The sequence below is a fragment of the Micromonospora sp. NPDC049102 genome (genome assembly GCF_043197485.1).
Classification (GTDB): Bacteria; Actinomycetota; Actinomycetes; order Mycobacteriales; family Micromonosporaceae; genus Micromonospora.
The window spans coordinates 111,921-168,273 of record NZ_JBICTE010000010.1; the positions used below are offsets into that span (position 1 = coordinate 111,921).

At 68.7% G+C, this 56,353-nt stretch carries 49 protein-coding genes, 4 tRNA genes and 2 pseudogenes (1 of these 55 running past the window's edge); 33 read left to right on the forward strand and 22 right to left on the reverse strand.

Features of this window, described 5'->3' with window-relative positions:
• Positions 1–21: 21 nt before the first annotated feature.
• From ACGFH9_RS13310 to bcp, 4 genes are all read right to left on the reverse strand, one after another.
• Positions 22–558, reverse strand: a complete 537-nt coding sequence (locus ACGFH9_RS13310; protein WP_393218203.1) for a GNAT family N-acetyltransferase — start codon at positions 556–558, stop codon at positions 22–24.
• 79 nt (positions 559–637) lie between these two features.
• Positions 638–723 (reverse strand) — tRNA-Leu (locus tag ACGFH9_RS13315).
• A 175-nt stretch (positions 724–898) separates the two neighbouring features.
• A complete protein-coding gene (locus ACGFH9_RS13320) occupies positions 899–1,237 on the reverse strand; it encodes a hypothetical protein (RefSeq protein WP_393218206.1) in 339 nt (112 codons plus the stop codon).
• A 31-nt stretch (positions 1,238–1,268) separates the two neighbouring features.
• Positions 1,269–1,745 carry a thioredoxin-dependent thiol peroxidase gene (gene bcp / locus ACGFH9_RS13325; protein WP_393218207.1) on the reverse strand — a complete coding sequence of 159 codons (477 nt, stop codon included), beginning with the start codon at positions 1,743–1,745 and terminating at the stop codon, positions 1,269–1,271.
• A gap of 173 nt (positions 1,746–1,918) precedes the next feature.
• Between bcp and ACGFH9_RS13330 the strand changes: the two genes are divergently transcribed.
• The 4 genes from ACGFH9_RS13330 to ACGFH9_RS13345 are packed head-to-tail and all read left to right on the forward strand — an operon-like array spanning position 1,919 to position 4,591.
• On the forward strand, positions 1,919–2,635 hold the full coding sequence (locus tag ACGFH9_RS13330; RefSeq protein ID WP_393218210.1) for an energy-coupling factor ABC transporter permease: 717 nt from the start codon (positions 1,919–1,921) through the stop codon (positions 2,633–2,635).
• The gene (locus tag ACGFH9_RS13335) at positions 2,632–3,051 is read left to right on the forward strand and encodes a PDGLE domain-containing protein (protein ID WP_393218213.1); all 420 of its coding nucleotides are present in this window, start codon (positions 2,632–2,634) and stop codon (positions 3,049–3,051) included. Before ACGFH9_RS13330 ends, ACGFH9_RS13335 begins: the two co-directional genes overlap by 4 nt.
• A 14-nt stretch (positions 3,052–3,065) precedes the next feature.
• On the forward strand, positions 3,066–3,836 hold the full coding sequence (gene cbiQ, locus ACGFH9_RS13340) for a cobalt ECF transporter T component CbiQ (protein WP_393218216.1): 771 nt from the start codon (positions 3,066–3,068) through the stop codon (positions 3,834–3,836).
• The gene (locus tag ACGFH9_RS13345) at positions 3,833–4,591 is read left to right on the forward strand and encodes an ABC transporter ATP-binding protein (RefSeq protein ID WP_355232865.1); all 759 of its coding nucleotides are present in this window, start codon (positions 3,833–3,835) and stop codon (positions 4,589–4,591) included. Before cbiQ ends, ACGFH9_RS13345 begins: the two co-directional genes overlap by 4 nt.
• Before the next feature lie 44 nt (positions 4,592–4,635).
• Here ACGFH9_RS13345 and ACGFH9_RS13350 read toward each other — a convergent pair whose 3' ends face one another.
• Positions 4,636–4,995, reverse strand: coding sequence for a hypothetical protein (locus ACGFH9_RS13350; RefSeq protein ID WP_393218219.1), 360 nt, complete (start codon positions 4,993–4,995; stop codon positions 4,636–4,638).
• 507 nt (positions 4,996–5,502) lie between these two features.
• On the opposite strand from ACGFH9_RS13350, the gene ACGFH9_RS13355 reads away from it, so the two are divergent.
• On the forward strand, positions 5,503–6,312 hold the full coding sequence (locus ACGFH9_RS13355) for a helix-turn-helix domain-containing protein (protein ID WP_393218221.1): 810 nt from the start codon (positions 5,503–5,505) through the stop codon (positions 6,310–6,312).
• Positions 6,309–6,503: a DUF397 domain-containing protein gene (locus tag ACGFH9_RS13360; protein WP_393218223.1), complete on the forward strand. Its 195-nt coding sequence runs from the start codon at positions 6,309–6,311 to the stop codon at positions 6,501–6,503. The genes ACGFH9_RS13355 and ACGFH9_RS13360 overlap by 4 nt, the downstream gene beginning before the upstream one ends.
• Before the next feature lie 142 nt (positions 6,504–6,645).
• Here ACGFH9_RS13360 and ACGFH9_RS13365 read toward each other — a convergent pair whose 3' ends face one another.
• The 4 genes from ACGFH9_RS13365 to ACGFH9_RS13380 are packed head-to-tail and all read right to left on the reverse strand — an operon-like array spanning position 6,646 to position 9,581.
• A complete protein-coding gene (locus tag ACGFH9_RS13365) occupies positions 6,646–7,728 on the reverse strand; it encodes a hypothetical protein (RefSeq protein WP_393218225.1) in 1,083 nt (360 codons plus the stop codon).
• Positions 7,725–8,441, reverse strand: a complete 717-nt coding sequence (locus ACGFH9_RS13370; protein ID WP_393218228.1) for a DsbA family protein — start codon at positions 8,439–8,441, stop codon at positions 7,725–7,727. The genes ACGFH9_RS13365 and ACGFH9_RS13370 overlap by 4 nt, the downstream gene beginning before the upstream one ends.
• The gene (locus tag ACGFH9_RS13375) at positions 8,434–8,958 is read right to left on the reverse strand and encodes a MauE/DoxX family redox-associated membrane protein (RefSeq protein ID WP_393218230.1); all 525 of its coding nucleotides are present in this window, start codon (positions 8,956–8,958) and stop codon (positions 8,434–8,436) included. The genes ACGFH9_RS13370 and ACGFH9_RS13375 overlap by 8 nt, the downstream gene beginning before the upstream one ends.
• A 32-nt stretch (positions 8,959–8,990) precedes the next feature.
• Positions 8,991–9,581 carry a sigma-70 family RNA polymerase sigma factor gene (locus ACGFH9_RS13380; protein ID WP_355232869.1) on the reverse strand — a complete coding sequence of 197 codons (591 nt, stop codon included), beginning with the start codon at positions 9,579–9,581 and terminating at the stop codon, positions 8,991–8,993.
• A 202-nt stretch (positions 9,582–9,783) separates the two neighbouring features.
• Between ACGFH9_RS13380 and ACGFH9_RS13385 the strand changes: the two genes are divergently transcribed.
• The 3 genes from ACGFH9_RS13385 to ACGFH9_RS13395 all read left to right on the forward strand — a co-directional run bounded on the left by ACGFH9_RS13385 (position 9,784) and on the right by ACGFH9_RS13395 (position 13,353).
• Positions 9,784–11,448: a copper resistance CopC/CopD family protein gene (locus tag ACGFH9_RS13385; RefSeq protein WP_393218233.1), complete on the forward strand. Its 1,665-nt coding sequence runs from the start codon at positions 9,784–9,786 to the stop codon at positions 11,446–11,448.
• Between the two features lie 17 nt (positions 11,449–11,465).
• Positions 11,466–12,197 carry a YcnI family protein gene (locus tag ACGFH9_RS13390; protein WP_393218235.1) on the forward strand — a complete coding sequence of 244 codons (732 nt, stop codon included), beginning with the start codon at positions 11,466–11,468 and terminating at the stop codon, positions 12,195–12,197.
• A gap of 151 nt (positions 12,198–12,348) precedes the next feature.
• A complete protein-coding gene (locus tag ACGFH9_RS13395; protein WP_393218345.1) occupies positions 12,349–13,353 on the forward strand; it encodes a hypothetical protein in 1,005 nt (334 codons plus the stop codon).
• Positions 13,354–13,464: 111 nt separating this feature from the next.
• On the opposite strand, the gene ACGFH9_RS13400 is transcribed toward ACGFH9_RS13395, so the two are convergent.
• Positions 13,465–14,742, reverse strand: coding sequence for a glycosyltransferase family 87 protein (locus ACGFH9_RS13400; protein WP_393218238.1), 1,278 nt, complete (start codon positions 14,740–14,742; stop codon positions 13,465–13,467).
• Positions 14,743–14,814: 72 nt separating this feature from the next.
• Here ACGFH9_RS13400 and orn point away from each other — a divergent pair, with 72 nt between their 5' ends.
• Both orn and ACGFH9_RS13410 read left to right on the forward strand, forming a co-directional pair.
• Positions 14,815–15,405, forward strand: a complete 591-nt coding sequence (orn, locus tag ACGFH9_RS13405; RefSeq protein WP_393218241.1) for an oligoribonuclease — start codon at positions 14,815–14,817, stop codon at positions 15,403–15,405.
• 106 nt (positions 15,406–15,511) lie between these two features.
• A tRNA-His gene (locus tag ACGFH9_RS13410) sits at positions 15,512–15,587 on the forward strand.
• A gap of 145 nt (positions 15,588–15,732) precedes the next feature.
• Here the strand turns inward: ACGFH9_RS13410 and ACGFH9_RS13415 are convergent.
• A complete protein-coding gene (locus ACGFH9_RS13415) occupies positions 15,733–17,010 on the reverse strand; it encodes an Ig-like domain-containing protein (RefSeq protein ID WP_393218243.1) in 1,278 nt (425 codons plus the stop codon).
• A 253-nt stretch (positions 17,011–17,263) separates the two neighbouring features.
• Complete coding sequence (locus ACGFH9_RS13420) at positions 17,264–18,535, reverse strand: Ig-like domain-containing protein (protein WP_393218246.1); 1,272 nt, start codon at positions 18,533–18,535, stop codon at positions 17,264–17,266.
• A 187-nt stretch (positions 18,536–18,722) separates the two neighbouring features.
• Between ACGFH9_RS13420 and ACGFH9_RS13425 the strand changes: the two genes are divergently transcribed.
• A tRNA-Lys gene (locus ACGFH9_RS13425) sits at positions 18,723–18,795 on the forward strand.
• Between the two features lie 152 nt (positions 18,796–18,947).
• Here ACGFH9_RS13425 and ACGFH9_RS13430 read toward each other — a convergent pair.
• Positions 18,948–19,469 carry a topology modulation protein gene (locus ACGFH9_RS13430; RefSeq protein ID WP_393218249.1) on the reverse strand — a complete coding sequence of 174 codons (522 nt, stop codon included), beginning with the start codon at positions 19,467–19,469 and terminating at the stop codon, positions 18,948–18,950.
• Between the two features lie 232 nt (positions 19,470–19,701).
• On the opposite strand from ACGFH9_RS13430, the gene ACGFH9_RS13435 reads away from it, so the two are divergent.
• The 15 genes and pseudogenes from ACGFH9_RS13435 to ACGFH9_RS13505 all read left to right on the forward strand — a co-directional run bounded on the left by ACGFH9_RS13435 (position 19,702) and on the right by ACGFH9_RS13505 (position 40,462).
• Entirely contained in the window at positions 19,702–21,057 is a 1,356-nt protein-coding gene (locus ACGFH9_RS13435) for a hypothetical protein (RefSeq protein WP_393218251.1), read from the forward strand.
• Between the two features lie 7 nt (positions 21,058–21,064).
• Entirely contained in the window at positions 21,065–21,949 is an 885-nt protein-coding gene (locus ACGFH9_RS13440) for a phosphotransferase (protein WP_393218253.1), read from the forward strand.
• Positions 21,950–22,397: 448 nt separating this feature from the next.
• Positions 22,398–22,562 (forward strand): multiple cyclophane-containing RiPP AmcA, encoded by a 165-nt coding sequence (gene amcA, locus ACGFH9_RS13445; protein WP_357728264.1) that lies wholly within the window; start codon positions 22,398–22,400, stop codon positions 22,560–22,562.
• On the forward strand, positions 22,559–22,891 hold the full coding sequence (locus tag ACGFH9_RS13450) for a hypothetical protein (RefSeq protein ID WP_393218256.1): 333 nt from the start codon (positions 22,559–22,561) through the stop codon (positions 22,889–22,891). Before amcA (ACGFH9_RS13445) ends, ACGFH9_RS13450 begins: the two co-directional genes overlap by 4 nt.
• The gene (amcB, locus tag ACGFH9_RS13455) at positions 22,888–24,030 is read left to right on the forward strand and encodes a cyclophane-forming radical SAM peptide maturase AmcB (protein ID WP_393218258.1); all 1,143 of its coding nucleotides are present in this window, start codon (positions 22,888–22,890) and stop codon (positions 24,028–24,030) included. Before ACGFH9_RS13450 ends, amcB begins: the two co-directional genes overlap by 4 nt.
• The gene (gene amcA, locus ACGFH9_RS13460; protein ID WP_322442471.1) at positions 24,027–24,209 is read left to right on the forward strand and encodes a multiple cyclophane-containing RiPP AmcA; all 183 of its coding nucleotides are present in this window, start codon (positions 24,027–24,029) and stop codon (positions 24,207–24,209) included. Before amcB ends, amcA (ACGFH9_RS13460) begins: the two co-directional genes overlap by 4 nt.
• A 72-nt stretch (positions 24,210–24,281) precedes the next feature.
• Positions 24,282–24,968: a pentapeptide repeat-containing protein gene (locus ACGFH9_RS13465; RefSeq protein ID WP_393218261.1), complete on the forward strand. Its 687-nt coding sequence runs from the start codon at positions 24,282–24,284 to the stop codon at positions 24,966–24,968.
• A gap of 465 nt (positions 24,969–25,433) precedes the next feature.
• On the forward strand, positions 25,434–26,216 hold the full coding sequence (locus tag ACGFH9_RS13470) for a transposase family protein (protein WP_393218264.1): 783 nt from the start codon (positions 25,434–25,436) through the stop codon (positions 26,214–26,216).
• Positions 26,217–26,510: 294 nt separating this feature from the next.
• On the forward strand, positions 26,511–27,101 hold the full coding sequence (locus tag ACGFH9_RS13475; protein ID WP_393218266.1) for a hypothetical protein: 591 nt from the start codon (positions 26,511–26,513) through the stop codon (positions 27,099–27,101).
• 34 nt (positions 27,102–27,135) lie between these two features.
• The gene (locus ACGFH9_RS13480) at positions 27,136–27,765 is read left to right on the forward strand and encodes a hypothetical protein (protein ID WP_393218269.1); all 630 of its coding nucleotides are present in this window, start codon (positions 27,136–27,138) and stop codon (positions 27,763–27,765) included.
• Positions 27,663–28,214: pseudogene (locus tag ACGFH9_RS13485) on the forward strand (IS5 family transposase); the annotation flags it as partial. The gene ACGFH9_RS13480 and the pseudogene ACGFH9_RS13485, both read left to right, overlap by 103 nt.
• A 123-nt stretch (positions 28,215–28,337) precedes the next feature.
• Positions 28,338–33,866 carry a hypothetical protein gene (locus tag ACGFH9_RS13490; protein ID WP_393218272.1) on the forward strand — a complete coding sequence of 1,843 codons (5,529 nt, stop codon included), beginning with the start codon at positions 28,338–28,340 and terminating at the stop codon, positions 33,864–33,866.
• A gap of 143 nt (positions 33,867–34,009) precedes the next feature.
• Positions 34,010–34,327, forward strand: a complete 318-nt coding sequence (locus ACGFH9_RS13495; protein ID WP_393218274.1) for a hypothetical protein — start codon at positions 34,010–34,012, stop codon at positions 34,325–34,327.
• Between the two features lie 155 nt (positions 34,328–34,482).
• Entirely contained in the window at positions 34,483–37,467 is a 2,985-nt protein-coding gene (locus tag ACGFH9_RS13500; protein WP_393218277.1) for a glycoside hydrolase family 3 C-terminal domain-containing protein, read from the forward strand.
• A 304-nt stretch (positions 37,468–37,771) separates the two neighbouring features.
• Positions 37,772–40,462, forward strand: a complete 2,691-nt coding sequence (locus ACGFH9_RS13505; protein WP_393218279.1) for an RICIN domain-containing protein — start codon at positions 37,772–37,774, stop codon at positions 40,460–40,462.
• A 45-nt stretch (positions 40,463–40,507) separates the two neighbouring features.
• Here ACGFH9_RS13505 and ACGFH9_RS13510 read toward each other — a convergent pair whose 3' ends face one another.
• On the reverse strand, positions 40,508–41,629 hold the full coding sequence (locus ACGFH9_RS13510; protein WP_393218281.1) for a DUF1996 domain-containing protein: 1,122 nt from the start codon (positions 41,627–41,629) through the stop codon (positions 40,508–40,510).
• Between the two features lie 224 nt (positions 41,630–41,853).
• Between ACGFH9_RS13510 and ACGFH9_RS13515 the strand changes: the two genes are divergently transcribed.
• Complete coding sequence (locus tag ACGFH9_RS13515; protein ID WP_393218284.1) at positions 41,854–42,150, forward strand: DUF6582 domain-containing protein; 297 nt, start codon at positions 41,854–41,856, stop codon at positions 42,148–42,150.
• 80 nt (positions 42,151–42,230) lie between these two features.
• A tRNA-Lys gene (locus ACGFH9_RS13520) sits at positions 42,231–42,298 on the forward strand.
• 259 nt (positions 42,299–42,557) lie between these two features.
• On the opposite strand, the gene ACGFH9_RS13525 is transcribed toward ACGFH9_RS13520, so the two are convergent.
• Complete coding sequence (locus ACGFH9_RS13525; protein ID WP_393218286.1) at positions 42,558–48,026, reverse strand: hypothetical protein; 5,469 nt, start codon at positions 48,024–48,026, stop codon at positions 42,558–42,560.
• A 135-nt stretch (positions 48,027–48,161) separates the two neighbouring features.
• On the opposite strand from ACGFH9_RS13525, the pseudogene ACGFH9_RS13530 reads away from it, so the two are divergent.
• Positions 48,162–48,354 (forward strand): annotated as a pseudogene (locus ACGFH9_RS13530) (kinase); the annotation flags it as partial.
• A 105-nt stretch (positions 48,355–48,459) separates the two neighbouring features.
• On the opposite strand, the gene ACGFH9_RS13535 reads toward ACGFH9_RS13530, so the two are convergent.
• The gene (locus tag ACGFH9_RS13535; protein WP_393218347.1) at positions 48,460–49,275 is read right to left on the reverse strand and encodes a DUF72 domain-containing protein; all 816 of its coding nucleotides are present in this window, start codon (positions 49,273–49,275) and stop codon (positions 48,460–48,462) included.
• A 133-nt stretch (positions 49,276–49,408) separates the two neighbouring features.
• On the opposite strand from ACGFH9_RS13535, the gene ACGFH9_RS13540 reads away from it, so the two are divergent.
• On the forward strand, positions 49,409–50,161 hold the full coding sequence (locus ACGFH9_RS13540) for a Clp protease N-terminal domain-containing protein (protein ID WP_393218289.1): 753 nt from the start codon (positions 49,409–49,411) through the stop codon (positions 50,159–50,161).
• A gap of 427 nt (positions 50,162–50,588) precedes the next feature.
• Here the strand turns inward: ACGFH9_RS13540 and ACGFH9_RS13545 are convergent, their stop codons facing one another.
• Complete coding sequence (locus ACGFH9_RS13545) at positions 50,589–51,107, reverse strand: hypothetical protein (RefSeq protein WP_355232896.1); 519 nt, start codon at positions 51,105–51,107, stop codon at positions 50,589–50,591.
• A 121-nt stretch (positions 51,108–51,228) separates the two neighbouring features.
• The gene (locus tag ACGFH9_RS13550) at positions 51,229–51,417 is read right to left on the reverse strand and encodes a DNA repair protein (protein ID WP_355232897.1); all 189 of its coding nucleotides are present in this window, start codon (positions 51,415–51,417) and stop codon (positions 51,229–51,231) included.
• 174 nt (positions 51,418–51,591) lie between these two features.
• Between ACGFH9_RS13550 and ACGFH9_RS13555 the strand changes: the two genes are divergently transcribed.
• Positions 51,592–52,254, forward strand: a complete 663-nt coding sequence (locus ACGFH9_RS13555; protein WP_393218293.1) for a GNAT family N-acetyltransferase — start codon at positions 51,592–51,594, stop codon at positions 52,252–52,254.
• A gap of 234 nt (positions 52,255–52,488) precedes the next feature.
• Here the strand turns inward: ACGFH9_RS13555 and ACGFH9_RS13560 are convergent, their stop codons facing one another.
• The 4 genes from ACGFH9_RS13560 to ACGFH9_RS13575 form a co-directional block, all read right to left on the reverse strand.
• Complete coding sequence (locus ACGFH9_RS13560) at positions 52,489–53,187, reverse strand: TetR/AcrR family transcriptional regulator (protein ID WP_393218296.1); 699 nt, start codon at positions 53,185–53,187, stop codon at positions 52,489–52,491.
• Positions 53,150–53,644: a thiol-disulfide oxidoreductase DCC family protein gene (locus ACGFH9_RS13565; RefSeq protein WP_393218299.1), complete on the reverse strand. Its 495-nt coding sequence runs from the start codon at positions 53,642–53,644 to the stop codon at positions 53,150–53,152. The genes ACGFH9_RS13560 and ACGFH9_RS13565 overlap by 38 nt, the downstream gene beginning before the upstream one ends.
• Positions 53,641–54,195, reverse strand: coding sequence for a hypothetical protein (locus tag ACGFH9_RS13570; protein WP_393218349.1), 555 nt, complete (start codon positions 54,193–54,195; stop codon positions 53,641–53,643). Before ACGFH9_RS13570 ends, ACGFH9_RS13565 begins: the two co-directional genes overlap by 4 nt.
• A 109-nt stretch (positions 54,196–54,304) precedes the next feature.
• Positions 54,305–55,759, reverse strand: coding sequence for a glycoside hydrolase family 3 protein (locus ACGFH9_RS13575; RefSeq protein ID WP_393218302.1), 1,455 nt, complete (start codon positions 55,757–55,759; stop codon positions 54,305–54,307).
• A 165-nt stretch (positions 55,760–55,924) separates the two neighbouring features.
• Between ACGFH9_RS13575 and ACGFH9_RS13580 the strand changes: the two genes are divergently transcribed.
• Positions 55,925–56,353, forward strand: partial view of an ROK family protein gene (locus ACGFH9_RS13580; protein ID WP_393218305.1) — the beginning only. The gene runs 747 nt beyond the window's last position; the window shows 429 of its 1,176 coding nt (coding positions 1–429); it begins with the start codon at positions 55,925–55,927; the stop codon falls past the right edge of the window.

The following is a 56,353-nucleotide window of genomic DNA, read 5'->3' on the forward strand; positions in this document are numbered from 1 at the left end:
GACCTGGTGGCGACTGGTCCCTCAGCCGGTCGGGGTCAGGTCGAGCCACATGAGGATCTCGTCGCGGTCGTCACCCGGCGCCACGCGCAGCGCGCCCGGCAGGCGACCGATCTCCCGGTAGCCGAGGCGGCGGTAGAACCCGTCCAGCCCCAACCCGTCGCGCACCGTCACGTGCAGCGCCTCGTGGCCCATCGTGCGGCCCAGTCGGGCGGCCTCGCGCATCAGCGCCGACCCGTAGCCCGCGCCCTGGACGTCGGGGTGAACCATCACCCGCTTCAACACACACCAGTGCGCCTTGAGAGGGAACCGGTTGTCGGCGAAGACCAGCACGGCGGCGAGCCGATCGCCGTCGTACCCGATCAGGAGGCGGTCCGGCCCGTCGGCGATGCCCGCGAACGTCGGGTCGGCGATCGTACGGACATCGGCAGCGGTCACCGGAGGGACGAAGCCGACCGCGCCGCCGGCGTTGCTGGCGTCCACCCAGAGGGCGACGATGTCGGCGCGCAGCTGCGGGGTCAGCTCGGGATCCAGGACGAAACGCAGACTCACGGCGCCCATCCTGGCGGCTCGGTCGGGCTCGTCGCCCGCAACCGTGACGCGTTCGACAATCAATCCCGCGCACGCGGTCTTCGTTGGATGGTGCGGGAGGGGGGATTCGAACCCCCACGCCCTTTCGGACAATAGGACCTAAACCTATCGCGGCTGCCGTTACGCCACTCCCGCCAACTCGCTGAGTCTAGAGCGTCTGGCTTCGACGGTGTTCAGCCCGGCCTCCTTGAGGATGGAGGAGACCGCGCCATGACTCACCTCGCACTCTCCGTCGGGCAGGTGGCGCAGGATCTCGGACAGTCGTTTCGCGCCGACATCCGGATTGGCCAGGGCCTGTTGGATTACGGCATCAAGGATCAGGCGCGCGCCTCGCCAGACTGGCCCTGTCCCGCACGCTTCGCACTCTTTCCGGCAGGCCGAGTTCCGCGAGGGCCCACTTCAGACGCACCCCGGGCGTCCGCCGGGATCCCGGGGCCAGTCGAACCAGCAACTGCGCTGACGTCGTACGTCGCGCGCTGCGTCCGTTGTGCGCCTGTCCCGTGAAGTGCGACGTGTCGATGCCGAATCTCTTGAGCTGTCGGCTGATGTGCGCGTGCGAGCCGCCGCTGACGCGTACGCCGAGCAGCCGCATGTGGGCTGCGGCGGCCGCCTCGGCGAGCAACTCCGGTGTGTATTTGTACCGAACCATTCACGCACGGTAGTGCTGGTGTCCGACAGTCTCAGTCGAGCCCGAGGTCGCGGCGGAGTTTGGCGACGTGCCCGGTGGCCTTGACGTTGTAGAGCGCCCGTTCGATCTTGCCGTCGGCGTCGATGACGAACGTCGAGCGGATCACGCCGGTCACGGTCCTGCCGTACGACTGCTTCTCGCCGTACGCGCCGTAGGCGCTGAGCACCGCCTTGTCCACGTCCGATACCAGCGGGAAGGTGATGGCGTCGCGGTCGCGGAACTTCGCCAACTTCTCCGGCTTGTCGGGGGAGATGCCGATGACCTCGTAGCCGGCCGCCTGGAGCGAGGCGAGCGAGTCGCGGAAGTCGCACGCCTGCTTGGTGCAGCCGGGGGTCATCGCGGCCGGGTAGGCGTACAGGACCACCTTGCGGCCCCGCAGGTCGGCGAGGGAGATCTGGTCGCCGGTGTCGGTGGGCAGGGTCCACTCGGGCGCGGGGTCACCGGGGGAGAGACGATCGGGCGCGGTCATGGCCCCGACCCTACCGTCGCGCCGTCAGGTGCCGGGGTCGGCGGCGCGCCCGCCGCGTCCGGCAAAGGTGATCAAGGCCATCCGTTGTTGCCAGAGTCTGGCAACAACAAGTCGCAGGAAATAGGCTGACCCCCGCCGGGCCCGGACGGGTTCGCTGACGCGTGGGAGGTCGCGTGGAAACACTGGCGATGCACATCTCGAACGGGATCATCAACGGTCCCGTTGCGGCGATCTTCGCTGCGCTCGCTCTCGTCGCGCTCACCTACTGCGTCCTGCGCGGCCGGCGGGACCTGGACGACCGGCTCGCCCCGATGGCCGGCCTGGTCGCCGCGTTCATCTTCGCGGTCCAGATGCTCAACTTCCCGATCTTCACGGCGGGCGTGAGCGGCCACCTGCTCGGCGGCGCGCTCGCCGCCATGTTGGTCGGCCCGTGGGTCGGCGCGCTCTGCGTGGCCGTGGTCCTCGTCGTGCAGGCCCTGATCTTCGGTGACGGTGGCGTGGCGATGCTCGGCCTCAACATCACCAACATGGCGCTGCTCGGTACCGCCGCCGCGTACCTGCTGATCGCGCTGCTGCTGCGGGTGCTGCCCCGCACCCGGGCGGGCCTGGCGGTGACCGCGTTCGTCGCCGCGACGCTCAGCGTGGTGGTCGCGTCCCAGGGCTTCGTCCTGGAGTACTGGCTGGGCGGCACCACCGACCTCGGTAACAACCTGGCCGGCCTGGCCGGCACGATGGCCGGCGTCCACGTGCTCATCGGCATCGGCGAGGGCCTGATCACCGCGACCACCGTGCTCACCGTCGCCAAGGTCCGCCCCGACCTGGTGTACGCGCTGCGTTCCCGCCGTACCCCCACCACCCCCGCCGTCCCGGTTTCGGAAGGTGTCCGATGAAGAACCGTTCGTGGGCCTTCCTGGCCGGCGGCCTGCTGGTCGCCCTGCTGCTCGCCGGCGTCGTGAGCAACTACGCCTCGTCGCACCCGGACGGGCTGGACTCCTCCCTGCTCAAGGGCTGCACCGTCGACGCCGACGACACCATCGTCGGTGGCAGTTGCCCGGCCCAGCAGGCGAAGGACCACGAGCTGGGGGACAGCCCGCTCGCCGACTACGGCGTGCGGGGCGTGGAGAACAGCTTCCTGTCCACCGGCCTCTCCGGCGTGCTCGGCGTGCTGGTGACCTTCGCGATCGGCCTCGGTGGCTTCTGGCTGCTGCGCCGCCGGGGGACCGCGCCGGCCACGGGTGACGACGGCACGTCCGCTGAGGGCGACGCGGTCACCGCCGGTCGCGGCCGCACCGGCACGAGCGACTGAGCAGGGGGTACGACATGGGTGCCGGTCACGGGCATGTGCTGTACCGCGAGTCGTCCTCGCCGGTGCACCGGCTCCCGCCCGAGGTCAAGATCGTGGCGATGGTGGTCTTCACGGTCGCCGTGGTGGCCACACCGCGCGAGGCGTTCTGGGCCTTCGGGGCGTACGCCCTGCTGGTGGCGGTGGTGGCGGCGCTGGCCCGGGTGGGGCCGCGCTGGCTGCTCAGCCGCGCTCTGATCGAGCTGCCGTTCGTGCTGTTCGCCGTCGCGCTGCCGTTCCTCGGTGCGGGTGAGCGGGTCGAGGTGCTGGGGCTGCGGCTGTCCGAGGACGGTCTGCACGGCGCGTGGAACATCCTGGCCAAGGGCACGCTCGGGGTCCTCGCCTCGCTGCTGCTGGCAGCGACCACCACCACCCGGGACCTGATCGTCGGGTTGGACCGGCTGCACTGTCCGCAGATCCTCACCCAGATCGCCACGTTCATGCTGCGCTATCTGGACGTGCTGGTCGGCGAGGCGCGACGGATGCGGGTGGCGCGCATCTCCCGGGGCGACGACCCGCGCTTCCTGTGGCAGTTGCGCGGCTTCGCCGCCGGCGTCGGTGCGCTGTTCCTGCGTGCCTTCGAACGCGGGGAGCGGGTCTACCTGGCGATGCTGTCGCGGGGCTACACCGGGCGGATGCCCGCCGTGTGGCAGGGCGACGGCGCGGCGACAGCCGGTCAGTGGCTGATCGCGGCGACCGTGCCGGTGGTGGCGGCCTCCATCGCCGCGACCGCCGTCGTGCTGACATGATCGGTGTCGTGCAGACCGCCCTCTCGCTGGACGTTCGTGGTCTTCGGTACGCGTACCCGGATGGGCACGTGGCCCTGCACGGCGTGGACCTGGCGGTGCCGCGCGGCGACCGGGTGGCGCTGCTCGGCCCCAACGGCGCCGGCAAGACGACCCTGGTGCTGCACCTCAACGGCATCCTCACCCCGGCCGAGGGCAACGTCAGCGTCGGCGGGCTGACGATCACGCCGGACCGTGCGACGCTGGCCGAGGTTCGCCGCCGGGTGGGGATCGTCTTCCAGGACCCCGACGACCAGCTCTTCCTGCCCACGGTGGCGGAGGACGTGGCGTTCGGGCCGGCCAACCTGGGCCTGCGCGGGGCGGAGTTGGCGGCCCGGGTCGACGAGGCGCTCGCTGCCGTGGGGATGAGCGAGCACCGGGAGCGGGCCCCGCAGCACCTCTCGTTCGGGCAGCGCCGCCGGGTGGCGGTGGCGACCGTGCTGGCCATGCACCCGGAGATCCTGGTGCTGGACGAGCCGTCGTCGAACCTGGACCCGGCGGCCCGGCGCGAGCTGGCCGAGATCCTGCGCGACCTGCCGGTGACCCTGCTGATGGTCACCCACGACCTGCCGTACGCGGCGGAGCTGTGCGAACGCTCGGTGATCCTGGACGGCGGTCGGATCGCAGCGGACGCCCCAACCCGCACGCTGCTCGGTGACGCGCCCCTGCTGGCGAAGCACCGCCTGGAGCTCCCGTACGGCTTCACCCCGCACCCCTGACCCACTCCGCTGCGTGATCGGTCGCGTAGCAACGACAGCGCAACCTATGAACTGCCGTCCGTGCCCGGGGCATCGACGGCGGGTCGGCGGTACGGACCCCAGCCCACGAACCGGGCGTACAGGTCGTTCGGGCTCGGGCCGTCATGCGGGTTGAGGCGGTAGAGATCCCTGGTCGCCTCGTAGTACATGCCGGCGAGGTAGATCGTCAGGCCGGTCGGGTTGTTCTCGAACTCGGCCCTGAGGCGCAGCCGCGCTTCGCCGCAGGGCCAGACCTGGCCATCCGCCCGGCAGAGCCACAACGGACGCAGCGGGGTGTGCGGGGGTTTTCCCTCGTTGTGGCCTCGCGGATAGGCGGGTGTCGGGCCGGCCAGGGGTGGATGCGCCTGACTGTTGAGCGTGCTCATCTGTCGTCTCCTGCCCTCGGGTCATCAGTTGGGAGGTGAGCGTCGGTAGGTGCGTTCCAGTTCGCATTGAACGGCGGCACGAACCCGCCGGAGGATGACGGCCCGTAGCGGGCGATCGGCTGTTCGGGGGTGCCGCTCGCCCGTTTGCGCTTGCGGTCGGTTCGGCAGGAGGGACACGCGCACCGCCGCGCACCCAGTCGGAAGCGCTTCGATCGGTGCGGCCTGTGCCTTGGTCGGGCCAGGTCGGCGTCGTCGTCCAACGGTCCCCTCCTGTCTGCTGCACGGAATCCGGGCCGCGAACCACATTCACCCCTGCGCGACCCGGACCCCGAATCCTCGGGGCGCGGTGCCGGGGTGCCACCCGACACCGCGCACTTCACAGTCTGGTTAGGACGGGTCTATCTTCGATACGTGCTCACGCCTACCGAGCTGGGCAGATACGGACAGTGAGCATCTTCGGATGACTGTGAGTGACACGCCGAACGAATTGAGCAGATATGAGGAGCCATGGGCAGCGTAGTGGATTACGTCATCGGAGAGCTTCGCTTCCTTCGAACCGCGCTGAGCCTTAGCCAAGAGGAATTCGGCAGGACTATCGGCTATTCGGCGTCGCACGTCAGTTCCGTCGAGACCGGCGGCCGGCCACCCACAATCGACTACGCCATGGCCGTAGACCGTGCACACGATCCGTTGTGCGACGAGAAGAGGGGCGGCCGCTTCGCCCGCATGTTGCGCGAACTGTCCAAGGCCGACCCTGAGTGGCTGAGTGAGTGGATCCAGTGCGAGCAAGAGGCCACCCTGATCAGATGGTATGAGCCCGCCTTCGTGCCCGGCCTGCTCCAGACTGAGGTGTATGCCCGGGCGACCTTGCCGAGCAACGTGCTGACGGCTGAGGAGATCGAGCAGCGAGTCTCCTCACGGCTCGGGCGTCAGGCGATCCTCACCAAAGAGCGGCCAGCTCAGTTCGTGGCCGTTATCGACGTCATGGTCCTGCGTCGGCCCATAAGCGGCAGCCCCGGAATCATGGCTGAACAGATCGCACACCTGGTGAAGATGGCCGAGTTGCCGAACGTGCAAATACTCGTGGTGACTGAGGACGCGGGGGTCTATCCTGGATTGCAGGGCGGATTCATCCTGGCAACGCTGCCCGGCGGTGCAGTGGTCGCCCACCTTGATCACCAGGTGCGAGCACAGGTAGTCAACGGGGCCGATGACCTTGCTAGCCTCCAAAGGACGTGGGAGGCAGTCAGAGGCGAAGCCCTCTCTCGAAGGCAGTCACTCGAATTGATCAAGGAAGCGGCGAAGAGATGGACATGACCGGTGCCAGGTGGCACAAGTCGACTCGTTCCGGCTCCAACGGCGGGTCGTGTGTAGAGGTGGCCGACAACCTGCCCGGTGTCGTGTTCGTACGCGACACCAAGGACCGCGAGGGTGGCACCCTCCACTTCAACCCGCTGTCGTGGCAGTCGTTCGTCGATCTGGCCAAGAATATCGGACCCGTCGGCTGAGCCAACCACGACGCAAAGAGGGCCCCTCGGCTGAGGGGCCCTCTTCTTATGCGTTGTCCTGCTCGGCTGCTTCTCCATGACATCGATGTCGACCAGCACGGGACCGAGAACCTGACACTGCCATCGCCCAGGAGGCGCGGCCTCAGGGGGCTGGCACCGCGGGGGCGGCGGCACGGGAGGCCGCGTGCAGACGCAGGACCCCGGCGGCTGTCGCGCCGACGCCGGTGATCAGGACCACCGCCACCATGACGCGGGCGACCTCGGGTGGCCAGGGCACCGGAGCGACGGACCGGGCGAACACGGCGGCGTTCGCCACCCCGGCGAAGAGCGCCAGACACGCCCCGGCCAGCGCCACCGCGAAGTCGGCGGCCGGGCGGTGGGTCAGCGCGTACCAACCGGCGGCGACCGCGCCGAGGCCGGTGAGTAGCGGCCAGATCTGCCCGGACAGCAGCCCGGACAACACCCCGCCGACACCCTGAGCGCCCGCGTCGAGTTCCCGTCCCACCGGGTAGCCGACCGCCACCGCGCCGCCGACGACGAGCAACGCACCGAGCGCGGCCAGCGCCCGCACGCCGGCGGGCGAGGCGGCGGCGAACAGGCCGAGCGCGCCCACCGCGAGCAGTCCGACGATGCTCACGGCCCACCAGGTGTACGCGTCGGGCGGCGGCACCCAGTCCAGGGTGCCGCCGATCGTCAGCGGGTCGGTGCCGTCGCGCAGCGGTACCGTCCAGTCCCGGATCCGGTGCTCGCGTTCCGGCGCGGCGCGTACCTCCGCCGGTGGCGTCGACTCCTGCCACAGCGCCCGTTGGTCGTGCCAGCGTGCCGTGGTCCCGTCGGCGATGCGCCGCCAGGACGGTGGGGCGGCCGGGTCGGCGTCGGCCGGGAGGGCGGTGTCGCCGGCCAGGGTGCGGTTCAGGTACGTGGCGGGGGAGTGGCTGTTCTCGAAGACGCCGTCGGGACCGACCCGCAGGTACGGCTCTCCGGAGTAGCCGATCACCTCGACCGCCCGGCCGGTGTGGTTGGTCAGTTCGAGGCGGGCGCCCGCCTCGATCACCCGTACCGTCAGGCCGGGCCGGGCCGGCGTGACGCCGGCGACGCGGGTGCGGTAGTCGGTGCCGTTCGGGGCGTCCGCGCCGTGTGCGGCGGCGGGCGCCGCGGTGAGCAGGGTCGCCGCGCAGGTGGCGGCGGCGACCAGTCCGGCGCGCGCCAGGGCGGTACGGATCACTTGCCGGCCGCCGCCACGGCCGCCGTGAGGCCCTGCGGGGTGCGGTCGGCCAGCGGTTGCCCGTTGACCAGGATGGTGGGCGTACCGGTGACGTCGCTGCGGCTGGCCTCCTCGGTGACGTGCTCGGTCCACGTCTTGTAGGTGCCCTCCTTCACGCAGCCGCCGAACGAGCCCCGGTCCAGCCCCACTCCGACGCCGATGTCGACGAGTTCGTCGTCGCTGAGCCCGGCGCTGCCCTCGGGTGGCTGCTTGGCGAAGAGCGCCTTGGCGTACTCACGGAACTTGCCGCCGACCGCCGCGCAGCCGGACGCGGCCGACGAGCGGGTGGAGTACTCGGTGGTGGAGAAGCGGTTGAGGTACGCGACCGGGTGGTACACCACCTTTGCCTTGTTCTCGGACGCCAACTGCTCCAGCGTCGCGCCGCTGCTCTGCTCGAACTGGTTGCAGGCCGGGCAGAGGAAGTCCTCGTAGACGTCGACGGTGACCGGTCCGCCGCCGGTCACGATGCCGGTGCCGGGCGCGTTGGCGCCGGGCGGGGTGGTGAAGCTGTCCGAGCGCTGGCTGGACCACACGCCCCAGCCGATGAGGCCGGCGATGACCAGGACGGCGACGGCGGCGGCGGACACCCAGATGGTGCGACGACGGCGTCGTTCGCGGGCCAGTTGCTCGCGGACGACCCTCGCTGCGTCCCGCTGGCTCCTGCGACTACTCATCCTCGTCCTCCACTGCGGGTTCGGCGGACAGCCATCCATCCACCGACACGGGCGTACGGGGCCAGATCACCAGAAATCCGGCCAGTACCAAGAATCCCAGGTCCCGCAGGATCTCCGGGAGGTAACTCGGGGCCTGCCCCTCGGCGAGCTGGCCGCCGCTGCCGAAGCAGCCGCAGTCGATGGCCAGGCCACGTGCCCAGGCCGAGGAGATCCCCGCGATGAAGACCAGCAGCAGCGCGGCGGAGATGGCCGCGGTGAGCCGGGTGGCCAGCCCGAGCAGCAGCAGCACACCCAGGGCCAGCTCGACGAAGGGCAGCGCCGCCCCGATCACCGTGGCGGCGTCGTACGGCAGCACCTGGTACGCGTTCACGGCCCGACCCGAGGCGGCCAGGTCACCGACCTTCGACGCGCCGGCGACGAGCCAGACGGCGGCGAGACCGAGGCGGGCCGCCGTGCCGAGCCAGAGCCGGACGGCCGCCCAGCGGGCGACCCGCGTGGGGGGTGCAGTCACGCTCATTTGTCGTTCCGTCTCCGCCGGAAGTTCCGGGCTCAGCCGGCGCGGGCGTCGCCGACCGCCTCGACCAGCTCGTCTCGGGCCCGGGCGACCCGGGACCGGATGGTGCCCACGGGCACCCCCTCGACGGCGGCGGCCTCGGCGTACGAGAGGCCGAGCAGTTGGGTGAGCACGAACGCCGCACGCCGCTCGGGGCTCAGCCGCTGCACGAGGTCGGTGGCGCCGAGCTGCCCGGCGTGGTCGGGGTGCGGACGGTCGGTGTACGCGTTCGCGGCCAGCCGCTCGTCGAGGCGACGACGTCGGATCACCGTCCGGAGGTGGTCGGCGCAGGCCCGCCGGGCGATCCCGAGCAGCCACGTCCGGGCGCTGGACCGGCCCTCGAACGCGGGGAGGGCCTTGAACGCCCGCAGGTACGTCTCCTGGGCGAGGTCGTCGGCGCTGTCCGGGCCCACCAGGGCGGCGGCGAAGCGCCAGACCTCGGCCTGGGTCAGCCGGACGAACATGGCCTGGGCGGCGGCGTCACCGTCGCGCGCGGTCAGGGCCGACTCGGTCGCCGGGTCCCGGGCGACGTCACCGGTCGGATCGGCCGGGCCGGTGGGGCCGGTGTCACGCGGGACGGGGATCACGACAAACCAGGTTACGCGTCGCGGCGTGTGCCGTCAGGGTCCTTTGGCCCTTGGATGGTCTGCGACACGTCGGGAACTTTTCCCCGTCGTCAAGCGACTACCTGCTCATGACACGCGACCCCTTCCGCGCGGCGATGGCGGCTGAGCGGAATTGAGCCGTTCGCCCGACTCGGTTCGCCGAGATCCAGTGGGGTCGGCGACCATGGCAGGCATGACTGTCGCCCCCGGCCGCTGGGCCGCCCGGTTGGCTGGCGCCGCCGGCCTCCTGGTCACCGTCGTCGCCCTGTTGATCGCGCCAGCCACCCCGGCCAGCGCCCACGCGGTGCTGTCGAGCAGCAGCCCGGCCGCATCCTCGGTGGTGCCGGCCGGTCCGTCCGAGGTGGTACTCACCTTCTCCGAGTCGGTGCGCAAGGTCCCCGACAAGGTTCGGGTGATCGCCCCCGACGGTTCCCGCGCCGACCGGGGTGAGCCGTCGTTCGACGGTGCCGTGGTGACCATTCCGGTCGACCCGGCCGCAGGCCGCGGCACCTACCTGGTGAGCTTCCGAGTGATCTCCGCCGACAGTCACCCGGTCTCCGGCGCGTTCACCTATTCGGTGGGCGCGCCCTCGACACCGCCGGTCGACTCCGGCAACGACAGTCGGGCCAACCCCGTGGTGGGTACGGCCGTGAAGGTGGCCCGGTTCCTCGGGTACGCCGGTCTGGTGCTGCTGGTCGGGCCCGCCCTGGTGCTCGCCGCGCTGTGGCCGCAGCGGCTCTCCCGCCGGGGGCCGGCCCGGCTGGCCTGGGCCGGTCTCGGCCTGCTGGCACTGGCCACCCTCGCCGACCTGTGGTTGCAGGTGCCCTACACCGCCGGTGGTGGCCTCTTCGAGGTGACCGGTGAGGGGTTCGGCAGCGTCGTGGGCAGCACCTTCGGCGCGGCTCACCTGGTCCGGCTCGGCCTGCTGGCCGCTGCGGCGTTCCTGCTGCGGCCGCTGCTGGCCCGCCCGGCCGGCCGCACCGACGCGATCATCCTGGCGGTGCTCGGTGTGGCGGCCCTGCTGACCTGGCCGCTGGCCGGGCACCCGGCGGCCTCCCCGGCGCCGGCGGTGTCCGTGGTGGTCGACGCGGTTCACCTGGGCAGCATGGCGGTCTGGCTGGGTGGCCTGCTCATGCTCGCGGTCTTCCTGCTGCGCCAGGCCGACGAGCGGGAGCTGAGCGCGATCCTGCCGATCTGGTCGCGCTGGGCGGCTCTCGCCGTCTCGGCCCTGCTGCTGGCCGGCACCGTGCAGGCGTTGATCGAGGTGGCCACCCCGGACGCCCTGTTCAGCACCACGTACGGGCGACTGCTGCTCGCCAAGATCGGACTGTTCGCGATCGTGATCGCCGTGGCCGCGTACTCCCGGCAGTTGGTCCGTCGGCGCGTGGCCGCGCAGCGGCCGGTGCCGGTGCGCCGGGCGGTCCTGGTGGAACTGGCCGTCACCGCCGTGGTGCTGGCCGTCTCCGCGACCCTGGTGCAGACCACGCCCGCGCGTACGGCGGCGGCCGAGTCGTCCGGCATCCAGGCCGGGCTCTTCACCACCACCCTGTCCAGCCCGCTCTTCTCCATGCAGGTCGAGCTGAGCCCGGCCGAGCGGGGCAACAACTCGGTGCACCTGTACGCCTACGGCAAGGACAACCAGCCGCTGCCGGTGGTGGAGTGGCGGGCGACCGCCGCGCTGCCGTCGGCCGGGATCGAGCCGATCGACGTGCCGCTGCTGCCGTTGACCGACAACCACGCGTACGGCGACATCAGCCTGCCGGCCGCCGGCGAGTGGCAGTTGAAGATCACCGCTCGTATCACCGACATCGACCAGGCCACGGTGACCGCCACCGTGCCCATCCGTTAGAGAGGTCCACGACACCCATGACCCGACTCCGGCGCACCGCATCCGCCGCTGCCGCCCTGGCGTTGACCGCCGTCGCCACCGCCGTGCTCGGCTTCGCCGGGCCGGCCTCCGCCCACGTCACGGTGAACCCGAAGGAGGCGACCCAGGGCGGCTACGCCCGGGTGGCGTTCCGGGTGCCCAACGAGAGCGACACCGCCTCGACCACCAAGCTGGAGGTGGTGCTGCCGGAGAACGCCCCGGTCGGTTCGGTGTCGACCATCCCGGTGCCCGGCTGGACGGTGGCCACCGAGAAGCGCAAGGTGGACCCGCCGATCGAGGTGCACGGCAGCCAGCTCACCGAGGCGGTCTCGAAGATCACCTGGACGGCCACGGGTGACGCCGCGGTCAAGCCGGGGCAGTTCCAGGAGTTCGGCGTCTCAATGGGGCCGCTGCCGAAGGTCGAGTCGATGGTCTTCAAGACCCTCCAGACGTATTCCGACGGCAACGTCTCGCGCTGGATCGACGAGCCGCAGCCGGGCGGCGAGGAGCCGGAGAAGCCCGCTCCGGTGCTCACGCTCACGGCCGCCGCGCCGGCGGCGTCGTCCGCCCCGGCCGCCGCGGCCGTGGCCGACAAGGACGATGACGACGACGAGGGCGACGGCGCCGCGATCGGCCTCGGCGTCGCGGGGCTCGTCGCCGGCCTGGCCGGCCTGGTCCTGGGAGGGTTGGCATTCGCCCGTACCCGCCGGGATCCGGTCGCCAGGTCCTGATCTCGCCGCGCACCCGCTGGCCCGCCGGACAATCCGGCGAGCCAGCGTGCTTTCCGGGACCGGCACCGGTCGTGCCGTGGATATCCCCTGATCAGCCGGCGTACGTCGGTAAGGTCGGCCGGGTATCTGGCTACGGAGGGGGACGGTGCGAATGCGCTTCGTGCGGGCGATCGCCGGAATGCTGTTGTTGGTCATCGGAATTCCGGCGCTGTTCGCCGGCGGCGGGCTGTGGCTGGTCGCCCGGCACGCCGACCCCGGTGGGGCCTTCGCCGCCCGGTTCGAGACCGTCCGCACATCGGGCCACGCGGTCGTGGTCACCGATCTCGACCGGCTGCTGCGACGGGAGGCGCCCTTCGCGCGCGGCGCGCAGACCCGTCTGCGGCTCGACGCCCGGACGCCCGACGGTCCGGCCTTCGTGGGGCTGGCACCGACCGCCGAGGTGCGCCGCTGGCTGGAGCCCGTGCCGTACGCCTCGGTCCGCCGGGTGGCACTGGCCCGGGGTCCGCTGCCGGTCCGCACGGACCCGGCGGTCCCGGTCGCGGCCCCGACCGCCGACGCGGTCCGCCCGCCCCTGGGTCTCCCCTTCTGGGTACGCGAGGGCGTCGGCACTCTCGAGTGGAGCGCCGACGACCTCACCCGCGAGCCGATGAGCCTGGTGGTGATGCGCCCCGACGGTCGTGCCGACCTGAGCCTGGACCTGCGCGCCGAGCTGCGCGCGGGTTGGGTCGTCCCGGTCACCTGGGGTCTGCTCGCGGCAGGAGTGCTGCTGGTGGCGTGCGCGGTGCTGCTCCTGCTGCGCCCACCCCGTCCGCGCGAGGTGGTCTTCGTGGTCGAACCGGACCAGGTGCCGGTGCTCGCCGGCCGGCTCGGGGTCACGTCACTCAGCGGCCTGGGCGTCCGGGACCCTCATCGCGCCAGGTCGATGCCGGCCGTACGGCAGCTCGCCCCGGTCGGCTCCGGCGCGGCCGAGTGGTCCCGATCGGCGATCGGCGCGGAACCGGCCCGGCCTCTCACCCTCGCCGACCTGGACGCTCCCGGCGAACTGCCCCGGCCGTTGGAGGCGGGCCAGCTGCCCCGGCCGCCGGAGGTGGCGTTGAGCCTGGCGTGGCCGCCGAACGACGCCGAGCCCACGGCGCGGCCGGTGCCGGAGGACTGACGCGGCGAGTGGCCCTCCGCGCTGCCGACGCGGAGGGCCACTCTCACCGGGGGAGCGGTGCTGACCGAGCGACGCCTGAGGTACCTGGGTCCAGGTTATAGCCGATGGTCGTTACTGGGGGGTTGTGTCCATTTGGTGCGACTTTTCCTCGATGCGGGCCGGGCGGGCCACGCGGACCGGCAGCGCCACCAACAGCAGCAGGCTGAGCAGGACGTACGCGTTCTGCACGACGAAGTCGCCCGGATTCTGGGTGCGGACCGGGTCCGTACCCCACTTCTGGAACGTCACCACGCCGTAGACGATCACAGCCGTGGCACCCACCGCCAGGCCGGCCGACCACCACCGTCGACGTGCCCCGTCCGGACGCTTCGCGCTCAGCGCCGCGTCGGCGAGCAGCACCACGGCCGGCACGAACCAGTAGATGTGGTGTGTCCACGTGATCGGACTGACCAGTCCGCCGACCAGGCCGGTCAGGGTCAGGCCGGTCAGCCCGTCACCCGCACGCGCGGCGCGGACGGCCCGCCACAGGCCGTAGGCGGCCACCACCGCCACGACCACCAACCACAGCAGCCGGTCCGGCTTCTCGGGCGCGGTGAACCGGCTCAGCAGCCCGAACAGTGACTGGTTGCCGACGTAGTCGGTGCGCCCCACCCGCTCGGTGTCCCACAGCTCCTGGGTCCAGAACCGCCACGAGTCCCCGGGCGCGACCGCCGCCGCCAGCAGGGTCGCCACCGCCGCCGTCGCGCTCGCCACCACGGCGGCCCGCCACCGGCGGGTGGCCAGCAGGTACACGATGAAGATGCCCGGGAAGAGCTTGAGCGCCGTCGCCAGCCCCACGCCGACCCCGGCCCAGCGTCGCGCCTGCGGCACGGCGAACAGCAGGTCGGCCAGGATCAGCACGACCAGCAGCATGTTGATCTGCCCGAAGGTGATCGTCTCGCGTGTGCTCTCCACCGCCAGCACCAGCAGCACGGCGGCGGTCAGGGTGAACGTGCGCGGCAGGCCGTGCCGGGCGATCACGGGCGTCACCAGCCACCGGGTGGTCAGCACCACGGCCGCCACCGTGAGCACCGTGAAGATCGCCACGGTGGCGCCGAGCCGGAGCAGCCCGAACGGCCACAGCAGCAGCGCGCTGAACGGCGGGTAGGTGAAGTAGAGCTCACCCTGCACCCGATCCGGTTGGGCGTAGTCGTAGAGCGGGTGACCGACGCGCCACCAGTCCACCGCGGACATGTAGATCTTGAGGTCGAGGAACTTGTGGTTCAGGCCAGGCAGGTAGAGCGCTGGCAGCACGGCGATCAGGGCCACCACCGCGACCAGGCGACGGACCGTGCGGCCGCCGGGATCGTCGTCCGTGACGGCGGGCGGTGCTACGGGTTCTGCTGGCACCCCGAAACCCTAGCGGGCCGGGTGGCCCGGAGCGCGCAGCCGCGGGGCGTGGGCTGCGCGTAGGCTGTCCCGGTGGCTGACCTCCTCGTCTGGATCGACTGTGAGATGACCGGGTTGGACCTCGGCAGCGACAAGCTGATCGAGGTTGCGGCACTGGTCACCGACCCCGACCTCAACGTGCTGGGTGATGGCGTCGACGTGGTGATCCACGCCGACGAGGCGGCGTTGGAGGCGATGCCGGAGATCGTCCAGACGATGCACGCCAAGTCCGGCCTCACCGAGGAGGTCCGCCGTTCGGTGGTCACCCTGACCGAGGCCGAGGACCTGGTGCTGGAGTACGTCGGCACCTTCGTCAAGGACCCGCGTACCGCGCCGCTGTGTGGCAACTCGATCGCCACCGACCGCGGCTTCATCGCCCGGGACATGCCCCGCCTCGACGCGCACCTGCACTACCGCATGATCGACGTGTCGTCGATCAAGGAACTCTGCCGCCGCTGGTACCCCCGCGTGTACTTCGGTCAGCCGCAGAAGGGCCTGGCGCACCGGGCGCTCGCCGACATCCGCGAGAGCATCCGCGAGCTGGAGTACTACCGGCGCACCATCTTCGTACCGCTGCCCGGCCCGGACGTCGAGACCGCCAAGGGCATCGCCGCGGAGCTCTGAGCCGGCGCCGTTCGGTCGGGGGAACCCGCTGGACGTCGTGCACGGGCGTGGGGCTATTATTGGTCCGCACGCCGCCCGGAGCGATCAACCGGGCGTCGGAGGCGTGGTGGCTGTAGCTCAGTTGGCAGAGCACCGGGTTGTGGTCCCGGTTGTCGTGGGTTCAATTCCCATCAGTCACCCCAAATCTCAGGCCCCCTCTCCGGAGGGGGCCTGAGTCGTTGTGCGGACCCCTCCAGCGGATGATCCACTCCGTTTACCGAAATCCGGGGTGTCCCCGCTGACGGGACACCCCGGATTTCTGGAACCCGAGTCGATGGTGCGTGTGGATCAGGCGGTCGGGGTGGGCGTCGGGGTGGCGGCGTCGTTCGGAGTCGCCGGAGCGTCCGGGTCGTACGGCAGGGCGCTGCCCTCGACGTACTCGTCCCAGCTCATGTTCCAGTCGGTCCAGCCGTTGCCGTTCTTGAGCTTGGTCTCGGTGCCCTTGACCGTGATGGGGTCGCCGACCTGGGTGTTCTTGAACAGCCAGTCGCCGTTGGCCATCGACACGTTCACGCAGCCGTGCGAGACGTTGACGCTGCCCTGCTGGCCCTCCGACCAGGGAGCCGCGTGGATGAACTCGCCGCCATAGGTGAGGCGCTGCGCGTAGTCAATCTTGGTGCGGTAGCCGTCCTCCGGGCCGAGCTCCTCGAACGTGTCGAAGACCGTCTTGCGCAGCTTTTCCATCACCACCATCGTCCCGCTGGACGAGGGCGTGCTCTTCTTGCCCAGGCTGACCGGGAGCGTCTTGATGACCTTGCCGGCGCGGGTCACCGTCATCCGCTTGGTCTTGTTGTCCACCGTCATGATCAGCGACGGACCGATCTTGATGTCCACCGAGAGGTCCGCGCGGCCGTAGTAGCCGTCGCCCATCGGCAGGCCACCGGCCTGCACCCGGTAGGAGACCTTGCTGTTGGCCTTCCAGAACTGCTTCGGCCGGTACCGGATCTCCGTCGGGCTCACCCAGTGCCAGATGCCCTCCTGGGCCGGCGTCGAGGTCACCGTCATCCGGCGCTGTACGTCGTCGCGGTAGTCCTCCGGGATCGCGCGGTCGAACTTGACGATCAGCGGCATCCCGACACCGACCTGCTGGTTGTCACCGAGGAAACTGCTCACCCGGATCTGCTTGTCGGGCTTGGCCATAGTGGTGAAGGTGCTGGTCGTGGTGGCCGGCCGACCGTCGTCGCCGGTGGCCGTGACCGTGGCGGTGTAGCTGGTGCCGTACTCCAGGGCCCCGCTCGGCTGCCACGTCTTGCCGTCCGCCGCGAGCTTCCCCTCGACCGTCTTGCCGGCCGCGTCCTTGAGCTCGAAGGCGGTCTCCTGGGCGTCCTTCGTGCTGAAGGTGACGCCGGTGGACGCGGGCACGTCCTTGGCGTCCGCCGCCGGTTCGGCGATGGTCGCCGACGCCTTGGGCGCTGGGCTCTCGGCGCCGCCCTGCCACGAGGACGGCTTGCCGCCGTCGCTGTCGGTGCAGGCCGAGGTGAAGGCCAACGCCACGGCGAGGAGCCCGGCCGCGAGCACGCGGCGTCGCCCACGGGGGCGGATCAGCTGGTCCTGGCTAGCTCGCATGATGTCCTCACAGTCGTGGTCGCTGACCCATCGTCTCCTAAAGACGTGTCAGAACCGGTCCTGGTTGCCGAGGGTGAACAAAAACACGCCGACCAGGGTGCCGGATTTTTGCTACTATCCGGCGTTTCGTGATCCGGGCTCGTCTTCCTGCCGGAACTGAGGGGTCGCCCATCGCCGTCGTTACGTCGCGGGCAGAGCAAGGGTACGCGCCGACCCGTGCCATCGGCAGGGCCGGCGCGATGACGCCTGTCGCTCAGAGCGCCGGGCCGGAGCCACCCTTGGATACCGGCAGCGCGCTGCCCTTGATGAACTCCGACCAACTCAGGCTCCACGCCGTCCAGCCGTTACCGGCGGCGATCTTGCGCTCGGTTCCCTTGATCGTGATCGGGTCGCCGATCCGGGTCTTCTCGAACAGCCACTTGGCGTTCGTCATCGACACGTTCACACAGCCGTGCGAGACGTTCTGCCGTCCCTGTACGTGCTCCGACCAGGGCGCGGCGTGGATGTACTCGCCGCCCCAGGTGAGCCGCTGGGCGAACTGGATGTCGGTGACGTAGCGGTTGGCCGGGTCCGGATCGTCGCGGGTGTCGAAGACCGTGGCCTCCTTCTTCTCCATCACGACCAGCGTGCCGCTCGACGACGGGGTGCTCCTCTTGCCCAGGCTCACCGGGATCGTGCGCGTCAACGCGCCGTTCTCGTAGACCGACATCTTCTTGGTGGCGTTGTCCACCTTCATCACCAACGACCGGCCGATCTTGGCGGAGGCCTTGCGGTCCATGTCGCCGTACCTGCCGTTGCTCAACGGCACCCCGGCCAGCGCGATCCGTACGGTGAGGGTGGTGCCCGGCTTCCAGTACTCCGGTGCCCGGTAGTACGCCTGCGTGCCGTTGTCGACCCAGTGCCAGGCGCCCGGCTGCGGCGGGTCGGTCTTGACGAACATCCGCTTCTGCACCGCCGCCCGGTCCTTCTTGGGAATGCCCGGGTGGAACTCGGTGACCACCGGCATGGCGACGCCGTAGCTCTTGTCGTCGAAGAGGTACAGGCCGGACCCGATCATCGACTTCGGCTTGGCCATCGTGGTGAAGGTGCTGGTGCCCTGGCTGCTCGTGCCGTCCGGCGCGCTCGCCGTCACCGTGGCCGTGTACTTCGTCCCCCACTTCAGGGGAGCGGACGGCACCCAGGCCGAGCCGTCGGCGCGGAGCTTGCCCTCCACGGTGCCGCCGCTGGCCGCGCTCAGAGTGACCGCGGACACCTTTCCGCCGCTCGGGAGCTTGGCGCTGATCTCCGTACTCACGGGTTTGTTCTTCGTGCCGTCGGCCGGGCTCAGCGTCAGCGAAGGTCCGCTGGGCGCGCTCGGCTCGCCGCTCGTCGACGGCGCGGCCGAGTCGGGTGCGGCACTCGCATCCGCCGACGTCCCGCCGACGAATTCCGGCTTCTTCTGCTCGTCGCCGCACCCGGTCAGTGCCAGCGACGCCGCCAGGGTCAGAGCGCCCACCACCGCCCCGGCTCGCGTGAACCGTGCCATCCCCACCTCTGTTCTCGCGTACCTGGCGGACATCGTGCCCCATCGGTGCCGAGACCCACGCCCCCGTCGCATGCCAGACAGGCTCTTTGTGGCTGTATGCCCGTTAAGCTCGACCGAAGGGGGGAGTCGGGTAACCGGATTGGAGCCCGGGTTTTCGGGGTGCTAATGTTCTCTCCGTTGCCGACGAGCGCCGCTAGCTCAACTGGCAGAGCAGCGGACTCTTAATCCGCGGGTTCGGGGTTCGAGTCCCTGGCGGCGCACCGACGATCAAGGCCCTGACCTGGTGTTCAACACTGGGGAAGGGCCTTTTTCGTGTGCTTCGGTGGTGGGCGGTCGCTCGGTGGGTGCTCGGGAGCCGTTGGACCCGGCCGTCGTCCTATTGGATGCCTGGCTGTCGTCATGGACCCATGGGTCAGATGTCCGGCTGTCTTTCCCGTCGTACGCGGTCGAGGTACCTGTCGGCGTGGCATCGGCTGGTGAGAGTGATTAGCTGGACGTGTGGCCCGTGATCACGGAGCAGGCTGCGGACGCGAGGTCGCATGGTGTGCCGGTAGCTGACGATGTAGTGGACGAAGTTCCAGGTGATCCGGTCGTAGACGCCGTCGGCCTGGTGCTGGCCGCCGCGGTAGCGCCAGCGTCGTTGAACGATGCCGAACAGGCATGCGGCGGCGGGTAGGTCGAGGAAGATCACGGTGTCAGCGGCAGCGAGCCGGATGGGCAGGCTGCTGGCGTAGTTGCCCTCGATGATCCACCGCTCGCCGCTGACGAGCTTCTCCTGTTGGGCGGCGAACTCGTCCCTGGGGAGCGGCGTCCAGTGCTCGTCGTAGTAGATCGCGTCGAGGTGGACCAGCGGTACGTCGAGGATCCGAGCGAGCTTCCTGGCAACTGTGGATTTGCCGCTGCCGCCGCAGCCGATGATGGCGATTCGATCCACGTCTTCCACGGTAGGGCCGAGGGGGTGCACTCCGGCGGAAGGAGGGTTGGCGGCGCCTCGGATCCTGTGCTTCATCCCATGGGGACATGGTGGGGGCCCATCGTGGTGTTCCGGATGCTGCCGCATGGGTCAACTCTGAGGTGAGCACCAACGACTCGACGTGTCGCTGACTTGATGTGACGGCACGCATGCGCTGTGCTTGTAACTGGTCGTCGTTCGATCGGGGTGATTCGTGGCTGCACAGGTAGATCCTGAGTGGTGGAGTTCGGGGCTTTGGAACGGTCGACCGATCAGTGAGTTTCTGCGGCGGCGCGACATCACCGCGGTCTTCCACTTCCTCCACGCCAGGGGCGTGTCATACGGCCGGATTGCGACTCTTGTTGGTGTCTCGCCCAACCGCGCTGCTGAAATCGCCAAAGGCGTCCGCCAGGTCACGGCCTACGAGGTCTTGGAACGGATCGCAGCCGGTCTGAACATTCCGCGTCCGGCTATGGGACTCGGGCGCGACGAGGACATCGTTGTGCCTCGCGACCCCGACCGCCTGGCTGTGGAGGGTGGAGCGGACCGATCGTCGGCCGATGCCGCCGCCCGCATCGAGGTCAGCAATCTGGTCAGACTCCGACTGGGACTGGACGAGGCACTGGCAGCGGCGAGTGTCGCTCCTCGGCAGCTTGAGCTGATCGAACAAGCTGCGGGCGAGCATATGAGGGTCTACCCCTCGGCTTCGCCGCAGATCATGCTTGCGCTACTGGCTGCCGACTGCCGAGAGGTCCAGGCGCTGTCGCTTCGGCGGCAACCGGCGGCAGTCCAGTCCCGGCTGTCCAGGGTGGCGGCGTTGCTGGCGACGATGTGCGCCGATGCGTTGATGAGGCTCGGAGACGTGTCCGAGGCTCGACGGTGGTACGGCACGGCGATCCACGCGGCCGACGACAGCGGGGATGCTCGTTTCAGGGTGCTCGTGCGGGCCCAAGCGGCGATGCTGCCGTACTACTTCGGGGATCCCACCCAAACCGTCGCCCTGGCAGATGCGGCTCTGGCGGTGACCTCGAACGTATCGTCACCGGGTGCCCTGGCAGCGGCGGGCCGGGCGCGTGCTCTGGCCCGGATCGGCGCCATCGAGCAGGCTCGGTCGGCCATCGATCAGGCACGGCGGCTGTTCGATCAGGCTGGTGACGAGGACACCGACGTGGCGTTCAGGTTTCCGGCGAAGCGGCTGCTGTTCTACCTCTCCGGGGCATACACCTGGCTCGGTGACACGGTGGAGGCGTACCGGGTCCAGGACGAGGCATTGCGGCTCTACGGCGCGGCTTCGGCCGTACCGATCGACGTGGCGCTCATCGCCTTGGACCGGTCGATGTGCCTCGCGCAGGACCGGCGGGCGACCGAGGCGGCGCTGACCGCGCGTGATGCCGTCGCGGACCTGCCCGAGACGCAGCGTACGGAGATCATCCTGACCAGGGCCACCGACGTGGCCACGGCGATCCCCGAGAAGAACGGGCGCGGCGAGGTCGCCAGCTTGACGGATTACCTACGGGCGTGCCGCGAGCGCGCCCGTAGTCTTGGGACCACAGCCGCACTCGGTCCCTAGGAGCCCCATGTTCGTCGAGGCGCGCACCCGGCCGGTGCTCGCCGAGGTGTGTCGTCTCCTCGGCCACCCCGACTCGAACGCGATCCTGCTGCGGCACCACACCAACGCCGTCTACGCAGTCGGTGACGTGGTCGTCAAGATCGCCCCGGGCGACCATGACCTGGCACGAGTGCGCGGGATGGTGGCCGTGGTCGACTGGCTGGTGGCCCGAGGTTTTCCCACGGTGAGCCTTCATCCGGGTGTGTCCCAGCCGATGCGGGTGGGCGGGCACGCCGTTACGGTCTGGCAGCGTCTGGACCCGGCACACGACGACCCCATCACCGTCTCCGAGCTCGGAAGCCTTCTCCGGGACCTGCACGCCTTGCCCGCTCCGCCGGTGCCGCTGCCTGCACTGCGACCGATCCACGGCATCGAGAGGGCCGTCACCCGCTCGGAGATCCTCAACGGCAAGGAACAGGACCTGTTGATGGGCAGGCTCGAGGCGCTGGCCGCAGGCTGGGAGGCGATGCTGTTTCCCCGCGGCACGAGTCTGATTCAGTCAGATCCGCAGGTCCGCAACGCGCTCCGGCGCTTCGACGGCACGCCCGTGCTGGCCGACTGGGACGGTGCCGCCCTCGGGCCCCGGGAGTGGGACATCGCCACGGTCGCTGTCCACTGCCGCCGGTTCGACCCGCCCGGTCCCGATGCCTTCGCCGGCTTCACCGCCGCCTACGGCTGGGATGCCACATCCTGGCCGAGATTCGAAGAACTGTGCCAGCTCCGTGAGCTGCAGATGATCGCCACCAACGCTCGCAAGTCCCGGCCCGGGACCGAGGCCGCCGACGAGGTGCACCACCGGATCGCGGGCCTCGTCGACGACGCGTCGGAACTCCGCCGCTGGCACATCCTCTGAGCCGAGCCTTGTATTTCGGGCACCGTGTGTCCCCCTCCGCATTGGCCCAGGCGGGCCACGGTGAGGCCCACCGTGGCCCACCACGCTGGGTCTGTCTCCCGGCCAGTGCCGCCAGCGATCGTGGACGGCAGGAACACGTCGGCGGAACGGTCCAGGACCATCCTGACCCCCATGGCGCGCCGACGGGCCAGCGGCAAAGTCACGCCAGGGAGACCCAGATGGACGTGCCACTTGGCGACAGGTCGGAACGGGACCCGACGCACCGGCAAGTGCTCGCGCCGGGCACTCCGTCGACCGCACGGGTGACTCCCCGTTCGCGTACCGCCAGCAGGGCTGCGTGGGCGGGTGACCGGCGGTCTGCTCCCAGCCGCTGGCCGACGACGGTGGGCTTGCCGGTACGCCGGCAAGCCCACCGCACGAACGCGTCGACGCCGACCGGGAGATGGCTATGACGGTGTACGTGTCCCGGTACGCGGCGACCGGCGAGCTGACGACAGACCGCGCAGCCGCGGCTGCGGCATCGGCGCGGCGGGGATCGACCGATCCGCCACTTCTGACACACGTCTGGCGGATCGTGTTCGAGCGGCAGACGCGGGAAAGCGACCGTCGATGAGCAGCGACGGAGTGTCTGCGGCTGAGGTCGACCCGAAACTGCCGCCGGAGCATGTGCCGCTGCGTCCGCTCTGGCTTTGCCGGGCCTGCGGGCAGCCCTGGCCCTGTGGACGGGCCAAGCTCGCCCTGTTGACCAGCTACCAGGGCAGCCGGCTCAACCTGCTGCTCTACCTGTCGGGCTGCCTGCAGGAAGCCATCGACGACCTGCACCGACTCAACCCGAGCACCACCGGCGACGTCAGGAACCTGTTCGACCGCTTTCTCGGCTGGCCGGCCCGGCACCGCCGCCGCCCGCCCACTGCCGGACCGCAGACACCGGAGGAGACATGACCGTCCGGGACATCGGGATCATCGTCACGACAGGGCAGCCGGCCATCGCCGGGACCTTCCATACCCTGGTCCTGCAGCCCACCAGCTTCTGCAACCTGGACTGCAGCTACTGCTACTTGCCCGACCGGCGCTCGCGCCAACTCATGTCCGTCTCCGTTGCGACCGCCTGCGCCCGTTCAATCGAGCAGCAGGACAGCGCCCATCCGGTAAGCGTCGTGTGGCACGGCGGCGAGCCCACAACGACGCCGATTGACGGCTTCCAGGCACTGCTCGCTCCCTTCGAGGCTATGCGGCGGGCTGGGCGGGTGCGCCACGAGATCCAGACCAACGCGACGCTGATGAACGAGCGGTGGTGCGATCTGTTCGCCGCATACGACTTCGAGATCGGCGTCAGCATCGAGGGGCCCGGCATGCTCAACAGGAACCGGCTTGACCGAGCCGGGAACGCGACGGCGGCCCGCACGATCCGCGGCACGCGAGTCCTGGCCGAGGCCAGCCTGCCGTACTCGGTGATCTGCGTCGTCACACCCGAAACCATCGACCACGCCAACGACCTCGTCGAGTTCTTCACCGCACTACCGGGATGCGAGTCGGTGGGCTTCAACATCGAGGAACAGGAAGGCGCCGCCCGCACGCCGGTGCCGGAGGAAGCCGCGTACCGGTTCTGGAGTCGACTCGTCCGGCACCGACTTGCCGGTAGTCCGCTGCGGATCCGCGACCTGGATCGCTTGGCCGACTACCTCGGCGCCACCCGCGCCGGCCTCACCGACCACGGCCCGTACGAACCGATCCCCACAGTCGCTCACGACGGCCAGGTGGTTTTGCTGTCACCGGAACTGCTGGGAATTAAGAGCCCGCGGTACGGCGACTTCATCGCGGGCAACGTGCTCGGTGAAGCGATCGGCGACATGGTGGCCCGCGCCGGTGAGCTGCGATACGTCGCTGAGTTCGTGACTGCGCTCAACGACTGTGCAGACCGCTGCGCGTTCTACGACTTCTGCAGGGGCGCTCAGGCCGGCAACCGCTACTTCGAACACGGCACCTTCACCGCCCGGGAGACCGATTACTGCCGCACGACTCGGCAAGCTCTGATCCGCGCCGCTGCGGATGACCTCACCGCTCAAGGAGGACCGTCATGACCAACGCCCTCGCTGCGCTTCTCGACGCACCGCCGGACCGCCTCGCCCTCCTCGGCGTCGACCCGCAGCGCGCGGTAGCGTCGATCGACGCGGCGAAGTTCGACAACCGACCCGCCTGGGACAACAAGGGGAAGTTCGACAGCCGCCCCGGCTGGGACAACTGGAACAAGAAGAAGTAGCCCGCCGACCGGCGGCTCGAGTCGATGCGCGGGGTGGCGTGCCCACCCCGCGTCCGAACAGGTTGGAAGGACATGCGTACGACCACCGTGGGCGACGTGACGATCCTCCTGCCCGACCTCGACCCGGAGGACCTCGACCAAGTCAGCGACCTACCCGACGACGACCTGCACGACGGCCTCGTGCAGGACGCTTCCTGCCGAGGTCGACAGATCGCCGACTGGAGTATCCGAGGCTGCCGGATCACCGGAGCGGATCTCGGTGAGATCGCCTGGGAGGGTGGTGCCCTCTACGGCTGCGAGATCGTCCAGACGGACCTGTCCGGAGCGGCCCTCACCGGCGTCAGCATCGAGCGGTGCTCGGTCACCGGCTCCCGCCTCACTGGAACCCGGCTCATCGACGTGCGCCTGAAAGACGTTCTGTTCGACAACTGCCGGTTCGACTACGCCACCCTGAACCGCGTCAGCGCCGCCGGTTCGGTGGCCTTCATCGACTGCACCCTCGTCCACGGCACATGGTCATCGTGCCGGCTCTCCGGTGTTGTGCTGCGGTCGTGCGACCTCAGCGATCTGGAACTGGACTCCTGCCGTCTCGACGGCGCTGACCTGCGGGGCAGTCGACTCCACGCCTTCGCCGCATCACTGGACAATTTGCAGGGCGTCGCCCTTACCGAGGAGCAGCTTCCCGAGCTGACCCGGATGGCCATCGACGCCCTCAGCATCGACGTCCGCGCAAACGTGGCGCGGGGCTACGACCGCTAACGCCGCTACCGGCAGCGGCTGTGGTTGAGGCAACAGCCCCGAGATCGAGCGAGTGGCCAGTTCGTCGCAGACACCGTCCACGGCTCGTCGGTCGTCTACCTGGATGGGCCCTTGGCGCATAGCTCGTTACCGAGGGAACGCAAGAATGACCCGCTGACGTTGTTACGTTCAGTAACAGCCGCTTCGGTGGGTGGCACATCATCGCCGAGTCGGAACGAGGCATGTCGCGAGCTTCTGGAAGATCGGCGCCGCAGTATGGCGCTAATCGTGAAGATCAACTATTGGCGGCCCGATTTCACCGTACTATGTTTTTTTGTCCTCTACTCTTCGGCTGATTCACTGAGCCTTTTCCAAGCTGATCTTGCAGGTCAGGGCGGGTGCGGTGGGCCCGGTGATCGATGGGTGCGAGGCTCCAGGTAGGACAGCTGTCGACCAAGACTCGAAGCCCCCATCGGGAGCCTCGCCATGCGGTCCTACCCCGCCACGATTCCGTTGTCCAGCCGCACCCTGAACCACCTGGCCGAACGCATCCGCGGTCACCGTCAGCAGCGCCGATCACGATGGCGCCGCCTCGCACCCGGCCGGCAGGCGCTGCTGGCTCTGGCCCATCTCCGTAACGGCGACACCTACACCCGACTCGCGGCCGGCTTCGAGATCGGCGTCGCCACCGCCTGGCGCTACGTCCAGGAGGCGATAGCCCTGCTCAGCTCGGCAGCCGACGACCTGGACACCGCGATGCAACGCATCCGGCTACTGGCGTACGCGATCCTGGACGGCACGCTGATCCCGATCGACCGGATCGCCGAGCAGAAGCCCTACTACAGCGGCAAACACAAACGCCACGGTGTGAACGTGCAGGTCATCTCCGACGCCGCCGGCCGGCTCGTGTGGGCATCACCGGCACTGCCCGGTTCGGCACACGACCTGAGCGCCGCCCACCATCACGGCATCATCGACGCCCTGACCAGCGCGGACGTGATGACCTTCGCCGACAAGGGCTACCAGGGCGCCCACGGTAGTGTCCGCACCCCGTTCAAGCGGCGCCGCTTCCGGCCAAAGCTGTCACGCAGGCAGAAGGCCGTGAACCGGGCCCACGCGAAGATCCGCGCCCGCGGAGAACGAGCGATCGCCACACTCAAGACCTGGAAGATCCTGGTCAAGCTGCGATCCTGCCCACGCCGAGCCACCGCGATCATCCAGGCCATCCTCGTCCTGCACCACGTCGAAGCGAACCGCTACGCAGGATGAAAATGGCTCACTCCTGTCGGCGATCGGAACAGTTCGGTGCTGTCCGCGACTGTTCGGCCGCTGTTCGAATAGCGATCCGGGCAAGGACGTGACCAGGCCGGACAGGGCTCTCTCTGTTCGAGACAAGCCGAAGGTCCTTCTGATGCAGAAGCCGAAATGACATGGTGGCGGCAGCCCGGCGACCGGATCACCGCAGCGGTGAGGAGAAGCTGCCACGGGGCCGAACAATCCTGACAACCGGAAGGGATGAGAATGCTGTCCACATTGGTCACGAGACCTGGGAAGCTGTTTGCGGTGGTGGCCGCGGCGTCGTTTGGCGTCGCCCTGCTTCCGGCACCCGTCTCCGCCGACCTGAGTCACTTCAATCCGCAAAGCCAGGACGGCGGCAACGTCTCCTTCTGCTTCACCTCCAGCGTCACCACCTACATCCGCGACAACATGACCGGAGTCATGAACTACATGGGCTCCCGTCTGTCGGCCATCCCGGCGGTCACGTACCACGCGTCCTGTGACGTGGCTGTGGGGGACGGCACCCCGCGTACCGACATCGCCTGGTTCGACGCGTGGCGCGACGGCGTGTACGGCGAAGCCTTCTGCCGTTACCAGTGGCCCAACGACGGCACCTCCAACCAGGGCGAATGCGATCAGATCCATGTCTATCTGGTGGGCGAGGCCATCGCCCGTGACGCCCCGAACGACGAACACGGTTACTCGTCCGTCGCCTGTCACGAGGCGGGGCACACGCTGGGGTTCAAGGGTCACCAGAGTCCGCCCCCGGCCAACCAGTTGGACTGCATGGCCGGTGGTGACATCGGGACGGTCCGATCGACCGACGTGATCTACAGCAACCACAACACGGCCGACTTCAATGCCTACTACGACTGAGGGGGAGGCAATGCGAGCAAGAATCGCGCGCGGGATGGGCGCTGCCGCTGCTGTCGTGTGCATCGCCGTCCTGGCCACGGGTTGCGCAGAGAGCCCCGACCCGCGGGCCGGCACGGGCGCGACGACCCTGAGCCCGCAGGCCCTTCGCTTCAAGCACTATTCCTACACCCCGCACGAGACGCCCGAGACGCTTGCCGCTGCTGACTATGTCAACGTGACCGCCGTCGGTAGGGTCGAGGGCTTCCGCGAGGGCGTGACCTACCTGGCAGAGCCGGGCGGCAGCCCTTATCCGCGTGTCTACATGCTCGTCCGGCTCGACCAGACGTTCAAGGCGCAGGCGGACGCGGTGGAGCAGGGCCGGGTCTACGTCGAATTCGATCGGGGTCCGGTCAACGCGAAAGACGGGCGAACACCGATCAACTCGATGTCGGTCTTCAAACGTGAGGTACCGGCTGGGACGCGGGTCGCCCTGTTCCTCGGCGACGCGCCGAGAATTTCGAACACGGTACTGAACCGGCATCTCGCCCCGCAGGTCCGGACGCTCAGTCCCCATCCGCAGGGGCCGCGGGTGCCCGCCGCGACGGGGACCGGCAGGTCGAGCCGCCGGGTGGGACCCGGGTCGAGCCGGCGGATCATGCGTTGGGGCGGTCTCGGGGCGGGTTGACCACGAAGGTTCATCTGGGTTGTGAGCAGGGGCAGAAGCCGCTGTCGCTGGTGTTGACCGCTGGGCAGCGTGGTGACAGCCCGCAGTTCACCGTGGTGTTGGACGGTATCCGGGTGCAGCGCCTCGGTGGTGGCCGGCCCAGGACCCGTCCGGATCGGGTCTTGGCCGATAAGGCGTACACGTCCAAGGCGAACCGGCAGTACCTGCGACGGCGCGGGATCAAGGCGACGATCCCGGTCAAGGCCGACCAGGCGGCGAACCGGCGTAAGAAGGGCTCGAAGGGCGGACGGCCACCGTCGTTCGACCAGCAGTTGTACAAGCAACGTCACGCGGTCGAGTGCGGCATCAACCGACTCAAGCGCAACCGGGCCGTGGCCACCCGCTACGACAAACTCGCTGTCCGGTACGAGGCCACCGTTCAGATCGCCGCGATCAACGAGTGGCTATGACACTTCCTAAACACGCTCTAGCGGCGGTCACAAATCTGTCAGCTATCTTTGGGGCGGCGCAGGGTTTGGTGGCCGTTGAGGACCGACCGGCGGTTCCTTCACCTCTGGCAAGCTGGAGCAACGGTGGCGATCAAGTGTCGTGAATTCGTGGCCACGTGGCTGCCGCAGGGCATGTACCTGGGCCTGGAACAGGGCTCGGTGCCATCCGAGGTGTTCGACGCCCAGGCAGTGCCCGGCGCGCACCTGCTGCACGTGGCACCGGAGTCGGTCAACTCCGCAGCGGTCCGGGACATGCTGCTGGCGCAACCGCCGGGCGTGGTAGCGCAGATGGTGGACGGGTCGGCGCGGTCGGTCGCCGTGGGGCTCGACAAGGCCGGCGCGTTCGCTCGTGCGGACGCGCTGGGCCTTCCCGTGCTTCACCCGGGCAACACCCTCGCCGGGGTGCACAACGAGCGGATATTGGCGATCGACGCTCAAGAGCGCCCCGCGCGAACCCCGGCCGACGCGAAATACGTACTGGTGTTGCCGGAGCTCCACCTCCTCGCCGAAAGGTCGGCCTCTCGCCGTGAGCTTGACGCCAGCCTGTCGCAGGTGCTGATCGGCCCGCCGATGCTCAGTCAGGTCCGGTTGATCGACGCCGATGAGGCTGAGTTGGGTATACCACCGCTGATCCTCGACACTCTCATCGACCGGGTCGGCGGCATCGTTGGTGTCGACGAACTCGCCACCTCAGCCGCGGAGGCGTCGCCCGTGCAGGGCGGGGTGATGGGGCTGTGGCGCGCCCTGGCGGCCCTGGAGCTCGGCGAGGCCAGGCTCCTCACCGTCGACGCGCCCGGCGACGATACCGCCACGACCGTGCTGGCACTGCGGTTTCCTGGCGGCGTCGGGCTCCTGCACGACACCTCGTCGGGCGTACGGGCCGCGACTCTGCCTCGGTGTCCGGCCGCGCTGAGCATCGCCCACGCGGACGTGTCGGAGAAGGCGACCGCCCTGGCGCAAACGGGTCGGCTGGGCAGGCTGCCCCTCGACACGACCGGTCTGGCGCTGAATCCGCTGTCGAACGACGTCGCGCAGTGGACGCCCGCTACGCAGGCCGTGGATGTCCCCCCGGTGACCGTGTCGGTGCAGTCGGACCACCCCTCAGGGGACGGTGCCCACCTGGACGCCGCTACCCGAGACCTATTGGCCACCCTTTCCGCCCGAGCCGTCGCCGCCGCGCGTCGGAGCGGTCCGATCGACGTTCAGGTCGACGGTGGCTGGAGCGGAACTACGCCAGGTGCCGGGAACGCCGCCGCGCCGTCCCAAGCCCTTCGTGTGCAAGCGGTACTTGATCATTTGATGCCCCTCATCCGGCGGGGCCTCGCGGAGCTCGGTCTACACCGAGACACGGTCACCGTCGACGTTGTCCGCCGCGGACCGCAGACGTCTTCGGCGACGACGGACGCGACCTCGGGTGCTGGCGTGGACCAGCACGCAGTCACGGTCCGGTTGCTACCCGCGCGACGGATGCCTGCGGCGGACCCGTCCAGTGCGGACCAGCACCTGGTTGTCAGCGTCAATGAGCTGCTGGTCCGGGACAACCGCAATGCCTCGGCCGCAGTGATTCTCGACGCCCGCGATGCGTATCCGATACGACAGACCGACGTCCGCGGGATCGCCAGCGCCGTGGCTGATCGGATCCGCTCCGGCGGTCTGTCCGATCGGATGCTCGGCGGATCACGGCGAGGCGTCGATCCGCAGTACGGCCTCCAACAGTTCGGTGCCGGGCAGGCGATCCGCGGGCTGCAACAGGCTCAGCTGGCGGGCGGCAGTTCGACGGCACCGCGGTCGCTCGCAGATATGCGGGCGCTCCCGCATCCGATGCGTGGACACCTGCTCGGGCTGGCGGCGGCTGATGGTTCGGTCTCGCTCCAGGCGGTGGCGGACGCACGGCCTGACGTGAGGACGCTCTTCCTTCGATTCACAAACAGTGGGGTGGACGTAGGGCCAATCGACGAGTTGACGCGTAACGAGCGGCGGCTGGGCATCCTTCCCGAAGGACGTAACAAGCCTCGCAGACCGGTGCGGATCATCATCAACACGCCTGACGGCGAGGCTGGTGAGGCGGTGCTAGACCAGCTTCGCCGCGCGTTCCGCGATACCGGCCGGGAGGCGTTCGTGCCGGCGCCCGGCAACAGAGTGGCGCTGTTTATGGGCGATCTGGCGGTTGTGAACAGCCAGCGGGAACCCGGACGATGGGAGTCGGTGGGCGCGAAACGGCCGACTGAACCCCGCCACTACACAACGGACCCCGTGGGACTTCTGGGTCGGCCCATGGCCGACGCGCGATTCCTGCCCACCGAGGACGAGCTTGTCTGGTGGATTGTTCGCGACTCGACGTTGCCGGCCTCGCTGGAGCCACCGGCTGGTGAGTCGATCAGGTCATTCGGGCTGGAGTTGGAATTCGACTTCGAGCCTGGGATACCTGAGCAGGAGATTGCTGTACGTCGAAGCCGAATGGTCAATGACCTGCGTGCCTTGGGATTGACTAAGCAATTCCTTGTCAGGTCCCCTCATTCTGCGCGAGAGAAGGGCTACAATTCGCGACGCTCTGGCTGGACGCTCGAGACCGACTCCTCTGTTGCCGGTGAAGTGGTGTCGCCGATCCTTCCGTACCAGCAAGGTTCCGATGAAGAGCGCTCGCGAGTCTGGCGCGATGTCGCATTGGCGCTCGCCGTGATCCGCCGCCATGGCGGGAGGTCGAGCACCAAGGTCGGGGGCCACGTGCACCTCGGCGTTGGAGATTACCAACGCGACGTGGTCGTCATGCAGCGCTTGATCGACCTGTTTCGGGGGCACCAGGATATCTTGTACCGGCTGGCCAGCCGGCCCGGCCAGCGGCTGCACCGCGGCATATTTTACGCCGCGCCGATCGCCCCACCCGCAGCGTCCGGCCAGCAACGCGACTGGCCCAACTTTGACCTACGTCTCGACGGCGGGATCGACCACTCTGGCAGCGAGCGTGACACCGCTCTCAATCGTATGCCGCTTGTCGACGCCTATAAGGCGGGTCGGCCAGCCAAGGACGACCACATTGAGGTCAGGATCTTCGACGGCGATCTGAGTCTCGGTGGAGTGCAACTGCGCACCGAGCTCAGCCGTGCCTTGGCGGACAAAGCCACCGAGCCTTCCGGTCGTGTTCCTCAGCACTCGACACTGGGTGAACACTTCCTACGCTGGGATCCGAAAAATAAAGAAGACGCAGCTGCCCTGAAGCAGATACTGGATTTGCTGCCGGCCGAAGCGACGGCAGCCCGCCTGCGCGTGACAGAGCTATGGCAGCTAACCGCCTGGCAGATGCCACTCAATATTCGCACAAGTTACCGTAACGGTCTTTTCTTTCCGAGAGCGGATCCTGGCCAGGACCAGTGGAAAACCCTTTCGCCGGTCGCCGAGCGCAATCTGCGCCAGCCCGCCTTCGTCTACAAGCCATGGACCAGAGGATCCCAAGCTGCGAAACCCGTTGCGCTTTCGATCCTGCTCCAGCAATGGAAGCCATCCGGTGCTGGGACGGCGCCGGCCATCGCCCACGGAGTCGTGATCGCACTTGCAAAGACGCCGGTCGATAATCTCGGGATGTTGCCCGGGACTCTTGGTGTGTCGGTGGTCCAGCCGGTGGGCAATCAGTGGTCGGTCCAGGCGATATCCGAGGGAGGATGGTGGTCGGCGAGCGGATGGGAGTTGCTCACCCGAGACGCCGCCGGCGTCCCAATTACTCGGCTCCTTGGTCAGGATTTCGGGCCGCACAAGTTGGAGGAGGTGTTAGGCGAACTAAGGGCCATCGGTCCCGTGTCTTCGGCTCCGGTCGCCGGTACGGCTACCAGCCGGGACCTCGGGCTTGTCCTCGGTTCGGAACAATCGCAACTGTCGCAGGGCGATCTGGCGTGGGCACCCCGTGTGGACTCGGTCGGGGATGGCTCATGGCTGGGTGATGACGCGCAGCCGGTGATGTGGCAGCCCTTGCCGGGCGCTCGTGGTGGCTGGGCTCTGTTGCCTGATCGCGAATTGGCGCAGGTCGGCGACCTTGAGCTTCCCGGCGAGGGTGCCAGCGTGCCGGTGGTGGTTCACCCGGCAGCGAATGGGACCGTCGGGGTGCTGGTACGCGATCTGGATGGTGTCGGGCAGGATGTTGCTGCGTCGACGCCGATGGATGGCGGTTCGCTGCGGGAGGTGCGTCTGACTGCCGAGCAGTTGGCGCCGTCGCTGGATCGGCGGCTACCACCGGGTGCGCCGGTGGCGTTGCTGTCCTGCAGGGCCGGCGAGCTGTCGGACGGGTTCGCCCGCCAGCTCGCCACGGCCCTCGGACGAGACGTTGTCGCACCGACCAGGGATCTGGTCGTCGAGCCGCCTGGCGGCCAGACGCGCCTGTTCACCGTCGAGGGCGAGAGTTGGGTGCTGTTCACCCCCGAATTTGGCGATTGGGACGTCATGAACGACGAGATCGACGGTTTCGTCGACGATGACGGAGTGGCCCATCTGAGCGAACGCGCCGTCTATCCGTTCGACGGGATCGCTGCGGTGACCCTACCGCCGAGTTGGTCGATGCGGTTGCCCGGTGGGGTCGCCGAGCAGTACCCCGACGTGTACGTGATCGGCAAGTCTGCCGCGCCTAGGATGCAGAAGTTGATCAATGAGCTGGCAGAGGTAGCCAATGTCGATCACCCGGTGGTGGTGCTCGGTGCCGCGCATCCCAGCCAGCCCGTGCTCGCATCCGACGTCGCCGGGTTGAACTACATGCTCGAGCAACTCGCTCAACGTGAGCGACTACCGGTGGTGGTCGCCCGTGGCATGATCACCAGTGAGTTGCTGACCGTGGTGCAGCGGTACGGTGCCACGATCCTGCACCCGACCACGCAACGGCCCGACAATGCGGGTATCGGTCTCGACATGTACTGGAAGGCAACCGCCTCCCGGAGAGACGAGCGTACGGCCGCCTCCGTGCACCTCTGGCCGCAGATCACCGCGGATGTCCTGCGCACCGCTGTCACACTCGCCCGTCCCACTCCGGCAATCGTGCGGGTCGAGGATACCCTCGGCGAGCTGATCTGGGCCGCTGACCTCACCACCGCCCGCCGCGTGTTCACCAACGCACGGCAACGTTGGTCGCCCGAGCAGATGCGCGACAACCTCACCCGCGTCGAGCAGATGATCGAACGGGTACCCGACCAAGCCGACCTGAGCCGCTACGCGCCGATCCTCGAGTTCGGCGCGACAGGCCACGCCGACATCGTCTTCGACTACGCCCTGGCCGACGCGGCGGACAAACCCGCGACACTGCTCACCGCCGTGGGCAACCTCGACACCGCCGGACAGCTCAATGCCAACCTTGACGGCGGCCTCACCACCGGACGCCTGGCTGCCATGGTCACTGCGGTCGGTACCACCGACATCAGCGCATCCGTGCTCACCGTCATCGGCGACATCAAGGCAGGACGGTTCACCGACGCCAACACCTTCATCGAACGCAACCGCGGCCTACTCACCACCGAACAGAAACAACACTGGATCGACGCGATCACCGACCTGCTTAAGTTCCCCACCATGCAGAACAACAAAGAGCAGAAGCTTGCCGATAACCTCGAGAAGCTGGCCCAAGGCGTCCTGAACTGCTGACCACGCCCTGAGCCCGGGGCTTCAGCGTGAATCCCGTACCCGCGCCCCTACAGTCCCCACCATAGGACGGATGCTGCGACCGGCGATCGGACTCGCCGTACTGCTGACGGCTCTGGCGGCCGGGGGCGGCGAGTGCCTCCGCGGTGCCCGGCGACGGCGGCCTCGGCCTGGCCCTGCGGGCCGCGCAGGCGGACTACCGTGCCGGTGACCAGGTGCGCCTGGACCTCACCGTCACGAACTCCACCGGGGCGGCGTGCGCGCTGCCGACCACCGCCGTCGGCACCGTCCAGATTGCCGGGGTGCGCCGGGTTGGGCGCGACCTCACGCCGACGCTCGCCCGCAGCTTCCACGAGGAGCGGGTCGCCCGCCCGCCGCCCCGTCGATCACCGCCGTGGCCGTGGCGAGCGCCAGCCTGGCGCGCGACCGCCCGACCTTGCCCACACATTGGCACGCGTCTATAGTTGCGCGATCACCGCATTCATGGCCGTGGTAACGCGGCCGAATCGTCGAAACGCTTCGACGACTCGTCGTCTCAGGCCCGTCAGCCGGGTGTCGAGCCTGGCCACGCCGGTTTTGGCGCTGAATCGCGCCTGTCGTACGACATGAGGAGAACCGCATGCGCAACAGGCGCCTCCGGCGCGGAATCACCGCGCTCGCGCTCGCCCTGCTCGCCCTGCCAGTCGTCCCCGGCACGGCGCACGCCGAACCCACCTACCCGTTCCGAGATCCACACCTGCCCGTGCAGGCAAGGGTCGACGACCTGCTCGGCCGACTCACCCTGGACGAGAAGATCTCGTGGCTGCACCAGTACCAGCCGGCCGTTCCCCGGCTGGGCATCGGCCTGTTCAAGACCGGTACCGAGGCGCTGCACGGGGTCGCCTGGTCCACCGACATCGACAACAGCGGCGCGGTCGTGAAGGCTCGCGGCACGTCCTTCCCGCAGCCGGTGGGCATGGCGAGCACCTGGAACCCCGACCTGATCAAGCGGGTCGGCTCCGCGGTGGGCGACGAGGCGCGTGGCTACCACGCGCAGAACCCGCGGGTCTGGGGTCTCAACCTCTGGGCGCCGGTGGTCAATCTGCTCCGCGATCCGCGCTGGGGTCGCAACGAGGAGGGCTACTCCGAGGACCCGCTGCTCACCGCGAAGATCTCCACCGCGTACGGCACGGGTATGACAGGTGGGGATCCGGACCACCTGAAGAGCGCACCGACCCTCAAGCACTACCTGGCCTACAACAACGAGGTACGGCGTGACGTGACCTCGTCGAACGTACCGCCGAGGGTCTTGAACGAGTACGACCGCGCCGCCTTCGAGCCGGCCATCACCGCCGACGCGGCCACCGGGGTGATGGCGTCGTACAACCTGGTAAACGGTCGTCCCGCCACGGTGGACCCGGATCTGGCCACTGTCGTGCGCGGCTGGACCGACCGGCCGCTGATGAACGTCACCGACGCCTGGGCGCCGAACAACCTCGTCGCCTCGCAGGGCTACTACGCCACCCAGCCCGAGGCGAACGCCGCGATCGTCAGGGCCGGCATCAACAGCTTCATCACCGACGACACCAACGCGCAGCCGACAGTCACCGCCATCAAGCAGGCGCTGTCCTCCGGTCTGCTCACCGAGGGCGACATCGACGCCCGGATCTCCGAGACGCTGAACGTCCGGTTCCGCCTGGGGGAGTTCGACCCGGAGGGCGGTCGCTACGGCGGCATCACCCCGGTGGTCATCAACAGCCTGGAGCATCAGCGGCTGGCGCGTCAGGCCGCCGGCGAGGCGATGGTGCTACTGAAGAACTCCCGGCAGGCGCTTCCGCTCGACCCGACCCGGACCCGCAAGGTGGCAGTGCTCGGCCCGCTAGCCGACTCCCTCTACTCCGACTGGTACGGCGCCGACCTGCCGTACGAGGTGACCGCCCTCGACGGCATCCGCGAGCGGCTGGGCGGCTCCGCCAGCGTCAGCGGGCTCGACGGGGCGGACCGGATCGCCCTGAAGGACCCGGCGACCGGCCGGTACGTCACGGCCACCGGCACCACCGACGCCGACCCGGTCGCCGCGACCGGTGCCACCGCGTCGCTCACCGCCCAGTTCGACGCCGTGGACTGGGGCCAGGGTGTGGTGACGCTGCGCAACGCCGCCAACGGCCGCTACCTCGGCTACAACTGGGGGCCGTTCGTCACCCGCGACGTGCAGCCGAACGGCTGGTACGTGCAGCAGCAGTTCACGCTGGAGCCGCAGGCCGACGGGAGTGTCGTGTTGCGTTACGCCGGCTACGAGACGACCGAGAGCTGGTTCGGCGTCAACACGTACGTCACGGTCGGCGACGACGGCGCCCTCAAGCTCGGCGCGTCCACCGCGGCGGACGCGACCCACTTCTCCCGCGAGCTGATCAGCAGCGGTGTCGACCGTGCCGTCGCGGCGGCCAAGGCTGCAAACACCGCCGTCCTGGTCGTCGGCAGCAACCCGTTCATCAACGGGCGAGAGGCGCACGACCGTACCTCGATGGCGTTGAGTGCCGGCCAGGAAGCGCTGGTCAAGGCCGTGACGAAGGCCAACCCCCGTACGGTGCTGGTGGTGCAGACCAGCTATCCGGTCACGATCGGGTGGGAGCAGGAGCACGTGCCGGCGATCGTGTGGACCACCCATGCGGGCGCGGAGACGGGTCACGCCATTGCCGACGTCCTGTTCGGTGACCGCAATCCGTCCGGCAAGCTCACCCAGACCTGGTACCAATCGGACCGGCAACTACCGCCGGACCTGCTGGAGTACGACATCATCTCGTCCGATCAGACCTACCTCTACAGCACCGCGAAGCCGCTCTACCCGTTCGGCCACGGGCTGTCGTACACCGGGTTCCGGTACGGCCAGCTCCGCACGGACGCCCGGTCGGTCGCGGCGGACGGCACGATCACGGCCCGCGTCGAGGTGACCAACAGTGGGAGCCGGGCGGGTTCCGAGGTCGTCCAGCTCTACGCCCACCAGCGCACGTCGCGGGTGAAGACCCCGATCCGGGCGCTCAAGTCGTTCCAGCGGGTGGACCTCGCCCCCGGGCAGACCCGCACCGTCACGCTGCGGATACGGGCCGCCGACCTCGCGAACTGGGACGTCACCCGCAGTCGGTGGGTGGTCGAGTCGTCCACGTACGACCTGATGGTCGGCGCGAGCGCCGCGGACCTCCGGGCCCGGACGGCGGTCGCGGTGCGCGGTGAGACGATCCCGGCCCGGGACCTGTCCCGGACGACCAGGGCCGAGAACTTCGACGGGTACGCGGGGGTCCGGCTCGTCGACGAGACGAAGGTGCGCGGTACGGCCGTGGGTGCCACCGCCTCCGGCCAGTGGATCTCCTTCGCGAAGTCCGCAGTGCGTCCGGGCAGCCATACCTTCACGGCCAGGGTCGCCAGGGCCACGGCGGGTACCGGCACGATCCAGGTTCGACTGGGCTCGCCCACCGGACGACTGCTGGGTACGGCCACCGTGCCCAGCACCGGCGACGACTACCGGTACGTCAGCGTCAGCGCCGAGGTGGCCGGGGCCGCCGGCACCCACGACGTCTTCCTGGTGTTCGACACTCCGCTGCGGCTGGCGGACTTCTCGCTGCGGTGATGCGTGGTCGGGGGGTGCCTCGTGCGCCCCGGCCCGATTCATCGGATGATGCTCACCCGCACCTGGCAACAGTCGCGTCTTTTGCCTTTTTCACAGGCATTTAGACATAGATGAGACCCAATCCCGTATTGCATTCGTCACACGTCTGACATACGCTCCGCGGGAGACTTCGTAGCGATTGGCAAAAGAGTGCGGTCGGGCGGCACACGCCCCCCGCCGATCCTTGGTGGCGTCGCTGTTCCCTGCTTGTCGCTCGATGCACGCTCCAGGCACCACGTCGACGACAAGTGAGAAAGGACAGCACGTGACATCAGCCGTATCCACCACCCGCACGGCACTGCTCGCGGCGGCGCTCGTCGCCGCCACGCTGCCGGCCGTGGTGATCAGTCAATCGCCGGCCTCTGCCGCGGTCCAGGAGACCTACTACGTCGCCCCGGACGGCAACGACAGCAACCCGGGAACCCTCGCGTCGCCGTTCAAGACGGTGCAACGCGCCCGGGACGTCGTCCGCACTGTGAACGCGAACATGACCGGCGACATCAACGTGTACCTGCGCGGCGGCAGATACCCGGTCACCAGCACCGTCGAGTTCGGCGCCAGCGACTCCGGCACCAACGGGTACCGGATCAGCTACGCCGCCTACGCCGGCGAGACCCCGGTCCTCGACGGCGGCGTCCCGGTGACCGGGTGGACCCAGCACAGCGGCAACATCTGGAAGGCGCCGCTGGACCGCAGCACCAAACTGCGCACGCTCTACGTCAACGACAAGCGCGCGCAGATGGCGACCAAGACCATCAGTTCGGCGGGGTGCTACGGGACGTACAACGTCACCGCCGGCCAGGCGTCCTGGGCGTGGGAGTCGGGCTCCCAGTGCGACGGCGCGAAGTACAGCCAGAACGACTTCCCCGCCATCCCGCGCAACCAGGACGACATCGAGATCGAGACGGGCACGACCTGGACCACGGCCATCGTGGGGGTCCGTCAGGTGACCACCGACGGCACGAACCGCGTCGCCCTGTTCCAGCAGCCGGGCGCTGCCATCGCGCAGGGCGCGTTCAACGGCAACGCCCAGGTCGGCGGCTCCCACAAGCTCATGAACGCGTACGAGTTCCTGGACGCGCCGGGCGAGTTCTTCTTCGACAAGAGCAGCAAGACCGTCTACTACTACAAGGCCAGCGCCGAGGACATGTCGACCGCGTCGGTCTACGCGCCGAACAACGTCACCACCGTGCTGCGCGTCGCCGGTGCCTCGACCACCAGCCACGCCCGCAACATCACCTTCTCCGGCCTGGCCGTGCAGCACTCCGACTGGAACCTGTTCAACGTCGCCGGCTCGTCCTTCAAGCAGGCGCAGCAGGGCAACCTCGGCGCGCAGGCGTACGCGAAGGGCAACTTCCACGTCTACTACTACCGCAACGTGGACGTCACGCCCGGCATCGTCCAGGTGCAGAACGCCGACGGGATCCTCCTGCAACGCAACCGGGTCCAGCACACCGGCGCCGACGGCATCAGCATGGTCAACGACGTGCAGAACTCGCAGTTGATCGGGAACTACACGAACGACATCGCCGGGTCGGCCATCGACGTCGGCCATCCCCAGCACGTCTACATCGGAGACGGCACGTCGAGCAACCGGGAGAAGTACCTCCCGCAGGTCGAGGGACTGCCGAAGAACATCGAGATCAAGAACAACTACATCTACGACAGCGCGGTCCTGTTCAACGGGCACAGCCCCATCTCGGCGTACTTCGTCGACACCCTGACGATCCAGCGCAACCGGATCGAGAAGGCTCCCTGGTCGGGCATCACGATGGGCTGGGGCTGGTGGAACTTCGACGGGTCATCGGGGTCGATCGTGCCCAACCGGCCGACCACGACGGCGCGGAACAACACCATCAGCTACAACCACATCATCGACACGGTCCAGCGCCTCAGCGACACGGCGCCCATCTACACGCTGGGCAGCCAGCCCGGGACCACGATCACCAACAACTACCTCCAGGGCGTGCCCTCGGGCCACAAGTACGGACTCCACCCCGACGAGGGCTCGGCGTACATCACGTTCCGCGACAACGTCCTGAGCATCGACAAGAACGTCACCTGGATGATCAATTCCGACGACTTCGGTCGTAAGCACGATCTGAGCATCACGCAGATCTACGGACCGATCAACAAGGTGTCGAACAAGAACCTGCCGAACAGCACGGTCGCCGACATCCTCGTCTCCTCCGACTACGTCTGGCCGGCGGCGGCGTACGGCATCGCGGCGAACTCCGGCCTGGAGGACGCGTACCGGGACATCATCCCGGCCAGCAGGTTCTCCGCGCCGAACTACGTGCTGCCGGCCAGCACGTACGTCACCAGTGGCACGGCGACGATCCCGATCCGGAGCACCGGCGACGCCACCAAGTCGGTGTGGCTGGCACCGTACGGCACGACCACCTTCACGGCCGGAGCGACGATGACCAGGGCGGCCGGTAACGCCACGTCCATCGCCGTGCCGGCCACGCAGGGCGAGTACCGGCTCTACGTCGTCGACGCACAGGGCAACCGGTCCGCCGAGTCGACCTCCATCGTCCGGCAGCAGAGCGGCGGTGGCAGTCAGCAGGGCGGGCAGCTCGTGGGCGGCCAGTCCGGCCGCTGTGTCGAGGTCCCCAACTCCTCGACGACCAACGGCACCCAGGTGCAGCTCTGGGACTGCGGCAGCGGCACCAACCAGCGGTGGACCTCCACCTCCAGCAAGCAACTGATGGTGTACGGCAACAAGTGCCTGGACGCCTCGGGAGCGGGCACCGCCAACGGCACCCAGGTCATCATCTGGGACTGCCACGGCGCCGCGAACCAGCAGTGGAACATCAACGCCAACGGCACCATCACCAACGGCCAGTCCGGGCTCTGCCTCGACGCCAACGGCGCGGGCAGCGCCAACGGCACGAAGCTCATCCTCTGGTCGTGCAACGGCGGCGCCAACCAGCAGTGGACGCTGCGTAGCTGATCACCACCGGAGTCCGGGGCCAGGCCGACACGGGCCTGGCCCCGGCTACTTCTGGTAGCCGTAGTTGTCGCAGGTCCTGCGTCCCAGGACACAGTTCTTGGTGCGCTTGTTCATGGTGTTGACATCCCACATCACGAACGCGTCCCCGTGCATCGACGAGGCGCTCTTGCCCTCCTTGTCGGAGGCGAGGTAATAGCCCGCCGGGGTGCCCTTGGCCGGGTACTGGATGTCGAAGGTGATCGCCGGAATCCGAACCGGGTGGCCGGGCGGGCAGGTATTGCCGCTGCCGTACGCCACATGGTCCTTGTGGTTGGGGCTGTCCAGGTGCTTGCCGTCCCAGCAGTCGGGGAACTGCAGCATGAAGTGCAGCGTGGCGGTCCCGCCGCAGATCGGCCAGTTGCCGTTGGTGCTGCGGGCGACGCCGTCGAGGTCGCCGGGGCCGTAGAAGGCGCAGTAGAACTGGCCGGTCGCGCCGCGCGGTGTCGGTGTCCTCTTCTTGGCGTCGCCGGAGATCATGCGCAGACCGTTGGGCATCGGCATCTGGCCTGTCGAGTTCTTGGCGAGCGAGCGGTAGTAGACCCGGAAGCCTGTGGTCTCGACCGGCTTCCCGGTCGCGTTGTCGTAGAGCGTGGGCACCCAGTACGCGGAGTGATCCTGGATCGGCTTGCAGGACGTGGCAGTGAACTTCGTCAGGTCTCCGGCGACGGTGTTCGCGTCGACCGCCTTGTTGCCGACGAAGGAGTGCATGTGTGAGGCGCCCGGGAGACCGGGGGCGACGATCGGGTCATCCGGCAGCCGGTGGCTGTACTGGCAATCCGCCCGGAACTCCGGGAGGTCGCCGACACCGGCCGGGGCAGGGTCGATCCTCAGCGCCTTGTACGCGTCGACCTGCGCCTTCCAGGCCGCACGGTCGACGGGAACCCAGCCGTTGACGCGGGCCTTCGGTGGGGCAGCGGTCGACGGCGTCGCGCCGGTCGACGGGGTCGCGGAGACCGACGGTGTCGCAGAGGCCGGGACCCCCGTTGCGGGCGACTCCGCCTGCCCAGCCGACGGCGACGGGTATCCGAGGGCATTGGCCGCGTTCGACGGCTCGAGCTGCGCTGCGCCGTTGCCCAGGTACACCGCCCCGGCCGCGACGACGAGCACGACGGCCGCGCCCGCGATCACGCTGAGTTTCCGGTCGGCAATCCACCCCGGAGAGCGATGACGTGACGGCGGCTTGCCCTCGTACGACACGGGTCACTCCCAACGAACAGACCACAGGCTGACCCGAACGGTCACGGGCCGCCATATCGTAGGCATTCGCCGCGCGTGCCGGACAGGGTCTTTAAACACTCTTAATCAAGCCGGTCCGGGCGCACGTCTGGACGAAAAATGGGTAATGCTGGGCGATGAAGTCGACCTGGAAGCCCCACGAGAAGCACGGCGGCCTGACCGACAAGGACAAGCGCGAGCTGCCGGAGAGCGTCTTCGCATTCCCCGGCAAGCGCAAGGAGCCGATGACCGACGCGGGCCACGTCCGCAACGCCATCGCCCGCTTCGACCAGGTGCAGGGCGTCACCGACAAGGATCGTGACCTGGCCTTCCAGAACATCCTCGCCGCCGCCAGGCACTACGGCGTCGAGGTCGCCGAGACGAACTGGAAGCAACTCGGCAAACTGCCGCACACGCCGAACCCCGCGCACTGAGCACGGCCCGGGGATGGGTTCCGAGGGTGGTTCGCGGGCGTGTTAGCGTGCTCGTCGTTGTCAGCGAGCGCCGCTACTGTAGCTCAACTGGCAGAGCAGCGGACTCTTAATCCGCGGGTTCGGAGTTCGAGTCCCTGGCGGCGCACCAATTAAAGGATCTGCCCAGCAAGAAGCTGGCTATGGCATTCATGGCTGCCTAGAGCCTCGTCCTACCTGGACAACGGCCTCCCGCACCACCCGTGACGTGCACCGTCACGATGAAAATGGCTCAGTGCTTCTTGACACCTCATGACCTTGTCGGTGCTCTGGGGTCGGCCCGATGTCGCCGCATAGCGGGCCACTCCTGGCCCCATTCCCAATTGGAGGTGCGACAAAGCTACCTCTGTTCCGAGGTGCGCGGGGTTGGGTTAGCAGTTCAGGACGCCTTGGGCCAGGATTCGAAGTTGAGCGTCCTTGTTGGTCATGGTCTGGCGCAGGTCGGCGATCGCGTCCACCCATTGTTGTTTCTGGGTGACGGTGAGCTTGCCGCGGTTGGCTTCGATGAAGGCGTTGGCGTCCTCGAAGTTGCCGGCCTTGACCTCGCCGATGACGGTGAGTACCGGGGCCGAGATGTCGGTGACACCGACCTTGGTGACCATGTCCGCCAGTTGGCCGGTGGTGAGGCCGCCGTCGACGTCGACTGGCGTGTTGAGCTGTCCGGCGGTGTCCAGTCGGCCCACCGAGTCGAGGAGGACCTTGGGTCGTTGGGTCTCGTCGGCGGTCGCGTAGTCGAAGACGACATCTTCGTGGCCGACCGCGCCCAACTTCAGGACCGGCGCGAAGACACTCAACTCCGGCTGGTTGGGCACCCGGTCGATCATCTGCTCGACCTCGGTCAGGTTCGCCTTCATCTGCTCGGCCGACCAGCGCGCCCGTAGCCGTTGGAAGACGTCCTTGCTCGTCTTGAGGTCCTTCGCCCAGATCAACTCGGCGAGGGCGCCGTCGACAGGCGCTACGGGATTGTTCTTCTGTGCCTTCTTCGCCTCCCTGCGCAGCACGTCGGGCGTGATCACATCGATGATTTCGGTGGGCGTGGTGGACTGTCCGTTCTCGCCGGCGAGCGCGGTGTGCAGGGTGCCGTCCAGCGTGGTGGGATCCGTACGATGGGGGGTGACCCTCCATCGGTGACTCGTATCGAGGGTCAGGCGGGAGGTGTCGGACTTCTTCGTGGTCGGGTGCAGGATCGCCACACCGTACGTGTCTGTCACGGTGAGCAGGTCCAGGCTGACCCCACCGCGAGTGACCACGACGGGTAGGTTGCGACGTTGAGCGAACTGTTCGAGCAGATAGTTCAGCGTCGCGATGTCGGCGGACTGCGGGGCGGTGCCGACGCCCGGAGTGTCCAGCAGGATTACCGGGTGTTCGGCGTCAGCCATCGGGACCAACTCAGCGATCATGCGGTGCGCTGTGTTCTCCTCGTTCGAGGAGATGACGTAGACGTCGCCATGCGCCGTGACACGCCAGTGGCGGGGAGACGATCCTGCTGCCAGCGGCCCACCTGTCAACCGCAGCGGCCAACTCGGCGCTGTCACCGTCTTGACGTCGAGGTCGGACGCGCTCTGGTCAGCGACGGCAGAGTCCGCCTCGACATCTGCCTGCGGTAGATCCGCCTGGGAGGGGGTCAGCGGAGGAGCCAGACTTCCAATTTCACCGTTGCTGTTGACAATTCCGTTGTCCTTGGCCACAACCGAAGGGTCGGCGTGTAGAGCGGACAGGGCGGCGCGTATTTGCTCGCCGTATCGTGCGCCGCCACGTAGGCGAAACGGACGGTGCACGTCAAGAAAATACCCGACGATTGCTGAGATGTGATCGGTTTCGTTCGTGTGGCGAAGCGTTTTGGCTACCTCAAGAATCACCGCCGGGGTCTGCGGAATTCCGTGAGCCAACAACTTGTTGTTGATCGCGGTCACCATGTCCTGATCAGCACGACCGAGAGGCACGAGCGGCTGCAGGCGCGTGCGGATCAGCACCGTGTCTCTGGGGAGAGTGTCAGGTGGCCCGAGCTCCGCGACCGTCACGGCGCTCGCGTCCTTGTGATCGGGAAGGCGAAGGCTCACCTCCGGCATCAGCTGCTTAAGCACGGCCCGTACCTGTACGCGAGTCGTGCCAGCTACTTGCAGTTCCAACGCGCCGTCGGCCGAACTCTCCACGACGGCGGATGCCAGGGTGCGCAGAGTCGAAATTGTCGACGCCGGGAGGGAACCATCGGGGCCGACCGTCAACTCTACCGGATCGATGCGTGGTGGCAACCGGCGCGACCACCATACGGCGACCCGACGTCGGCTCTCATCCGAAGCGCCGACGACCCCTGGACCGGCCGACTGCTCGGGCCCCCGGGAGAAGGGGGGGTGAAGAATCACTTGGTCCGTCACCTCACGGAAGGAGCCTTCCAGGAGGCTGTGCACCGCCGTCGCGCGAGCCTTTCCAGTGTCCTGCGACCCACGGCCCAGGCCGAAAACGCTGCCGTTCCCGCCGCCCTCCACGAAGACATCGACCTGGAATCCGTGACGCAGGTTGGCAGCAACTGAATTGACCATCTCCGCAAGTTCGCTAGGGATGCCGTCCAGGTCGGTTCGCTTCTTGCTGAACTCGATCGTCAGCTGCCAGGGCTGGTAGCGCGCCTTGACCGGGACCTGGAACGCGCCTCGGGACATGCGGGTGCCGCGAGCTTCGCGGGGCTGCTCCGGGATGCCGAGGGCCTCCCTCACCGACCGCGGAAGTTCAATGGTGTGGAGATTGATGATGGCGAGTTCACCATTCCCCATGTTCAGGTTGACGAAGTGAGAGTAGGTGGCCGTCCGGATAGGGCCAGAAATGTCGGGTGACGCGAGAAGGAATCCAACGACCGCCTCCCAAGCAGCGGCCGGATCTGGAAGATCCGTGATCAAGGGCTCGACAGCCAGGAGGTGGAGGTCACCCTTCCGGTTTCTCAGCTCCCGAATGAGGTAGGTGACGGCCCGCTGCAGAGCCGGCAGCACAGGCTCCTGCACCGCCCGCGTGTCTACGTCACCCGAAGCTTGCGATCTTGGGTGTAGCTCAGGAATCCAGGTGTGCGCAAATCCGGTACTGATTTGCTTCTGGGTGATCGCTGGTAGGCTGGAGCCGTCGTGTCCAATTGCCCGCGCGAGCCGCTCGATATTCGGCGGTCCGCTGCGTTCTGTGATGGACCGGGCCAGGTGTCTGGATCGCTTCTTGACGTAATATTCGATTTGCGCGTTTTCGTCGTCAGCGATGCGGTGTGAGCCAGGATTCATCTCGTCCAGGCGCCGGGTGTAGTTCTCTTGTAGGAGGCCGCTCAGTATCTTGGCCACTGGATGCTTGCGCGCGAGCATCATCGACGAGTTGTTAAGAAATCCCCAGCGGCGAACCGTGCCGGCCTGGAGTGGCTGCGTACTTTTGCGAAAGCGCTCGAGGGCGAACCCGTGCTCTTTGAACAGTCGGATCAATGCGGACGTCTCGCGTAGAACGTTGTCACCGTCGATGCCAATGCCACCGAAGCGATAGAGGATTTCCGGGAGCGAAATGTCTTTGGCCTCGGCGTACCCTCCAGGTGTTCCCTTTGATAGTGCGAGCTGGAACTCGGACATCAATTGCATCGGCGTGGAAGAATTGAAGATCTCATGCACATTGATCAACAGAATACTGTTAAGCTGCGCCCACCTGCGCATTCTGCCAACTGAGGAATCGGGGGAGCGGAACTGCTCGCGGGTCACCGTCGTCCACAGCACCGTGGCGAATCCTAGAGAGTCGGCATTTTTTGCCGACTCCGCGATGGTCCTCTGAAAGGCTAAGGTCGTTTCACTCAAGCCGTCCAGCGGGCTCCCGTACCAGAACGTGTGCACGATCATGGGCATCTCCGCGACGGGCATAGCGGTGCGATCCCGTTCGGTGGCCTCGGCCAGCGGGCCCATCCACTTCACCGTCGGAGACTGCCACACCGTCTGTTCCCGCGACGTGATTGAATTAATCTTGACGGGCCGGTGTGCCACGGTGAGATCGAGCCGGGAAAACAGTTCGACCAACACGTCCGTGCGGAAGACGTCGAAGTTGCGGAAGGGCGGCGGCATGAAGTCCGGCTTAGGTGGTATGTCCCGCAGCCCAAACGGATCAGGACCCCACAACGGGAGCTGCTCCGGCGGCTGGCCTTGCCAACCTGGACGCCGTTGCCGCTGCCGCTGGTCCCGCCGTAGCTGGTCCAACAACTCCAGCCCGCGCCCTGACAACTGGCTGCTGACCACAGAGGGCCCGCCGCCGGCCATGCTGCCGACTGGCGCGGCCGACGGGTGCGACACGAGAGCGCTACCGACGGTACCGCGAACCCAATCGTTAAACGAGGTGCCGCCCCGTAAGCGTTGCGTGCCGTACTCATTACGGAAGTTTTCGGCCAGGACACCGGCCACCCGGTCGGGTCGATGCCGCATGCGCAGCCTGTCGGCCGCTTCGATAATGGCCGCCGGCGTCTGGGGAATGTGATCATTCAACAGGATATTGTTGACGGCGGTGACGATCTTAAGGTCCGAAGGTGTGAACGCTGCGAGTCGCTGTAGGCGCGCGTGAATGAGCACTGTGTCGTCGGTCAGGGAGAGGGCTGGCGCGCCTTTCGATACGGTTACGGCGCCGGGTGGTCGCCCCTGTTCGCGGAGACTGTTCATCACCTGCGGCATCAAATTCGCGAGTACAGCATTGATTCGGTAATGATTGGCGCCCGTCACCACCAGCTCCAGGCTGCCGTCGAGCGAACTTTCCACGACGCTCCGCGCCAAGCCACTCAAAGCCGAGAGCATCGGGCCGGAGAGGGAGCCAGAGTGGTTGAAACTCATCGTTATCGGCTCGATGGTGGGGGGCAACCGGCGATGCCACCACACAAGAGCCTGACGCTGGTTCTGCTGCGAAATGACACCTTTGGGGCCGACCGACTCACCCGCTCCACGGGAGATGGGAGGGTGAAGAACAAGATTCTCCGACCCGCCCGCAAGAAGGCTTCGAAGCAGGGTATGGACCGTGATCGCACGAGCCGCACCGGAATCATTGGCACCCACCGCCATCCCGAACAGTCCGCCGCTGCCGCTGCCTCCACCTTCTACGAAAACGTCGATTCGGAGGCCGCGACTGGCCTCGCTCGCGATCCAGGTCGCCGCCTCCGCTAGTTGGTGCGGGACCCCGCTCAGGTGAGTCTTCTTCTTGTCGAAGTCGATCGTCACCCAGGGTCTGGGCACCGCCGTCGTCTGTACAGCAGGGCCCGAGGTCGGCACCGGGGCCGAGGCGTCATGGGCATGCGGGACGATCTCCGCTGGAACGGGCGGGCCGGGAAAACTGGTCGCGGCAGCTACGACGTCCCTGTCCTCGCCGGCGAGGACAGCAGGTAGGTCGAGGTCGGCGCCTGTGCCGGCGATGGAAGGATGTTTGGCGAACAGATGAACGGCCGGTAGAACCAGTACGTACTCGGCGGTGTCCGGCGTGGCGGGACGCCCGTGGATGTCGATCGGCAGGACCCGATCACTGCCTGCGCCGGCCAGGGCGTTGCCGGTGACAAGGACGGGTAAGCCAAGCGTGCCGGTGCGGGCGATCGCCCCGTCCAGGGTGAGGGCGGCGGCGACTGACGCCGGCGGAGCGTCCACCATCCGGGCGACGACGCTCAGCGGCTGCGTCAACAACGTCTGCACCACTACCGCAAGCCCGTCCAGGGCCGGAGCGGTGTGGATCAGATGCAGGCCCGGCACGGGCGTGGCGTCGTGCACCTCTGACGGCACCGACCCTGGCTCCTGGCTCACGAAAGAGCCAGAGTCCACCCACGTGGTGAGGAACTCGCGACAATCCGCACGCGCGGTCATCACCATTCGCTCCTGCTTTCCTGTGGCAGCACCTGAGCATGGCACCCGGGCGGCCGAGAGCGAAGCCGAGGCTTTGTGACATTACCCGCAGCGGCGGCGGGAGTCTTGTGGATCGGCGCATTGCCGGGTGAGACGGGTGCTGACCACCTGCGCCGCGTCCTGCTGCGCGAGCGGCACAAGATCGGCGGGGCAGCGCCGGCGTTCATCGGGCAGACCGTTCGGTTCGCGCTGGACCACGGCTACCACTTGGTCATGGAAGGCATCACGCACACGAGCCGCTACCGGGGCATGCTGACCGCGCTGGGACGGCCACCGCGGTCGGTCGCTGTTCTGCTAGCCTGCACGGTTGCCGGTGGCTGACGACAGCCCTGAAGGACGACGAGCCGCACGGCCCACCACCTCAACGCGCTCCTGGACCGCGAGCCGTGATGGCCGACGATCAGAAGAGGGTCAGGGGTTCGACAGGTGTCGGGTCGGGCAGCGCGGCGAGGCCTGGCACTCGGGCGCGTACCTCTTCGTGGAAGCGGCGGGCGAGCCGCGGGGCGTCGGCGTTGTCCGGCGTGTGGACGAACATGGTGGGGGAGCGGCCCTCGCGCAACCAGCCGGCGGCGACCTCGACCCAGCGCTGCCAGCCCTCGACGGTGCGGGTGTTGTCGTCGCGACCCAGGTAACGCACGATCGGACGGTCGGTCAGCGCGACGGCCCGCAGCGGCACCCGGGGCTTCTTGGTCCAGGCGTCGCGCTCGGCGTCACTTGTCGGCGGGCTGCTGAAGAACGCGGTGGTGTCGAAGGGAATCCATTCGGCCGACGCCGCGGTGAGGATCTCCTCGAGCAGCCGGATCGCGCGTGGCTCGGTGAAGAACGCGGGATGGCGGACCTCCACGGCGTACCGGTGGGAAGCCGGGAGCTGCGCGAGGAACCGACCGAGCGTGGGTACGTCGGCGGGCGCGAACGACCCCGGCAGCTGGACCCAGAGGGCGTGCACGCGCGGGCCGAGGGGCTCGATCGCGTCCAGGAAGGCGCGCAGCGGCTCGCCGCTGTCGGTGAGCCGGCGTTCGTGCGTGATCACCTTGGGCAGCTTGAGGACGAACCGGAAGTCGGCGTCCGTCTGCGCCGCCCAGGACGCCACGGTGTCCCGGGCCGGGGTCGCGTAGAACGTGGTGTTGCCCTCGACGGCATCGCACCACCTGGCGTAGTCCCGTAGGCGCTCTCCGGAGGGCAGCGAGTGGCCCGGCCACGACCGGTGACTCCACATCGCGCACCCCACGTGCAGACGCATCGCGGCCCTCCTCCGGTGTGCGGCCGCGCCCACCATAACCGGCACCCGTTCGACCGAATCCGTCAACCATGGGTTGACGAGATGCGTGCGTCAACCTAAGGTTGACGGCATGACCGAACCATTCCAGATGAGCAACTCCGTCAAGCTCGACGACCTCATCCAGGCCATCAAGAAGGCCCACACCGACGCGCTCGACCAGCTCACCGACGCGGTGATCGCCGCCGACCACCTCGGTGAGGTCGCCGACCACCTGATCGGTCACTTCGTCGACCAGGCCCGGCGCTCGGGCGCCTCCTGGACCGACATCGGTCGCAGCATGGGGGTCAGCAAGCAGGCCGCCCAGAAGCGCTTCGTGGCGAAGGGCTCCACCGATGCGGCGGCGCTCGACCCGAACGCCGGCTTCGGGCGGTTCACCCCGCGCGCCCGCAACGTGGTGATGGCCTCGCAGGAGGAGGCCCGGGCCGCCGGAAACCCCGAGATCGGACCCGCGCACCTGGTGCTGGGCCTGCTCGCCGAGCCCGACGGGCTGGCCGCAAGGGTGTTGACCGGTCGGGGCGCCACCCCCGAGGCCGTGCGCGAGGCCGTCGGGGCCGCCCTCCTGCCGACGTCTGCCGACGTCCCCGACCTAATCCCCTACAACGCCGCCGGCAAGAAGGCGTTGGAGCTGACCTTCCGGGAGGCGCTGCGCCTCGGGCACAACTACATCGGCACCGAGCACATCCTGCTCGCCCTGCTGGAGCAGGAGGACGGGACCGGCGTGCTCACCGATCTGGGCCTGACCAAGGAAGCCGTCGAAGGCGACCTGTCCGCCGCCCTCGCGGCCGCCGTCAAGGCGTCCGCGACCGACGACGAGGCCCGGTAGGGGCCGCACGTCGCCGCCCCCTCGCCTAGCCTCGGGTTGCCGAACGGCGACATGCCGGTGCATCGATGTCGGCGGGACGGGGGGCAGTGCAATGCGACGTGCCGACGAACGGATGTCCGCCGGGGCGCTGGCAATCGGGGGGTGGTGGGCATCCTCGTGATGGTCGCCGCCCTGGCCGGGATGTCGGCCTGTAGCCCCGCGGACAAGCCGGTGCTGGCGGTCCGGGCCGTCAACGGTCGGCCGGTGCTGCTGTTCGCCGCTGCCTACGGCACGCGGCGCGACGCCATCCCCGTCCACTTCACGCTGGACGAGCTGACCGCGCTCGGGGCCCGGAGACGTCCTGGTCCCAGAGGCGGCCGGCAAGCGGAAGGCGGTCACCGAGACCGCCTTCCGCAAGCGGGCGAAGAAGACCTGTTGACGTGCTCGTTCAGGAGACGTCGGGGAAGCCGTAGCGCAGGGCGTGCTCCGGATCGGCCGGGTCGATCTGGCGTACGCCCGCGTCGGCGAGCCGCTTGTTGACCTCGTCGAGCTGCTCGCGGACCAGTCGGGCCTCCTCCTCGGTGACCCGGCCCCGGTGCGGCTTGCCGGCGTGCTCCAGCGTTCCGTAGTCGATCTTTTCGACGCTCTTACGGGCCTTGGGCGGGCGGACCCGCTCGGCCGTCTTCAGCAACTGGGCCATCGGGACGTCGGTGGCCATCGCGTCGAACTCGCTCGCGGTGAGGACCACCCGTCGTGGCTCGCCACCACCGTGCCGGTCGTGGATCTCGACCACCGCCACGTCGAGCGCGGCGTCGTCGATGTTCTCCACCTCGCCCGGGGTGGCGTCGAGCTGCACGGGCCCGGCGACCAGGTCCGGGTGCTCCAGGACGACGACACGAACCACCTCGCCGTCCTGCTGCAGAACGGTTCCGGTGAAGTCGGAGACGTGGATCGTCTTCTTGCCCATGCGCGGAGCTTCTCCTGTCGTAGGCCGGGGTGCCGGACCTGGAAGAAATTACCCGACAGGTGTGCGAATACCGTCGCTGGTCCTCCTGCGGTGTGTCGTCCCCGACCACCGGACGGAAGGCTCAGCGCGTGTTGAGACCGTGCCGGCTGAAGCTGCCGACCGGCAGCTCGTTCAATGCCGCCCAGGACAATCCACCCGCCGTGCGGATCATCCGATACCGCGCCTGGGCCGGGACGTCCGCGGCGGCCTCCGCCGCCCGCCAGAGGCGCGTCGGGTGCTGGTGGAGGCGGTCGTTCGGCTGAATCGGCATGCCCATACCGTCGCAGACAAAGGTGTCCAGGTATGAAAATACCTATGACGGTCGATGTGACGAGCCGATTCCCAGATGCCGGGCGGCGTTCCGCCCTGACGCGATGGCCCGCCCGGTCGGGCGTCCAGGCGTACGGTGATCACGACGTCCGGGGGTGGTGACGGGGAGGTGAGCATGCTCGATCGCCGGTTGCAGCTGCACCTCGCCTCCTGGCTCGGCCAGTGGCCGGCCGGGCCCGGGCTGCACGTGGTCGCCTCGCATCGGCGGGCCGTGCCGGCCTGGGACGGCCGACTGCGTCCGGCCCTCGCCGTGGACACCGGTCAGAGCGCGGTGCTCTCCGTCGCGCCGGACCGCGTCGCCGCGATCCGGGCGTTGGTCGAGCGCGCGCCGCAGCGGATGCTCGCGGCACTGCCGGAGACCGTCGGACACCCCGCCTTCTGCCTGCACGACGGCCCGTTCCGCTGGACTCTCTCCCCCGCGCCGCTGCCCGACGTGGGGGAGTGGACCCCGTCGACCGCATCCGGTCTACCGCCCTGGCTGCGGCTGTTCGACAGGCCGGTGCTCGTGGTCCGCGACGCCGACGGCGCCTACCTGGCCGGCGCCGCGATCAAACGTCACGACGCGTACGGACACGAGTTGGCAGTGGGTACCGTGCCCGCGGTCCGGGGCCGGGGCCTCGCGCGTCGGCTGGTGGCGCAGGCGGCACGGCGGGTCCTGGACGAGGGCGCGGTGCCGACGTACCTGCACGAGAGGGACAACCACGCCTCGGCCCGGCTGGCGGACGCGGCGGGCTTCCCGGACCGGGGTTGGCGGGCGTACGGGGTGTATCCGCGCTGAACGGCCCCACGGCTGGGTTCAGTGCGCGGACCGTGGATCCCGGGCCGGATCCACGGTCCGCAACCTGCCCCCAGGCCCCGGCTCTCTCCGAGATCGGCAGCGCCACCGACGCGCCGACTCGATATCGATCACGCTACGTATCGAAACTGCAAGCTGCAAGATGCGAGCTGTCGAGTCGGAGTGTCGAATAGTGGACTTGACCTGCTACGACGCCGGGTGACGCGGATGATCCGGTCAGTGACGCAGAGTGTGGATGAGGTCGACGACCTGTCGCGTCACCGGGCGGAGCACCCGCAGTCGCGACAGCGCCACGAGCCGGTCGATCAACGGCACCACGCCGTCGATCAGCTGCCGGGTCTTCATCTGACCGGGCGAGCGGTCGTGCACCCAGTAGAGGATGACCCCCATGTACCCCAGCCAGAGCAGTTCGGGCAGCTGAGTACGCAACTCCGCGTCGACCTTGGCGGTCGAGCCGGTCAGCACCTCGGCGAACAGGTCGATCGCCGCCAGCCGTGGACCGGACGACTCCGCGGAGAACGGACTGAGCGGTGAGGTCGGTTCCGCCGCCGTCTTGAAGAAGGTCGCCGCGAACTCGTGCGACGGGGCGAGCACGTCGACGGCGGCGTGCAGCACCCCCGCCAGCCGGGCGGCGAACGCCTCCTCCCGGTCGAGCACCGGTTGGGCTCTGGCCCGGAGCTCGGCCTGGGACTGTGCGTAGAACTCCTGGATCAGGTGGTCCTTTGAACCGAAGTAGTAGTACGCGTTGCCCACCGCCACGCCGGCTTCCTGCGCGATCGCCCGCATCGTGGTCTGGGCGTAGCCACGCTCGCGGAACAACCGCATCGCGGTGTCCCGGATGAGCTGCCGGGTCTGCTCGCCCCGGGCGGTCGCAGGCTCACCCGCAGTGGTCGTCGGCGCAGGTTGCTCGGTCATCGAGGTCACGGTATCCCGCCAGCTCGTCGATCGGCTCGGCCCACGGATCGCGAACCCGCTCCCGGATCGCCGAGGCGGCCGCCACCACCTGCCGGGCCAGCGGCAACAGGTGTGGCTGGGACAGCCGCTCGGCCGCCGACCGGTGGTCGGCCAGCGCCCAGAGGCAGGCGAGCCACGCGCCGTCGCCCGCGTACACCTCGCCGGTGTCGGCCACGACGGTCAGGTCACGCAGCGTCGCGTCGTGATCCAGGCCGGGGAAGCGCCGCCGGGCCTCGGTCGAGCCGGCTGGCACGAACTCCAGGGGTACGAGTTGGGCGCGGGACGCGAGCCACCGGCGCGCGGCGCGGCAGAGCGGGCAGTTCGCGTCGAAGAGGACGGTGAAGGCCCGGATCCCACCACCCCCGAACGCGGTGGGATCCGGAGTCTGGGGAGACCCGCCGACAGACGAGGCGGTCATCGGGCCGGAGACCCGGTGCCCGGCCCGTCGGCACCGGGCTGTGCGGTGCCGTGTGGTGCGGTGCTGGCCTGTGCGGTGCCGTGTGGTGCGGTGCCGCGCTGCGGTCCGACCGGGTAGGGGACGGTCGGGTAGGGGCCGGCCGGGTGGGCGCCGTACGGCCCGGGTGGCACGGGGAGTCGACCGATCGGCGCGATGGGCGGGTGCGTGGCGAGCTGACGGAGCCGGTTGCGGCGGTAGCGGCCCAGCGCGAAGACGTTGAAGAAGTGCAGCGCGCCGAGGACCAGCAACACCAGGCCGATCTTGAGCGACAGCTCCTCCATCGCCTGGCTCGTCGACGAGACCGAGTCGCGGTGCTTCATGGCGACCGTCACGTAGCCGAGGTTGAGCAGGTAGAAACCGACCACGAGCAGGCTGTTGACCGCTGCGGCCAGTCGTTCGTCGGCGAAGACCTCTTCGAGGAAGACCAGCCCGTTGCGGGACAGCGCCCGCGCCACCCAGATCGTCAGGCCGATGCTGACCGCGAGGTAGACCAGGTACATCCAGACCTTCATGTCCACGTGGAATCCTCCTTTGAACATGTTCAACCGCTGGCGGCATCAGCGTAGATGAGTAATTGAACGCGTTCAAGAGGGGGTCACCCTCGACTGTGGTCGCTCCGACTCAGCCCGCCAGGCCGAGCGCCTCCGCAGCCGCCCGACCGTTGGCGTGGCTCGCGCCGAACGTGGTGATGAACGCGCGTACGCCGGAGGGCCGCCACGCCGCCGGCCAGCCCATCTCCACGACGGTCACCGGGTGCACGGCGGCCAGGGCGTCGATCAGCTCCGGGCCGCCGGGCAGTCGGTGCAGATGGCGACCGACCAGCACGATCGGCCGATCCTCGGCCAGTTCGCGTACGGCCGCCTGATCGGTCTCGCTGGCGACCACGCGGATCTCGCGTGCGCCGTCGAGGTGTGGGCCGAGTCCCCACGGCACCCGCCCCTCGGCCATCGTGGACTCGGTGTGCACCTGCACCACCAGCGGCTGTTCCAGGCCGGTGAGCAGCCCCTCCACGCGTACCGCCCGGCGTGCCACCGCGTACCCCAGATCGGGCTCGGGGTCTGCCGGCGACCCGCCGGCGGCCCGGGTCCAGGCGGCGAGTGCGGCGGCGCGCCCGGCCGCCTCCTCGACCCTGGCGATCGGCAGTCGGCCGTCGCTGGTCGCCTCGGCGATCTCGGCGGCCACGCGTTCGACCAGCGCGGCGTCCACCTGGGCGCCGATGCAGAGTAGGTCGGCACCGGCCGACAGTGCCCGGACGGCAGCCGGCCCGACGCCTCCGGCGGCCACCGCCGCGCCCTTCATCTCCAGGGCGTCGGTGATCACCGTGCCGGTGAAGCCGTACTCGTCGCGCAGCAGGTCGACCAGGACGGCCCGGCTGAAGGTGGCCGGACCGTCACCGGTCAGCGCCGGCACCCGGATGTGCGCTGTCATCACGGCTTGGGCGCCGGCGTCGACGACCGCGGCGAACGGCGGCAGGTCGCGTTGGCGGAGCAGCTCCAGCGGAACGTCCACCGTGGGCAGCTCGTGGTGGGAGTCGGTGACTGTCGCGCCGTGGCCGGGGAAGTGCTTGGCGCAGGCGGCGACACCGGCGGCCTGGAGGCCGCTGACGGCGGCGGCCGAGTGCGCGGCCACCAGGAGCGGATCGGCGCCGAACGAGCGGGTGCCGATCACCGGGTTGTCGTCGGCGGTGTTCACGTCGACGGTGGGGGCCAGGTTGACGGTGATGCCGAGCGCGGCCAGTTCCGCTCCGATCGACCGGTAGACCCGGCGGGTGAGCGCCACGTCGCCGACCGCGCCGAGAGCGGCGTTGCCGGGGTACGGGCTGCCGGTGGCGTGGGCCAGCCGGGTCACGTCGCCACCCTCCTCGTCGATGGCGAGCAGCACGTCCGACCGGCCGGCGCGCAGGGCCGCGGTGCTCGACGCCACCTGTGCGGGGTCGTGCACGTTCGTGCCGAACAGGGTGTGCCCGGCCAGCCCGTCGGCCACCAGGTCGACCGCCCACTCCGGCGGGACCGCTCCCGGGTACGCGGCGAGCAACGTGCCCAGCGCGAGCCGGCGCAGTCCTGGATCGAGCCCCACGAGATCTCCCCCTTCGCTCCCCGTGGATACGAACGTGTACCCGCGGTGGTCGTCACCCTGCCGGGTCGGTCGAGCGCTGTGCCTCCGGGTGACCGTTACGCTACGGCTACCCGTTCGCAGGTCGGTTTACAGTTAGCAAAGTTTACTAAAACTAGAGGACGTGGCATGAGTGCGACCAGGCTGCCCGGCACACCCCGCCTGTTGCGGGCGCTCAACGATCGTGCGGCGCTGGAACTGCTCCTCGAGCGTGGGCCACTCACCCGGGCGCGTCTCGGCGAACTGACCGGCCTGTCCAAGGTCACCGCCTCGCAGCTCGTCGAGCGTCTCGAGGAGCGCGGCCTGGTCAGTCGGGTCGGCGAGCAGGCCGGCGGTCGGGGGCCGAACGCCCAGCTCTACGCCGTGCGCCCGAGCAGCGCCCACGTCGTCGGGGTGGACGTCGGGCCGGACCGGGTGGTGGCCGCCTGCGCCGACATCACCGGCGACGTCATCGGCCGGGTGGAGCAGTCGACGCGCGACACCGATGATCCCGTGGGCGTGGTGCACAACGCCGTGGTGCAGGCCGCCAGCAGCGCGCAGGCGCAGCTCAGCAGCGTC

Excerpts from the sequence above, each read along its gene's own strand:
- ACGFH9_RS13310 (WP_393218203.1), bottom strand. The coding sequence starts at position 558 with ATGGGCGCCGTGAGTCTGCGTTTCGTCCTGGATCCCGAGCTGACCCCG.
- ACGFH9_RS13320 (WP_393218206.1), bottom strand. The coding sequence starts at position 1,237 with ATGGTTCGGTACAAATACACACCGGAGTTGCTCGCCGAGGCGGCCGCC.
- bcp (WP_393218207.1), bottom strand. The coding sequence starts at position 1,745 with ATGACCGCGCCCGATCGTCTCTCCCCCGGTGACCCCGCGCCCGAGTGG.
- ACGFH9_RS13335 (WP_393218213.1), top strand. The coding sequence starts at position 2,632 with ATGAAGAACCGTTCGTGGGCCTTCCTGGCCGGCGGCCTGCTGGTCGCC.
- cbiQ (WP_393218216.1), top strand. The coding sequence starts at position 3,066 with ATGGGTGCCGGTCACGGGCATGTGCTGTACCGCGAGTCGTCCTCGCCG.
- ACGFH9_RS13345 (WP_355232865.1), top strand. The coding sequence starts at position 3,833 with ATGATCGGTGTCGTGCAGACCGCCCTCTCGCTGGACGTTCGTGGTCTT.
- ACGFH9_RS13350 (WP_393218219.1), bottom strand. The coding sequence starts at position 4,995 with ATGAGCACGCTCAACAGTCAGGCGCATCCACCCCTGGCCGGCCCGACA.
- ACGFH9_RS13355 (WP_393218221.1), top strand. The coding sequence starts at position 5,503 with ATGGGCAGCGTAGTGGATTACGTCATCGGAGAGCTTCGCTTCCTTCGA.
- ACGFH9_RS13360 (WP_393218223.1), top strand. The coding sequence starts at position 6,309 with ATGACCGGTGCCAGGTGGCACAAGTCGACTCGTTCCGGCTCCAACGGC.
- ACGFH9_RS13370 (WP_393218228.1), bottom strand. The coding sequence starts at position 8,441 with ATGAGTAGTCGCAGGAGCCAGCGGGACGCAGCGAGGGTCGTCCGCGAG.
- ACGFH9_RS13375 (WP_393218230.1), bottom strand. The coding sequence starts at position 8,958 with ATGAGCGTGACTGCACCCCCCACGCGGGTCGCCCGCTGGGCGGCCGTC.
- ACGFH9_RS13385 (WP_393218233.1), top strand. The coding sequence starts at position 9,784 with ATGGCAGGCATGACTGTCGCCCCCGGCCGCTGGGCCGCCCGGTTGGCT.
- ACGFH9_RS13390 (WP_393218235.1), top strand. The coding sequence starts at position 11,466 with ATGACCCGACTCCGGCGCACCGCATCCGCCGCTGCCGCCCTGGCGTTG.
- ACGFH9_RS13395 (WP_393218345.1), top strand. The coding sequence starts at position 12,349 with ATGCGCTTCGTGCGGGCGATCGCCGGAATGCTGTTGTTGGTCATCGGA.
- ACGFH9_RS13415 (WP_393218243.1), bottom strand. The coding sequence starts at position 17,010 with ATGCGAGCTAGCCAGGACCAGCTGATCCGCCCCCGTGGGCGACGCCGC.
- ACGFH9_RS13420 (WP_393218246.1), bottom strand. The coding sequence starts at position 18,535 with ATGGCACGGTTCACGCGAGCCGGGGCGGTGGTGGGCGCTCTGACCCTG.
- ACGFH9_RS13440 (WP_393218253.1), top strand. The coding sequence starts at position 21,065 with ATGTTCGTCGAGGCGCGCACCCGGCCGGTGCTCGCCGAGGTGTGTCGT.
- amcA (WP_357728264.1), top strand. The coding sequence starts at position 22,398 with ATGACGGTGTACGTGTCCCGGTACGCGGCGACCGGCGAGCTGACGACA.
- ACGFH9_RS13450 (WP_393218256.1), top strand. The coding sequence starts at position 22,559 with ATGAGCAGCGACGGAGTGTCTGCGGCTGAGGTCGACCCGAAACTGCCG.
- amcB (WP_393218258.1), top strand. The coding sequence starts at position 22,888 with ATGACCGTCCGGGACATCGGGATCATCGTCACGACAGGGCAGCCGGCC.
- amcA (WP_322442471.1), top strand. The coding sequence starts at position 24,027 with ATGACCAACGCCCTCGCTGCGCTTCTCGACGCACCGCCGGACCGCCTC.
- ACGFH9_RS13465 (WP_393218261.1), top strand. The coding sequence starts at position 24,282 with ATGCGTACGACCACCGTGGGCGACGTGACGATCCTCCTGCCCGACCTC.
- ACGFH9_RS13470 (WP_393218264.1), top strand. The coding sequence starts at position 25,434 with ATGCGGTCCTACCCCGCCACGATTCCGTTGTCCAGCCGCACCCTGAAC.
- ACGFH9_RS13480 (WP_393218269.1), top strand. The coding sequence starts at position 27,136 with ATGGGCGCTGCCGCTGCTGTCGTGTGCATCGCCGTCCTGGCCACGGGT.
- ACGFH9_RS13500 (WP_393218277.1), top strand. The coding sequence starts at position 34,483 with ATGCGCAACAGGCGCCTCCGGCGCGGAATCACCGCGCTCGCGCTCGCC.
- ACGFH9_RS13515 (WP_393218284.1), top strand. The coding sequence starts at position 41,854 with ATGAAGTCGACCTGGAAGCCCCACGAGAAGCACGGCGGCCTGACCGAC.
- ACGFH9_RS13525 (WP_393218286.1), bottom strand. The coding sequence starts at position 48,026 with ATGGTGATGACCGCGCGTGCGGATTGTCGCGAGTTCCTCACCACGTGG.
- ACGFH9_RS13535 (WP_393218347.1), bottom strand. The coding sequence starts at position 49,275 with ATGTGGAGTCACCGGTCGTGGCCGGGCCACTCGCTGCCCTCCGGAGAG.
- ACGFH9_RS13540 (WP_393218289.1), top strand. The coding sequence starts at position 49,409 with ATGACCGAACCATTCCAGATGAGCAACTCCGTCAAGCTCGACGACCTC.
- ACGFH9_RS13545 (WP_355232896.1), bottom strand. The coding sequence starts at position 51,107 with ATGGGCAAGAAGACGATCCACGTCTCCGACTTCACCGGAACCGTTCTG.
- ACGFH9_RS13550 (WP_355232897.1), bottom strand. The coding sequence starts at position 51,417 with ATGCCGATTCAGCCGAACGACCGCCTCCACCAGCACCCGACGCGCCTC.
- ACGFH9_RS13555 (WP_393218293.1), top strand. The coding sequence starts at position 51,592 with ATGCTCGATCGCCGGTTGCAGCTGCACCTCGCCTCCTGGCTCGGCCAG.
- ACGFH9_RS13560 (WP_393218296.1), bottom strand. The coding sequence starts at position 53,187 with ATGACCGAGCAACCTGCGCCGACGACCACTGCGGGTGAGCCTGCGACC.
- ACGFH9_RS13565 (WP_393218299.1), bottom strand. The coding sequence starts at position 53,644 with ATGACCGCCTCGTCTGTCGGCGGGTCTCCCCAGACTCCGGATCCCACC.
- ACGFH9_RS13570 (WP_393218349.1), bottom strand. The coding sequence starts at position 54,195 with ATGAAGGTCTGGATGTACCTGGTCTACCTCGCGGTCAGCATCGGCCTG.